At 71.1% G+C, this 56,556-nt stretch carries 54 protein-coding genes; 27 read left to right on the top strand and 27 right to left on the bottom strand.

All coding sequences use genetic code 11. The annotated features are described in order from the left end of the window. Positions 1-123: 123 nt before the first annotated feature. The 3 genes from ABGB05_RS31990 to shbA all read right to left on the bottom strand — a co-directional run bounded on the left by ABGB05_RS31990 (position 124) and on the right by shbA (position 2,303). Positions 124-480 (bottom strand): hypothetical protein, encoded by a 357-nt coding sequence (locus ABGB05_RS31990; RefSeq protein WP_347657680.1) that lies wholly within the window; start codon positions 478-480, stop codon positions 124-126. A gap of 159 nt (positions 481-639) precedes the next feature. Then, entirely contained in the window at positions 640-1,728 is a 1,089-nt protein-coding gene (locus tag ABGB05_RS31985) for a hypothetical protein (protein WP_347657679.1), read from the bottom strand. Continuing rightward, positions 1,725-2,303: an RNA polymerase sigma factor ShbA gene (shbA, locus tag ABGB05_RS31980; RefSeq protein WP_347657678.1), complete on the bottom strand. Its 579-nt coding sequence runs from the start codon at positions 2,301-2,303 to the stop codon at positions 1,725-1,727. Before shbA ends, ABGB05_RS31985 begins: the two co-directional genes overlap by 4 nt. Positions 2,304-2,700: 397 nt before the next feature. Here shbA and ABGB05_RS31975 point away from each other — a divergent pair, with 397 nt between their 5' ends. From ABGB05_RS31975 to ABGB05_RS31920, 12 genes are all read left to right on the top strand, one after another. After that, the gene (locus tag ABGB05_RS31975) at positions 2,701-3,675 is read left to right on the top strand and encodes an ABC transporter ATP-binding protein (RefSeq protein ID WP_347657677.1); all 975 of its coding nucleotides are present in this window, start codon (positions 2,701-2,703) and stop codon (positions 3,673-3,675) included. Between the two features lie 38 nt (positions 3,676-3,713). Then, positions 3,714-4,463, top strand: a complete 750-nt coding sequence (locus tag ABGB05_RS31970) for an ABC transporter permease (protein ID WP_347657682.1) — start codon at positions 3,714-3,716, stop codon at positions 4,461-4,463. Positions 4,464-4,465: 2 nt separating this feature from the next. After that, entirely contained in the window at positions 4,466-5,269 is an 804-nt protein-coding gene (locus ABGB05_RS31965; RefSeq protein ID WP_347657676.1) for an ABC transporter permease, read from the top strand. Positions 5,270-5,271: 2 nt separating this feature from the next. Further along, positions 5,272-6,609 carry an MCE family protein gene (locus ABGB05_RS31960; protein WP_347657681.1) on the top strand — a complete coding sequence of 446 codons (1,338 nt, stop codon included), beginning with the start codon at positions 5,272-5,274 and terminating at the stop codon, positions 6,607-6,609. Then, positions 6,606-7,643: an MCE family protein gene (locus ABGB05_RS31955; protein WP_347657675.1), complete on the top strand. Its 1,038-nt coding sequence runs from the start codon at positions 6,606-6,608 to the stop codon at positions 7,641-7,643. Before ABGB05_RS31960 ends, ABGB05_RS31955 begins: the two co-directional genes overlap by 4 nt. Beyond that, positions 7,640-8,626, top strand: a complete 987-nt coding sequence (locus tag ABGB05_RS31950) for an MCE family protein (protein ID WP_347657674.1) — start codon at positions 7,640-7,642, stop codon at positions 8,624-8,626. Before ABGB05_RS31955 ends, ABGB05_RS31950 begins: the two co-directional genes overlap by 4 nt. Beyond that, entirely contained in the window at positions 8,626-9,897 is a 1,272-nt protein-coding gene (locus tag ABGB05_RS31945) for an MCE family protein (RefSeq protein WP_347657673.1), read from the top strand. Before ABGB05_RS31950 ends, ABGB05_RS31945 begins: the two co-directional genes overlap by 1 nt. After that, positions 9,894-11,405 (top strand): MCE family protein, encoded by a 1,512-nt coding sequence (locus tag ABGB05_RS31940; RefSeq protein ID WP_347657672.1) that lies wholly within the window; start codon positions 9,894-9,896, stop codon positions 11,403-11,405. The genes ABGB05_RS31945 and ABGB05_RS31940 overlap by 4 nt, the downstream gene beginning before the upstream one ends. Further along, positions 11,402-12,679 (top strand): MCE family protein, encoded by a 1,278-nt coding sequence (locus tag ABGB05_RS31935; RefSeq protein WP_347657671.1) that lies wholly within the window; start codon positions 11,402-11,404, stop codon positions 12,677-12,679. The genes ABGB05_RS31940 and ABGB05_RS31935 overlap by 4 nt, the downstream gene beginning before the upstream one ends. A 23-nt stretch (positions 12,680-12,702) precedes the next feature. Next, positions 12,703-13,590 (top strand): hypothetical protein, encoded by an 888-nt coding sequence (locus ABGB05_RS31930; RefSeq protein WP_347657670.1) that lies wholly within the window; start codon positions 12,703-12,705, stop codon positions 13,588-13,590. Positions 13,591-13,601: 11 nt separating this feature from the next. Then, positions 13,602-14,210 (top strand): hypothetical protein, encoded by a 609-nt coding sequence (locus tag ABGB05_RS31925; protein WP_347657669.1) that lies wholly within the window; start codon positions 13,602-13,604, stop codon positions 14,208-14,210. A gap of 81 nt (positions 14,211-14,291) precedes the next feature. Next, positions 14,292-15,959 carry a metallophosphoesterase gene (locus ABGB05_RS31920; protein ID WP_347657668.1) on the top strand — a complete coding sequence of 556 codons (1,668 nt, stop codon included), beginning with the start codon at positions 14,292-14,294 and terminating at the stop codon, positions 15,957-15,959. Positions 15,960-15,971: 12 nt separating this feature from the next. On the opposite strand, the gene ABGB05_RS31915 is transcribed toward ABGB05_RS31920, so the two are convergent. Genes ABGB05_RS31915 through ABGB05_RS31905 form a run of 3 tightly spaced genes read right to left on the bottom strand, consistent with a single transcriptional unit; the run spans position 15,972 to position 19,084 of the window. Further along, positions 15,972-16,262: a hypothetical protein gene (locus ABGB05_RS31915; RefSeq protein WP_347657667.1), complete on the bottom strand. Its 291-nt coding sequence runs from the start codon at positions 16,260-16,262 to the stop codon at positions 15,972-15,974. A 37-nt stretch (positions 16,263-16,299) separates the two neighbouring features. Then, the gene (locus ABGB05_RS31910; protein WP_347657666.1) at positions 16,300-18,036 is read right to left on the bottom strand and encodes a GUN4 domain-containing protein; all 1,737 of its coding nucleotides are present in this window, start codon (positions 18,034-18,036) and stop codon (positions 16,300-16,302) included. Positions 18,037-18,046: 10 nt separating this feature from the next. After that, positions 18,047-19,084, bottom strand: coding sequence for an EcsC family protein (locus ABGB05_RS31905; RefSeq protein WP_347657665.1), 1,038 nt, complete (start codon positions 19,082-19,084; stop codon positions 18,047-18,049). A 91-nt stretch (positions 19,085-19,175) separates the two neighbouring features. Here ABGB05_RS31905 and ABGB05_RS31900 point away from each other — a divergent pair, with 91 nt between their 5' ends. Further along, the gene (locus ABGB05_RS31900; protein ID WP_347657664.1) at positions 19,176-20,342 is read left to right on the top strand and encodes a helix-turn-helix transcriptional regulator; all 1,167 of its coding nucleotides are present in this window, start codon (positions 19,176-19,178) and stop codon (positions 20,340-20,342) included. On the opposite strand, the gene smpB is transcribed toward ABGB05_RS31900, so the two are convergent. The 3 genes from smpB to ABGB05_RS31885 all read right to left on the bottom strand — a co-directional run bounded on the left by smpB (position 20,343) and on the right by ABGB05_RS31885 (position 23,571). Then, positions 20,343-20,831, bottom strand: coding sequence for an SsrA-binding protein SmpB (gene smpB, locus ABGB05_RS31895; protein ID WP_347657663.1), 489 nt, complete (start codon positions 20,829-20,831; stop codon positions 20,343-20,345). A 138-nt stretch (positions 20,832-20,969) separates the two neighbouring features. Beyond that, positions 20,970-21,344: a hypothetical protein gene (locus tag ABGB05_RS31890; protein WP_347657662.1), complete on the bottom strand. Its 375-nt coding sequence runs from the start codon at positions 21,342-21,344 to the stop codon at positions 20,970-20,972. Between the two features lie 121 nt (positions 21,345-21,465). Then, complete coding sequence (locus ABGB05_RS31885; protein WP_347657661.1) at positions 21,466-23,571, bottom strand: carboxypeptidase regulatory-like domain-containing protein; 2,106 nt, start codon at positions 23,569-23,571, stop codon at positions 21,466-21,468. Between the two features lie 206 nt (positions 23,572-23,777). Here ABGB05_RS31885 and ABGB05_RS31880 point away from each other — a divergent pair, with 206 nt between their 5' ends. Next, positions 23,778-24,806 (top strand): aminoglycoside phosphotransferase family protein, encoded by a 1,029-nt coding sequence (locus tag ABGB05_RS31880; RefSeq protein WP_347657660.1) that lies wholly within the window; start codon positions 23,778-23,780, stop codon positions 24,804-24,806. 154 nt (positions 24,807-24,960) lie between these two features. Here the strand turns inward: ABGB05_RS31880 and ABGB05_RS31875 are convergent, their stop codons facing one another. Further along, the gene (locus ABGB05_RS31875; RefSeq protein ID WP_347657659.1) at positions 24,961-26,667 is read right to left on the bottom strand and encodes a hypothetical protein; all 1,707 of its coding nucleotides are present in this window, start codon (positions 26,665-26,667) and stop codon (positions 24,961-24,963) included. A gap of 708 nt (positions 26,668-27,375) precedes the next feature. Here ABGB05_RS31875 and ABGB05_RS31870 point away from each other — a divergent pair. Beyond that, positions 27,376-27,975: a hypothetical protein gene (locus tag ABGB05_RS31870; protein ID WP_347657658.1), complete on the top strand. Its 600-nt coding sequence runs from the start codon at positions 27,376-27,378 to the stop codon at positions 27,973-27,975. A gap of 58 nt (positions 27,976-28,033) precedes the next feature. Here ABGB05_RS31870 and ABGB05_RS31865 read toward each other — a convergent pair whose 3' ends face one another. After that, positions 28,034-28,582: a DsbA family protein gene (locus ABGB05_RS31865; protein WP_347657657.1), complete on the bottom strand. Its 549-nt coding sequence runs from the start codon at positions 28,580-28,582 to the stop codon at positions 28,034-28,036. 331 nt (positions 28,583-28,913) lie between these two features. On the opposite strand from ABGB05_RS31865, the gene ABGB05_RS31860 reads away from it, so the two are divergent. Then, positions 28,914-29,375, top strand: a complete 462-nt coding sequence (locus ABGB05_RS31860) for a nuclear transport factor 2 family protein (RefSeq protein ID WP_347657656.1) — start codon at positions 28,914-28,916, stop codon at positions 29,373-29,375. Further along, positions 29,368-30,087 (top strand): TetR/AcrR family transcriptional regulator, encoded by a 720-nt coding sequence (locus ABGB05_RS31855; protein ID WP_347657655.1) that lies wholly within the window; start codon positions 29,368-29,370, stop codon positions 30,085-30,087. Before ABGB05_RS31860 ends, ABGB05_RS31855 begins: the two co-directional genes overlap by 8 nt. Before the next feature lie 86 nt (positions 30,088-30,173). Here ABGB05_RS31855 and ABGB05_RS31850 read toward each other — a convergent pair whose 3' ends face one another. Both ABGB05_RS31850 and ABGB05_RS31845 read right to left on the bottom strand, forming a co-directional pair. Beyond that, positions 30,174-31,733, bottom strand: a complete 1,560-nt coding sequence (locus tag ABGB05_RS31850) for an arabinofuranosidase catalytic domain-containing protein (RefSeq protein ID WP_347657654.1) — start codon at positions 31,731-31,733, stop codon at positions 30,174-30,176. 158 nt (positions 31,734-31,891) lie between these two features. Then, the gene (locus ABGB05_RS31845) at positions 31,892-33,727 is read right to left on the bottom strand and encodes an RICIN domain-containing protein (RefSeq protein WP_347657653.1); all 1,836 of its coding nucleotides are present in this window, start codon (positions 33,725-33,727) and stop codon (positions 31,892-31,894) included. Between the two features lie 298 nt (positions 33,728-34,025). Between ABGB05_RS31845 and ABGB05_RS31840 the strand changes: the two genes are divergently transcribed. The 4 genes from ABGB05_RS31840 (at position 34,026) to ABGB05_RS31825 (ending at position 38,818) form a co-directional block, all read left to right on the top strand. Next, a complete protein-coding gene (locus tag ABGB05_RS31840) occupies positions 34,026-35,264 on the top strand; it encodes an extracellular solute-binding protein (protein WP_347657652.1) in 1,239 nt (412 codons plus the stop codon). 150 nt (positions 35,265-35,414) lie between these two features. Beyond that, positions 35,415-36,254, top strand: a complete 840-nt coding sequence (locus ABGB05_RS31835) for a sugar ABC transporter permease (protein ID WP_347657651.1) — start codon at positions 35,415-35,417, stop codon at positions 36,252-36,254. Beyond that, positions 36,251-37,075: a carbohydrate ABC transporter permease gene (locus ABGB05_RS31830; RefSeq protein ID WP_347657650.1), complete on the top strand. Its 825-nt coding sequence runs from the start codon at positions 36,251-36,253 to the stop codon at positions 37,073-37,075. Before ABGB05_RS31835 ends, ABGB05_RS31830 begins: the two co-directional genes overlap by 4 nt. A gap of 30 nt (positions 37,076-37,105) precedes the next feature. Then, positions 37,106-38,818 carry a trehalase family glycosidase gene (locus ABGB05_RS31825; RefSeq protein WP_347657649.1) on the top strand — a complete coding sequence of 571 codons (1,713 nt, stop codon included), beginning with the start codon at positions 37,106-37,108 and terminating at the stop codon, positions 38,816-38,818. 109 nt (positions 38,819-38,927) lie between these two features. On the opposite strand, the gene ABGB05_RS31820 is transcribed toward ABGB05_RS31825, so the two are convergent. Further along, the gene (locus ABGB05_RS31820; RefSeq protein ID WP_347657648.1) at positions 38,928-39,941 is read right to left on the bottom strand and encodes a LacI family DNA-binding transcriptional regulator; all 1,014 of its coding nucleotides are present in this window, start codon (positions 39,939-39,941) and stop codon (positions 38,928-38,930) included. 173 nt (positions 39,942-40,114) lie between these two features. On the opposite strand from ABGB05_RS31820, the gene ABGB05_RS31815 reads away from it, so the two are divergent. Then, on the top strand, positions 40,115-41,143 hold the full coding sequence (locus ABGB05_RS31815; protein ID WP_347657647.1) for a S66 peptidase family protein: 1,029 nt from the start codon (positions 40,115-40,117) through the stop codon (positions 41,141-41,143). Between the two features lie 124 nt (positions 41,144-41,267). Here the strand turns inward: ABGB05_RS31815 and ABGB05_RS31810 are convergent, their stop codons facing one another. The 3 genes from ABGB05_RS31810 to ABGB05_RS31800 all read right to left on the bottom strand — a co-directional run bounded on the left by ABGB05_RS31810 (position 41,268) and on the right by ABGB05_RS31800 (position 43,027). Continuing rightward, complete coding sequence (locus ABGB05_RS31810) at positions 41,268-41,774, bottom strand: hypothetical protein (protein ID WP_347657646.1); 507 nt, start codon at positions 41,772-41,774, stop codon at positions 41,268-41,270. A 273-nt stretch (positions 41,775-42,047) separates the two neighbouring features. Beyond that, positions 42,048-42,236 (bottom strand): DUF397 domain-containing protein, encoded by a 189-nt coding sequence (locus ABGB05_RS31805; protein ID WP_347657645.1) that lies wholly within the window; start codon positions 42,234-42,236, stop codon positions 42,048-42,050. Continuing rightward, on the bottom strand, positions 42,227-43,027 hold the full coding sequence (locus tag ABGB05_RS31800; RefSeq protein ID WP_347657644.1) for a helix-turn-helix transcriptional regulator: 801 nt from the start codon (positions 43,025-43,027) through the stop codon (positions 42,227-42,229). Before ABGB05_RS31800 ends, ABGB05_RS31805 begins: the two co-directional genes overlap by 10 nt. A gap of 225 nt (positions 43,028-43,252) precedes the next feature. Here ABGB05_RS31800 and ABGB05_RS31795 point away from each other — a divergent pair, with 225 nt between their 5' ends. Next, complete coding sequence (locus ABGB05_RS31795; protein WP_347657643.1) at positions 43,253-44,095, top strand: hypothetical protein; 843 nt, start codon at positions 43,253-43,255, stop codon at positions 44,093-44,095. Positions 44,096-44,158: 63 nt separating this feature from the next. Here the strand turns inward: ABGB05_RS31795 and ABGB05_RS31790 are convergent, their stop codons facing one another. The 4 genes from ABGB05_RS31790 to ABGB05_RS31775 all read right to left on the bottom strand — a co-directional run bounded on the left by ABGB05_RS31790 (position 44,159) and on the right by ABGB05_RS31775 (position 49,174). Further along, positions 44,159-45,217, bottom strand: a complete 1,059-nt coding sequence (locus ABGB05_RS31790) for a sugar phosphate isomerase/epimerase (RefSeq protein ID WP_347657642.1) — start codon at positions 45,215-45,217, stop codon at positions 44,159-44,161. A gap of 161 nt (positions 45,218-45,378) precedes the next feature. Beyond that, entirely contained in the window at positions 45,379-46,410 is a 1,032-nt protein-coding gene (locus tag ABGB05_RS31785) for a diacylglycerol kinase family protein (RefSeq protein ID WP_347657641.1), read from the bottom strand. A gap of 185 nt (positions 46,411-46,595) precedes the next feature. Then, complete coding sequence (gene htpG, locus ABGB05_RS31780) at positions 46,596-48,509, bottom strand: molecular chaperone HtpG (RefSeq protein WP_347657640.1); 1,914 nt, start codon at positions 48,507-48,509, stop codon at positions 46,596-46,598. 230 nt (positions 48,510-48,739) lie between these two features. Then, entirely contained in the window at positions 48,740-49,174 is a 435-nt protein-coding gene (locus ABGB05_RS31775) for an SRPBCC family protein (RefSeq protein ID WP_347657639.1), read from the bottom strand. A 49-nt stretch (positions 49,175-49,223) separates the two neighbouring features. On the opposite strand from ABGB05_RS31775, the gene ABGB05_RS31770 reads away from it, so the two are divergent. Then, positions 49,224-49,832 carry a TetR family transcriptional regulator gene (locus tag ABGB05_RS31770; RefSeq protein WP_347657638.1) on the top strand — a complete coding sequence of 203 codons (609 nt, stop codon included), beginning with the start codon at positions 49,224-49,226 and terminating at the stop codon, positions 49,830-49,832. A 105-nt stretch (positions 49,833-49,937) separates the two neighbouring features. On the opposite strand, the gene ABGB05_RS31765 is transcribed toward ABGB05_RS31770, so the two are convergent. After that, entirely contained in the window at positions 49,938-50,663 is a 726-nt protein-coding gene (locus ABGB05_RS31765; RefSeq protein WP_347657637.1) for a D-Ala-D-Ala carboxypeptidase family metallohydrolase, read from the bottom strand. A 220-nt stretch (positions 50,664-50,883) separates the two neighbouring features. Here ABGB05_RS31765 and ABGB05_RS31760 point away from each other — a divergent pair, with 220 nt between their 5' ends. From ABGB05_RS31760 to fmdA, 3 genes are all read left to right on the top strand, one after another. After that, positions 50,884-51,168 (top strand): DUF427 domain-containing protein, encoded by a 285-nt coding sequence (locus ABGB05_RS31760; protein ID WP_347657636.1) that lies wholly within the window; start codon positions 50,884-50,886, stop codon positions 51,166-51,168. Between the two features lie 103 nt (positions 51,169-51,271). Beyond that, positions 51,272-51,583 carry a zinc ribbon domain-containing protein gene (locus ABGB05_RS31755; protein WP_347657635.1) on the top strand — a complete coding sequence of 104 codons (312 nt, stop codon included), beginning with the start codon at positions 51,272-51,274 and terminating at the stop codon, positions 51,581-51,583. A gap of 18 nt (positions 51,584-51,601) precedes the next feature. Further along, the gene (fmdA, locus tag ABGB05_RS31750) at positions 51,602-52,855 is read left to right on the top strand and encodes a formamidase (RefSeq protein WP_347657634.1); all 1,254 of its coding nucleotides are present in this window, start codon (positions 51,602-51,604) and stop codon (positions 52,853-52,855) included. A gap of 46 nt (positions 52,856-52,901) precedes the next feature. On the opposite strand, the gene ABGB05_RS31745 is transcribed toward fmdA, so the two are convergent. From ABGB05_RS31745 to ABGB05_RS31725, 5 genes are all read right to left on the bottom strand, one after another. Beyond that, on the bottom strand, positions 52,902-53,666 hold the full coding sequence (locus ABGB05_RS31745; protein WP_347657633.1) for an SDR family oxidoreductase: 765 nt from the start codon (positions 53,664-53,666) through the stop codon (positions 52,902-52,904). Between the two features lie 51 nt (positions 53,667-53,717). Continuing rightward, the gene (locus ABGB05_RS31740) at positions 53,718-54,701 is read right to left on the bottom strand and encodes an NADP-dependent oxidoreductase (RefSeq protein ID WP_347657632.1); all 984 of its coding nucleotides are present in this window, start codon (positions 54,699-54,701) and stop codon (positions 53,718-53,720) included. 135 nt (positions 54,702-54,836) lie between these two features. After that, positions 54,837-55,463, bottom strand: a complete 627-nt coding sequence (locus ABGB05_RS31735; protein WP_347657631.1) for a nuclear transport factor 2 family protein — start codon at positions 55,461-55,463, stop codon at positions 54,837-54,839. Positions 55,464-55,826: 363 nt separating this feature from the next. Beyond that, positions 55,827-56,348, bottom strand: a complete 522-nt coding sequence (locus tag ABGB05_RS31730; RefSeq protein ID WP_347657630.1) for a hypothetical protein — start codon at positions 56,346-56,348, stop codon at positions 55,827-55,829. Positions 56,349-56,355: 7 nt separating this feature from the next. Then, positions 56,356-56,556 (bottom strand): DUF899 family protein (locus tag ABGB05_RS31725; protein WP_347657629.1); only part of this gene is annotated, 201 nt, incomplete at its 5' end.

Genomic DNA, 56,556 nt, shown 5'->3' with positions numbered 1-56,556 from the left:
CCGTACGCGACTTCGCAAGAGACTCCAGCAGTTCCCGCTGGCCGGGTTCGAGCACCAGTGGTGCGGCAGCACGTGTCACGTCTCGAGTCTACTCCAATGACTAGCTATTTACGAGACAGAACACTAGCGGGCTGCCCGATCGTCGACCGGTTCCCGTCGGGAGGGTCGGAGGATGCCGATGATCAGCAGTACCAGGCTGGGCAGGTAGTAGAGCCCGATCGAGGCGACGCTCAGCACCACCCCGATCGTCAGCAGCAGTACGGCGGCAACCGCGACGACGCGTCGCGCGGGCCTCGGGGCGAGCAGCGGGGCGGCGAGGAGCAGGACCGGGACGAGCAGGACAACCACGACGCCCCGTCCTTCCCGGCCGAGGAGCGCGACCAGGAACCCGAGGCTGACCAGGGCGGCCAGCAGCGCCGCCGCCAGCAGCCACCCGCGATGCGGGCTGAGGTCGGCGGGTCCAGCAGGTGTGTCGGCCATGACCGTCCCTCACGATCTCCGACGGCGGCGTCCCGTCGGGCCGGCGGCGGCCGGACATCCGGCGCACCCACGGATGCTACCGCTGGGCCGCGACGTGCCGTGCCGGCCGGCCGACCGTGACAGCCGACAGACACGTTTGGACGGTAGCGGCGGGCAGGCTCAGCCCGGCGGACAGAGCAGTACACAACCACCGCTGGGCAACAGCGGCAACCCGGAGGGAAGCAGCGAGGGCAGGACCGGCACCGGCAGCGGCAGTACCCGGGCTGGTGTCGGCGCGGTCGGCGGCGGGGCGGACCGCGAGGGACGCGGTGCGGAGGAGCGGTCCCCAGGGTCGCCGGTCGGTGTCCCCGCCCGGCCCGTGGACCGGTCCGTCGGCACCGGGTCCGGGCTCGGCACCGCCGGGGTCACCGGATCGGCCGGACCAGGCTCGGCCTCCACCGGCAACCGGCTCCGGACCCGGTCGAGGTCCACCCGCAGCCGCCGCGCCTCGGCCGGGTCGCGGACCTCCGTCAGCTGGCCGACGGCCTGGTCCAGATGGCGGCGGGCGTCGTCGTACCGGTGGGCCGCGACCGCGTTCTCGGCCAGTCCGAGGGTGTGCTCCACGGCCCGTACCGCGGACCGGTCCGGGTAGACCACGTTGGCGATCGGCCACAGCGGACTCGTCGGCCGGGCGTGGTTGACCCCGAGCCCCAGCAGGGCCACGACAACCACGGCGGCCGCCGTGGAAAACGCCAACCGGCGGGCGAGCGGACCGCCGGGACGTACCCGGAAGGAGCGTGCCGGCGTCGGTCCGGTCCCCTCCGGTCGCCGCACACCGGGCCGGTCCACACCGGGTCCCGGCCGGCTCCGGCTGCCGGACGACGGCCGGACCCGCCCTGCTGTCGACGGCGTCCGGTCCGATGCTGACGGCACCTGGTCCGGGCCGGGCTCGATGCCGGCACGAACCAGCCCTCCGCCTCCGGACCCGACCGGGACCTGCTCGTCCAGGTCGAGCCGCCAGGCCGCGAGCAGGCTGGCGAGCGGGTCGCCGGTTGGCGCCGGCTCCCCCCGCCCCAACGCGTCGAGCAGCAGATCGTCGGTGTCCAACCGGTCCGCGTCGAGCGGGCCTGTGTCGAGTGGCCCGGTCGGCGGCGCGGGAGTTGACGACCGGTCCGCCGGCTGCGGCTGCCGACCGCTCACGTTGTCGTCCCGTCCACGTGTCCCACCATCGCCACCATCCGGTTCCGTCCCGGCTCCGACGGTACTCATGCCGCCGCCTCGTTCCACGCGGTGCCGGCGAGCGCCCGCAGTCGGGCGAGGGCCCGGGACTGGGCCACCCGGACCGCGGCGGCGGACATGCCGACGATGACCCCGACCTCGTCGGCGGTGAGGCCGACCGCCACCCGGAGCAGGACGATCTCGCGTTGCACCTCGGGCAGGTGCGCGAGCAGTGCGGAGAGCCGGCGGGCCAGGTCGGTGGCGACGGCCCGCTGCTCGGGACCGGGATCGCCGTCCGGCTCGTCGGGCAGGGCGGCCGAGGAGGTGATCGCCGAGTCCCGGACGGCGGCCCGCTGGGCGTCGGCGACCTTGTGGGCGGCGATGCCGTAGACGAAGGCGGAGAACGGTCGTCCCTGGTCCCGGTAGCGGGGCAACGCGTGCAGCACCGCGAGGCAGACCTCCTGGGCCACGTCGTCGGCGGTGGCGTACGCCCCACCGATCCGGCCGAGCCGGGCCCGGCAGTACCGGACAAGGCCGGGGCGGACCTCGGCGAGCAACGCGGCCGTCGCCTCGGGGTCACGCCGGGCGGCCCGGGCGACGAGTTCTGTCTCGGGTGCTGCGGTCATGCGGGGGCGGCACCTTCTCCGGTCAGGACGGAAGGTTGCGGTCCTTGTCGACCGCCGGGGCTGTTGCGGTCGTCGTCGACCGCCGGGGCTGTTGCGGTCGTCGTCGACCGCCGGGGCTTGTGTCGGAACGTTGGTTACCGGCAGGTTAACCGCACCGTATCGGGCGTCGGGTGAGCACACCACCGGCGGGGCGCCGATCAGGTGAGCACTGTTCGCGCGGAGACAGCTCACCGGCGGGGGCTCGGACCGACCGCGTACATCACACAAAGTCGTCGAAGAATTACCACCCAGACCTGTTGCGCCGAGCCGGGCCGGCGCGATGTCCATCACAGACGGCGACAGACGGACGGCGGGTGCGCCCGGCGGACGTCGGTCCGGCACGTGGGCGGGAGCACGGATGGGCGTCGAGGTACGCGTCGAGGAGCTGACCAAGTCCTTCGGCGGTCAACCGGTCTGGTCGGACCTGTCGCTGACCCTGCCGGCCGGCGAGATCTCGGTGCTGCTCGGCCCCTCCGGCACCGGCAAGTCCGTGTTCCTCAAAACCCTGGTCGGGCTGCTGCGGCCGGACCGCGGCGCGATCTGGATCGAGGGGCAGAACCTGCCGACGCTCTCCGAACGCCGGCTCTACGAGGTCCGCAAGCTGTTCGGGGTGCTGTTCCAGGACGGCGCGCTGTTCGGCTCGATGGACATCTACGACAACGTCGCCTTCCCGCTGCGGGAACACACCCGCAAGACCGAGTCGCAGATCCGGGCGGTGGTGCACGAGAAACTGGAGATGGTCGGGCTGCTCGGCGCGGAGAAGAAGCTGCCGGGCCAGATCTCCGGCGGGATGCGCAAGCGGGCCGGGCTGGCCCGGGCGCTGGTGCTGGACCCGCGGATCGTCCTCTTCGACGAGCCGGACTCCGGTCTCGACCCGGTCCGCACCGCGTACCTGAACCAGCTGATCGTCGACCTCAACCAGCAGACCGAGGCGACGTTCCTGATCGTCACGCACGACATCAACACCGCGCGGACGGTGCCGGACAACATCGGGCTGATCTACCACGGCCGACTGGCGATGTTCGGGCCCCGGGAGATGCTGCTCTCCAGCACCGAGCCGGTGGTCCGGCAGTTCCTGAACGCGCAGCGGGTCGGTCCGATCGGGATGGCCGAGGAGAAGGACTCGGACGAGCTCGCCGCCGAGGCGGCGTCCGGGCTGGAGCTGCCGCCGCTGCCGCCGATCCCGCTGCAGCTCGCGCCGACGAACGGCCGGCCGCGCCGGGCGGAGCATCCGCCGGGTCGGTGGTGTGCGGAGCACGGCGTGGTGCCGCCGGCGGGGTCGTTCCGGGGCGCGCACGGCAGCGTCTGGCAGCCGACGGAGGTGGTGTCGTGACCACCACGAACCCGACCGGTGGGCGGTTCGCGGCCGGGCTGCGCGGTCCCGGGCACTTCTTCGCGTTCTGCCTGGACGCGCTCCGCTGCCTGCTCCGCCGTCCGTTCCAGGTCCGGGAGTTCGTCGCGCAGGCCTGGTTCATCAGCTCGGTCTCGATCCTGCCCGCCGCCCTGGTGGCGATCCCGTTCGGCGCGGTGATCGCGCTGCAGCTCGGCTCCCTGGTGCGTCAGCTCGGCGCGCAGTCGTTCACCGGGGCCGCCTCGGTGCTGGCCGTGGTCCGCGAGGCGAGTCCGATCGTGACCGCCCTGATCATCGCCGGGGCGGGTGGTTCGGCGATCTGCGCCGACCTCGGCGCGCGGAAGATCCGCGAGGAGCTGGACGCGATGGAGGTGCTCGGCATCGACCCGCTGCACCGGCTCGTCGCGCCCCGGATCGTCGCCGCAGCCCTGGTCGCGGTCCTGCTCAACGGGCTGGTCAGCGTGGTCGGGGTGACCGGCGGCTACGTCTTCAACGTGGTCATGCAGGGTGGTACGCCCGGGGCGTACCTGGCCAGTTTCCAGGCCCTCGGCCAGTTGCCGGACCTGGTCGTCGGCGAGGTCAAGGCGCTGCTGTTCGGGGTGGTCGCGGCGCTGGTGGCGGCGTACCACGGGATGACCGCGAAGGGCGGGCCGAAGGGCGTCGGCGAAGCGGTCAACCAGAGCGTGGTGCTCACCTTCATGCTGCTCTTCGCCCTGAACTTCGTGATCACCGCGGTCTACTTCCAGCTCGTACCGCAGCGGGGGATGTGACGATGCCGGTGCTGCGTACCCTGGACGGTCTCGGCGACCAGCTCGCCTTCTATCTGCGGGCTCTCGCCTGGACTCCGCGTGCCCTCGGCCGCTACCGGCGCGAGGTGGTACGCCTGCTCGCCGAGATCAGCTTCGGCCGGGGCGCGCTGGCGGTGGCCGGCGGCACGGTCGGGGTGATCTGTTTCCTCACCTTCTTCACCGGCACCGAGGTCGGGCTCCAGGGTTACCAGGCACTCCACCAGCTCGGCAGCAGCGCCTTCACCGGTTTTGTCTCGGCGTACTTCAACACCCGGGAGATCGCGCCGCTGGTCGCCGCGCTGGCCCTGTCGGCGACCGTCGGCGCCGGTTTCACCGCCCAACTCGGCGCGATGCGGATCTCCGAGGAGGTGGATGCCCTGGAGGTGATGGGGGTCCCCTCGCTGCCGTTCCTGGTCACCACCCGGATGATCGCCGGTTTCGTCGCCGTCATCCCGTTGTACGTGGTCGGCCTGCTCTCCAGCTATCTCGCCACCCGCACCATCGCGGTCCACTACTTCGGCCAGTCGTCGGGGACCTACGACTACTACTTCCACCTCTTCCTGCCCCCGGTGGACGTGCTCTGGTCGTTCGGCAAGGTGCTGGTGTTCAGCGTGATCGTGGTGCTGGTGCACTGCTGGTACGGCTACACCGCGAGCGGCGGGCCGGCCGGGGTCGGGATCGCGGTCGGTCGGGCGGTCCGGCTGGCGATCGTCGCGGTCAACGTCGTCGACTTCTTCCTGTCGCTGGCCATCTGGGGCGCGACCACCACGGTACGGATCGCGGGGTGACCATGGACGATCGTGGTACAAGCACCGGCCGCCGGGTCCTCGGTGCAGTTTTTGTCGTGCTGCTCGGCGCGGCGTTGACCCTCGCCGTACTGCAGTACCGGAAGGCCTTCACCCCGGTCGCCCGGGTGACCCTCTACACCGGACAGACCGGGATGCAGCTCAACCCGGGCACCGAGGTGAAGCTGCGGGGCGTACCGGTCGGCGAGGTCCGCGAGATCAGCAGCGACGGTTCCCGGGCCCGGCTGCGGCTGGCGCTCGACCCGGCGCTGATCGACCGGATCCCGGCCGACGTGACCGCCCGACTGCTGCCGAAGACCCTGTTCGGCGAGCGGTACGTGGCACTGGTCCCGCCGGACGGTCCGGCGGGCCCGCCGCTGCGCGCCGGGGCGGTGATCACGCAGGACCGCAGCCGCAACGGGGTCGAGCTGGAACGGGTGCTCGACGAGGCACTGCCGCTGCTGCGGTCGATCCGCCCGGACAAGCTCGCCGCCACCCTGGCCGCGCTGGCCGCCGCACTCGACGGGCGCGGCGAGCGACTCGGCGACAACCTCACCGCGCTCGGCGACTACCTGCGGGAACTGAACCGGGAGCTGCCGACCATCACCGAGGACGTCCGGCGGCTCGGCACCGTACTGGAGAGTTACCAGGCGGCGCTGCCGGACCTGCTGGACCTGCTGCGGGACGTGACGCCCACCGCGACCACCGTCGCCGACCAACGTACGCAGCTCGCCGCCTTCCTCGCCGAGGGGACCGAGGCCGCCGACGTCACCCGGTTCTTCCTGACCCGGCACGGCGACCAGCTCGTCCAGCTCGGCCAGGTGAGCCGTCCGGTGCTGGAGCTGCTGGCCGCGTACGCGCCGGAGTATCCGTGCCTGATGCGCGGACTGGTGAACCTGCAACCCCGGGTCGAGGAGGTGTTCCGCAACGGTCGGATGCACATCACCCTCGAGGTCACCCGGGACAACGGCGCCTACCAGCCGGGCCGGGACGACCCGGCGTACGGGGCCCGGACCGGCCCACACTGCCGGGAACTGCCGGACCCGTCGCCGCCGGCCCCGGAGGTCCAGGTGGCGGACGGCTACGACCACGGAGGCTCCCGGCCGGGCCCGGTGAAGCTGCCGGTCGGAATCCCGCCGACGAGCGGCGCCGACGCACCGCCCGGCGGCGGCCCGGCGGTGGGTGGCGGCCCGGCGATGGGGTACGCCGGCACCACGGAGGAGAAGGACCTGCTGAAACCGATCATCGGAGCCGCCACCGGCAGCCTGCCGGTCGAGGTGCCGGACATCGCGGTGCTGCTCTGGGGACCGCTGCTGCGCGGAGCGGTGGTGAACGTCAGATGAGGAGAATCCCGGTCGGACCACTGGTCAAGCTGGTCGCCTTCGGCACCGTGACGGTGCTGCTGACCGCGCTGCTCGGCCAGGCGCTCGGCTCGTTCGCGGTCGGCGGCACCGGGTACCGGGCCCGGTTCACCGACGTCACCGGTCTGCTGCCCGGCGACGACATCCGGATCGCCGGGGTACGGGTCGGCAGCGTGGACTCGATCCGGGTGGTGGACGACCGGGTCGCCGAGGTGTCCTTCACCCTCACCGAGGACGTACCGCTGACTGGCACCGTCCAGGCGAAGATCCGGTACCGGAACCTGATCGGGCAGCGGTACGTGGCGCTGCACGAGGGCCCGGGGACCGGCCCGCCGCTGCCGCCGGGCGGCCTGATCCCGCTGGAGCGGACCACCCCGGCCCTGGACCTGACCACCCTCTTCAACGGGTTCCGACCGCTGTTCACGGCGCTGAACCCGGAGGACGTCAACAACCTGGCGTACGAGATCATCCAGGTGCTCCAGGGCGAGGGCGGCACGGTGTCGAGCCTGCTCACCCACACCGCGTCGCTGACCACCACCCTCGCCGACCGGGACGCGGTGATCGGCCGGGTGGTGACCAACCTGAACGCGGTGCTGGCCACCCTGGACTCCCGCGACGCCGAGCTGGACCGGACCATCGGCTCGCTGCGGCAGTTCGTCTCCGGGCTGGCCGACGACCGGGAGGCGCTCGGTGCCGCGCTGGCCCACCTCGGCAGCCTCACCGGGGCCACCGCCGCGCTGCTGGCCGACGCCCGGCCGGCGCTCGCCGCCGACATCACCCAACTCGGCGAGCTGACCGACACCCTGAACCGGAACGCGGCGGTGATCGACGGGACGCTGGGCCGGCTCCCGGGCCGGTACGAGGCGCTGACCTGGACCGCCTCGCACGGCTCCTGGCTGAACTTCTTCATGTGCGACTTCGACGGCCGGCTCGCGGTCGCCGGACACGGCGCGGTCAGTCCGGCCACCTTCAGTTCGCAGGCGGCGCGCTGCGCCGGGACGGGAGGGCACCGGTGAAGCCGTTCCGGGAACGCAACCCGACGATGGTCGGCGCGGTCGGGCTGGTCGTGCTCGTCGGGATACTGCTCGCGGCGTTCCGGCTGGACGACCTGACCGCGCTCGGCGACCGCTCCTACCGGGCGGCGTTCCGGGACGCCAGCGGACTCACCGTCGGCAACGAGGTCCGGGTCGCCGGGGTACGGGTCGGCGAGGTGACCGGGGTCGGGCTGGCCCGGGGCGCCGGCGGCCCGTACGTCCGGGTGCGGTTCCGGGTCGACGACGAGAACATCCGGCTCGGCGACCGGACCGGGGCGACGATCCGGATCAAGACGGTGCTCGGGCAGAAGTACCTCGCCCTGGCCCCGGACGGCTCGGGCCGACTACCGGAGGAGACGGAGATCCCGCTGGACCGCACCGCGTCACCGTTCGACGTGATGACGGCGGTGACCGGGCTCGCCGGCACCCTCGACGAGATCGACGACGCGCAGCTGGCGAAGGCGTTCACCGTGCTGGCGGAGACGTTCGCGCAGACCCCGGCCAGTCTCCGGTCGTCGCTGGACGGGCTGTCCCGGCTCTCCCGGACGGTCGCCGAACGGGACGCGCAGCTGCGGGAGCTGTTGACCCGGGCCCGCAGCGTCACCGGGGTGCTCGCCGCCCGGGACGAGGACTTCCGCGCGCTGGTCGCGGACGGCACCGCGCTGCTGGCCGAGGTGAGCCGACGCCGGGACGCGATCCACGACCTGCTGGTCGGCACCCGTGACCTGGCCGCCCAGCTCTCCGGGCTGGTCACCGACAACCGGGCCACCCTGGAGCCGACCCTGCGCCAGCTCCGGGACGTGGTCGCGATCCTGCAACGGAACCGAGACGAACTGGAGCGGACGCTGACGACGATGGGGCCGTTCCTGGACGCCTTCACCAACGTGCTCGGCAACGGCCGCTGGTTCGACTCCTACCTGCGCGGCCTGCTCCAGCCGTACGTGCCGACGGCGGGAGGACGTTGATGCGCCGGCCGAGGCCTGTCCCGGGTCCGGGTCGGGGGCGGCGGACGCTCGCGGCCGGGGTGGCGGTGGCGGTCGCCGCCACGGTCGCGGTGGTGGTGCTGCGCCCGGGTACGCCGCACCGCGCCCTCGTCGCCCACTTCACCCGGGCGGTCGGCATCCACCCCGGTTCCGACGTACGGGTGCTCGGGGTGCGGATCGGCGAGGTCGTCGCCATCGTGCCGGCCGGTGGCACGGTACGGCTGGAGCTGCGCTACGACGCCGGCCAGCCGGTCCCGGCCGACGTGCGGGCGGTCGTCGTCCCGCCGAGCCTGGTCAGTGACCGGTACGTCCAACTCACCCCCGCCTACGCCGGCGGTGCCACGCTGCCGGACGGGGCGGAGCTGTCGGTGGACCGGACGGTCGCGCCGATGGAGATCGACGACATCTACCGGGCACTGGACGAGTTCAACCGGGCCCTCGGCCCGGAGGGCGCGAACGCCGACGGGGCGCTGTCGGCACTGCTCGCGGCCGGCCGGGCCAACCTGGACGGCAACGGTGCGGCACTGCACGAAACGCTCGACGGGCTCGCCCAGGCGCTGGAGACCCTGGCCGACGGCCGGCAGGACCTGTTCGGCACGGTGGTCAACCTGCAGCGGTTCAGCACCGCGCTGGCCCGCAGCGACCAGCAGGTACGCGCGTTCAACCAGCAGCTCGCGGAGGTGGCCGGGCAGCTCGCCGCCGAACGGGACGACCTGGCCGCCGCGCTGCGTAACCTGGCCGCCGCGCTGGACGACGTCACCCGGTTCGTCCGGGACAACCGTGCCGCACTCCGGTCCAACATAGACGCGCTCGCCGACGTGACGAACGTGCTGGTCCGACAGCAGAAGGCGATCATCAGGATCCTGGACGTGGCACCGCTGGCGTTGTCCAACCTCAACCTCGCGTACAACGCCCGGTCCGGCACCCTCGACACCCGGGACAACGTGCTCGGCCCGTACGACCCGGCCGCGTACGTCTGCGCCGCCCTGGTGGACGTCCTGCCGGTGAAGGAGGTGCCGCGGCGCTGTTTCGAGCTGGCCCAGACCCTGCGGCTGGAAAAGTTGCCGCTGCCAGAGGAGTTGCGTGGGCTGCTCAACCTGCCGCCGAAGGGTGAACCGGGACGGCAGCCGTCCGCGCCGGACGGTCCACCGTCGGAAGAGCCCGCGGAGTCGAGGGCGCCGCTGCCGGGCCTGCTCGGGCCGGGGACGGTGCTGGACCATACCCTCGGCGGCATCCTGCGGGGCCCGCGATGAGGCGGCGTCCTGTCGGATCCCCGACGAGCCAGCGGCGGGACGGGTGCCGGCACCGGATCGGGCTGGTCCGACGGCGCCCGTCGCTGGCGCTGCTCACCGCGGCGGCGATGGTCACACTCGCCGGGTGCGAGGTTCCGGAGCTGGCCGACCTGCCACTGCCCGGCGGCGCGCCGTCCGGTCCGGCGTACCGGGTGACGGCCGAGTTCACCGACGTGCTCGACCTGGTGCCGCAGGCCGCCGTCAAGGTCAACGACGTCACGGTCGGCTCGGTGGAGAAGGTCTCGCTCGCCGGCTGGACCGCCCGGGTGCGGCTGCGGATCGACCACACCGTACGGCTGCCCGGCAACGCCACCGCCGCGGTACGCCAGACCAGCCTGCTCGGCGAGAAGTACGTGGCGCTCGCCACCCCGGTCACCGAGACGCCGTCCGGGGAGCTCGCCGACGGAGCGGTCATCCCGCTGACCCGGACGAAGCGTTCGGCCGAGGTCGAGGAGGTACTCGCCGCGCTCGGCCTGCTGCTGGGCGGCGGCGGACTGGACCAACTCAAGACGATCAACGAGGAGCTGGCGGCGGCGCTCGCCGGCCGTGAGTCGGCCGTCCGCGACACCCTGCACCAGCTCGACACCTTCGTCGGCGGGCTCGACCGGCAGAAGGCCGACCTGGTCCGGGCGGTGGAGGCGCTGGACCGGCTGACCGACCGGCTGGCCCGGCAACGGGCCGTGCTCGGTGACGCGCTGGACGCGCTGGACCCCGGCCTCGGCGTCCTCGCCGAGCAGCGGAAGCAGCTCAGCGGTGCGCTGACCGCGCTCGGCGAACTCGGCCGGGTCGGCACCAGGGTGGTCACCGAGAGCCACGATGACACGGTGGCCAGCCTGCGGGCGCTGCGGCCACTCCTCGAACAGCTGGTCGAGGCCGGTGACGCCCTGCCGAAGTCGCTGGACTTCATGCTGTCGTACCCGTTCCCGCCGAACGTCACCGGCGCGATCGTCGGCGACTTCGTCAACCTGTCGGTCACCGCCGACCTGGACGCGGCGACGATCCTCGCGAACCTCTTCTCCGCGAAGGCGCCCGAACGCGCGCCGGACCGGGCCGGTCGGCCGACCGGCGGCACGGGTGACCGGCCCGACCGGACGGGCGGCACCGGCACCAGACCCGGCGACAAGGACGACGACCGACCCGGCGGGGTCGGGCCGCTGCTGCCCGGCGTCCTGCCACCGGTCTGTCTGCCGGTCGGTGGGCTGCTCCCCCTCGACTGGCTGCCGCCGCTGCTGCCCGAGTGTGACCTGCCGCCCGACTGCGAACTGCTCCGACCGGGCTCGTCGCCGCCGAAGGGCGGACTGAAACCACCGGACGGGGTGGTGCCGCCGGGCACGATCTTCCCGCCCGGTACCCGGCTGCCACTGGGCACCATCCTCTCCCCCGGCTGCCTGCTGCCCGCCCCGACCGGGGAGACCGACGGGCGCAGCGGCGGGCTGCTCGACGTACTGGGCGGAGGGCTGCTCGGATGACCGGACGTACGGCGAGACTGCAGGTGCTGGTGTTCCTGCTGGTCGGTCTGCTCGGCCTCGGATACGTCGGGGTCCGCTACGTGGGACTGGGTGACCGGCTGGTCGGCGGCGGGTACCTGGTGCACGCCGACTTCACCGAGGCCGGGGGCATCTTCCCGAACGCCGGGGTCAGCTATCGGGGCGTACCGGTGGGTCGGGTCGAGGCGGTCGCCCTGCACGGCGACGCGGTCCGGGTCGACCTGCGGCTGGACCGGGGCGTACGGGTGCCGGCGAACCTCCGTGCCGTGGTGTCGCAGCGCTCCGCCGTCGGTGAGCAGTACGTCGACCTGCGCCCCGACAGTGACACCGGCCCGTACCTGCGCGGCGGTTCGGTGATCCCGGTCGACCGGACCGGGGTACCGCTCGCCCCGGAGACCCTGCTGGCCAACCTCGACGCCCTGGTCCGTTCCGTGGACCCGGACGACCTCGCGGTGGTCGTCGACGAACTCGGCGTCGCGTTCCAGGGCAACGAGGAGGCACTGCGCCGGATCCTCGACGCCGGTGACGCCCTGCTGGTGGAGGCGACCGCCCGGCTGCCGGAGACGGTGGCGCTGATCCGGGACGGCGCCACGGTGCTGCGTACCCAGGAGGAGTCGGCCGCCGCGCTGCGACAGTGGGCGGACGGGCTGGCCCGGCTCGCCGCGACGCTCCGGGCGGCCGACCCGGACCTGCGCCGGATCCTCGCCGACGGGCCGCCCGCCGCCACCGAGTTGGTCGGGCTGCTGCGTGACCTGGACCCGTCGATCGGCACCCTGCTCGGCAACCTGGTGTCGGTGAACGGGGTGGCCGCCCGACGGCTGGCCGGGATCGAACAGCTGCTCGTGGTCTATCCGCTGGTGGTGGACGGTGGTTTCACCGTCGCCCCCGGCGACGGTACGGCGCACTTCGGCCTGGTGGTGAACGTCGGCGACCCGCCGTCCTGCGTCTACGCCGACGACTCCACCCGCTGCACGGCCGGGGAGAGTCGCCGGGGTTCCAGCGTGCGGGGCAGCGGCAACGCACCCCGACCCGGCGGCGACCCGGCGGCGCCGGCACCGGGCCCGGTCGGCGGGTCCGAGTCACCGCCTCCGGTCGCCCCGGTCTCCGGCGCCGCCGTCGCCGGCTACGACCCGGCGACCGGACTGGCCCTCGGGCCGGGTGGCCGGCCGCTGACCTTCGGTACGACCGGCGGGCAGTACCGGCTCGCCGGTGACCAGTCCTGGAAACAACTCCTGCTCGCCGGCCTGGCGCCCTGAGCCCGATCCGAGGAGTGCGAACGATGTGGAATGGCGAGGAGCGCAGGTTGAAGCTGGTCAAGTCGTCCCCGCAAACCGAACCGGACGACGTGCCCCGGCAGTCGGTACGCCGCCGCAGGACAACCGCCCGACGTACCGTCACCCGGCGGATTCCCGGCCCGGACCCGGTGTCGGCAGTGTTGGAGCGGCTCGACGAGGAGCCGGTCGCCCTGGTCGGGGCGCCGGAGAGCGACGAGGCGCCCGACGACCACGGGCCGGGTGAGGCGCCCGACGGTCACGGGCGCGACGAGACGACCGACGACCAACGGCCGGATGCGACAGCCGATGGCGAGCGGCCGGATGCGACAGCCGATGGCCAGGGGCCGGAGCCCGCGGCTGACCGGCGGCCGGAGCCGAAGCGGCGGAAGGCGGTTCGCCCGGGTGTGCCGCGTCGGCGCGGGCTGACCGTCGGACTCGCGATCATGCTCTGCGCGGCACTCACCGTGGCCGGCTTCTTCGGCAACCGCTGGTACCAGGACCGCGCGCTGGCCGAGGCACACGGCCAGGCGGTCACCGCCGCCCGGCAGACCACGGTCAACTTCGTCTCGGTCAGCGCCTCCAGTGTGGACGGCGACCTGCAGCGGATCGTGGCCGGCGCCACCGGCGAGTTCCGGGAGGAGTTCCTCCGGGGCCAGGCCCAGGTACGCGCGGCGGTCATCGAGAACAAGGTCGAGTCGACCGGTTCCGTGCTGCGCGCCGGGCTGGTCTCCGGCGACCGGCGTACCGCGGTTGTTGTGGTCGCGGTCGACGCGACCGTGAAGAACACGCACGCACCGGACGGTCGCGTCGCGCACTACCGCATCCAGGTGGAGTTGGCCCGGGACCGGGACTCGGACACCTGGCTGGTGTCCCGGTTGCAGTTCGTCGGCTGAGAGGAGAGACCATGCGATCGTTTGTCGGCACGCTGATCCGGCGACTGCGCTCCGGACGCCGTACCGGTGTCGAGGTGGCCGGCGACGCCCAGCCCGAACCGACCGGTGACGGCGCACGACGCTCCCGCCGTCCGCGCCTGGCCGGCACCGGCGACCGGCTGCACCTGGTGCTGACGGTGGCGACGGTGCTGGCTGTCGGCGCGGCCGGCGCCGGCTGGTACGGCCAGCACCGGGCGCAGGCCCGGGACACGGCGGTACGGCGGGCGTTGGCCACCGCCACCCCGGCCGCGAAAGCCATCTTCTCCTACGACTACCGCAACTTCGACGCGAGTGTGACGAACGGACAGACCTTCGTCACCGCACCGTTCGCCGACGAGTACGCCGAGACGACCGCCGCGCTCCGGTCGACGGCCGTTTCCGAGCAGGCGGTGGTGCTGGCCGAGGTCTCCGCCAGCGGGGTGATCCAGGCCGACCCGGAGCGGGTCGAACTGCTGCTCTACCTGAACCAGTACCGGCGCAACGTCAACACCGACGGGGAGAAGGTGGACCAGAACCGGGTCGTGCTGGAACTGCGCCGGGTCGACGCGGAGTGGAAGGTCGCCCGGGCCACCGCGATCTGAGCACGGCCGACCGGGCCCCGGGAGGTCCGTCAGGGTGGGTGCGGGTGTCGGCGCCGAGGTCCGCACTGGTTGACTCAGACCATGACGGGAGATCACCAACCCGCCGCCGAGGCCGGGCCGACCGACCCCAGCCGGCTGCTCTGCGAGCCGTACCTGCTGGACCCGGGCCCCGAGAGCGGGTACGTCGTCTGGCACACCGAGGACCCGGGCAACGGGCACTTCGTGCTCGTCGGGCCCGGGGTGACCGGGATGACCGACTGGCAGGCGGTCGACGCGGCCACCGACGACGCGGCCACCGGCCCCGGTTGGCGGCGGTTCACGGCCCAGACCCGGCAACTGAGCCGCACCCGGGAGGACGCGGAGTCCCGGGTGGCCGGGCGGGCCTGGACCGGGCCGGTCGGCCGGCCGGTGTACCGGCAGTTGGCGGAGATCACCGGGCTGGCCGCCGGACGTACGCCGTACCGGGTGGTGTCGGTCGACGACCAGGGACGGCCGACGGTGACGACGGCGTACTCGATCGCTCCGGCGGTCAGCGGCGACCGGCCGGTACGACTGCTCCTGACCAGCGACCACCAGCTGAAGGCGATGACGGCGGCGAACCTGGCGAAGGTCGCCGAGACCGTCGGGGTACACCTCGACGGCGTGCTGATGGCCGGCGACATGGTCAACGTGGCGGACCGGGCCAGCGACTGGTTCGACTGCGCCGACGCGCCCGCCTTCTTCGCCGCGATGACCGGCCGGGCCGCCACGACGATCGCCGGCCGGACCTGGCGGGGCGCGGAACTGCTGCAGCACACCCCGCTGTATCCGGCGATCGGCAACCACGAGGTGATGGGCCGCTGGTCGGAGACGGCGAGCCTGGACAGCCAGTTCAACGATCCGCAGCCGGCCGACTGGGACGTCACCACGTACGAGGAGTTGTTCCCACGGCCACGCAGCGAGGCGGGCGGCCCGCGCTGGTGGTCGCGGACGATCGGCGACGTACACCTGATCACGCTCTTCGTCACCGGGATCTGGCGACCGCACGTGACGACCGGGGCCGGCACCTTCGCCGAAGGCCCGGCGGTCCTGGCCGACCCGGAACACTGGGGCCACGGACGGTTCATCTTCGAACCCGTGCACCGGGGCTCGGCCCAGTACCGCTGGCTGGAGCGGGAACTGGCGTCGGAGGCGGCCCGGTCGGCCCGGTTCCGGGTGGTGATGTTCCACCACTCCAGCCACGGACTCGGGGACAATTCGACGCCGGCCTTCACCGACCCGGTCCAGGTGGTCGAACGCGACCCGGACACGGGCACGGTCAGCTCGGTGCGGTACGCCTATCCGCTCGCCGAGGACCACGTCCTGCGCGACCTGGAGCCGCTCCTCTCCGCCAACGGCGTGCACCTGGTGCACACCGGGCACACCCACCTGTGGAACCGGTTCCGCAATCCGGCCGGGGTCAACTGGTTGGAGACCTCGAACGTTGGCAACAGCTACGGGGCGTACGACGTGACCTCCGGGTTGTCCCGGCCTTTGCCGGAGGGGCCTGATCTGGTCCGGCAGGGTGACCCGGGCGGGCTGCGGCCGGTGGTGCCGACGATCGCACCGCTGACCGACCCGACCGGCGCGCCGCTGCCGTACGTGGCCAGCAATGACGTCACGGTCTTCTCGGTGCTGGACTCGGCGGCCGGAGTCGTTCGGTCGTACCGGTTCGACACCCGGGAGCCGGACTCGTCGGTCCTGCTCTTCGACGAGTTCCCGCTGGCCTGACCGGCGATGACCTCAGTCCGGCGGCTCCGGCGGGGTCACCGTCTGCTCCGAGGTACGCCGCTCCAGGAACGAGTCCGGGGCGGCGGCAGCCTCGGCGACCTGGCGCTCGGCTCCGGTCGTCTCCGGGTCGGACTCGGCCAGCCTGACCGCTCCCGCCTCCCGCCGGTCGGACTCGGCGAGGATGGCGGCCGCCTGCTCCTCGGGGTCCGCGCTGCCGGTCGACCGCTCCTCCGGCAACAGGTGCGCCGCCCGGTTCTCGACCCGGTCGTCACTTCCGTCCGGGTTCTCGCTCGCTGCGCTCATGCTCATAGCGCTGCTGCATACCCACGTCCGGCACCCGCTACCCGTCCCCGGCCACACCGGGCCCCGAACCCGCTGTCCCGCCGGCCCGGGCGAGGTCGCGGTAGTGGTGGAGCAGCGGCACCCGGTTGACCGCCCAGACGACCGACAGCAGCTGGGTGTAGTTCGTGACCAGCTGGCGCAGCGGTGATTCCCAGACGCTGCGGTACGCGCCGAGCCGGCCCCGGCCGACGGAGGCGTAGATGTCGCCCAGGGCGATGACCGCGAGCCGGTTGTACTCCGCCCAGCCGAACCGGGCGTCGACGGTGATGTCGGCGGTTTCCCGCTCCACCAGACCGGGAGTGCGGTAGAAGCGGACGGCCTGGTACGGAACCCGCCCCAGTGAGGCGTACCCGGCACCCGCCTGTCTCAGGTGCGGGATCGGCTGGTTCGGCTTGATTCCGCCGACCGGTCCGATGATCGGCAGATGTCCCGGCGGCGCCCCGGAGTGCCACTTCGCCTCCGAATAGAAGATCCAGCGGGACCGGCGCCAGCCGACCGCGTCGGCGAACCGGGCGATGTCGCCGTCCACCCGGTGCAGCTGCTGCAGTTGGGGGGTGAGCCCGAACCGGCCGTCGCTGTGCCGCATCCAGAGGTCGTCGAGGGCGTGCAGGTCGGCCCAGCGCAGGGTGGCGACCTGGGCCAGAGTGATCATGTGGTTCCCGGTCCGGTCCGGGTCCCGGCCGGCCGCCACCATCAGGAGGCGGGCCGTCTCGCGGTCGGCGTCCCGCCAGTTCCCGGCACGCAGCAGGTCGGCGAGGCGGCCCAGTTCCAGCTCGCTTCCGGAGCGGTCGGCACCGGTCAGGGTGGTCCGGTCGACGAGTGTGGCGAACTCGGCGTCCCCGGGCTGTGCCCCGGCCGGGTCGAGCCGGCTCAACGCCTGCCACAACGCGGCGGCGGTCTGGGCCGGGACCCTCGTGGCACGGTGCCGCAACGCCCGTACGTCCTCCGGGGTGAGCAGGTGCGGGAAGAGTAGTGTCGCCGCCGCCCGCCAGTGCGGTTCGGCACGCAGACTCGGCTGCTGGTAGCAGCGGGGACCCAGCCGTCTCGCTTCCCGGGGCACCCGGTCCAGCAGCCGGGCTTCCAGGTCGGCGACGGTCACCGGCAGGTCGTCGCCGCCGAGGATGGCGACGAGCGCGGCGGTGAACAGGCCCATGCGATGGCGTGGGCTCTCGTACGAGACGCCGCCCTCGACACAGCCGGAGAAGATCGCCAGACCCGGATGACGGTGCAGCCGGAGGTGGTCCAGCCCCACCGCAGGCCCGGTCAGGCCCGACTTCAGCAGCGGCCGTAGCTCGTTGCGGCAGGCGTCGAGCAGCAGGATCCGGTCGGCGACGGTCCCGCCCCGCAGCAGGTTGGCGACCAGTTCGACGGCGACCGAACACTCCGGTACGTGCCGAGGATCACCGTGCGTGTCGTGCACCAGCAGGTGGGTGCGGCCGTCCGAACCGGTGATCCCGTGGCCACTGAACGAGAGCCAGACCCGGTCGCCGGGGCCCAGGTCCGGGAAGCGTCGGGGTAGTTCGGCGAGCCACCCCGTGATGCCGGTCGACGTGGCCCGGTCACCGGTCAGGGGCACCACGCGGTCGGCCGGGAAGCCCCGGGCCCGGAAGGCGCCGGCGAGCGCGTGCGCGTCCGCCTCGGCGTACCGCAGCACCGACACTCCCGGCATGCCGGGCACACGGTTGACGCCGATCGCGAGGAGTACGTCGCGCGGGGCGGGAACGGTCCGGTCCATGTCGACCTCGTCAGGCACTGTCGGGCCGGTCCCGCTGTCCGTCCATGATCTCGACGATGGAGACCGCCTCCCCACCCTCGACCGGGTCCGGTACGTCCACCTCGAGTCCGTAGCGTTCCCGCAGCCAGCGCTCGCGGTAGAGCCGGTCCGCGCTTTCCGCGACCCGATGGAGGATCAGCGCGTTCTGGCCGGCGCCGATGGCGACACCGACCATCGGCACCAGCTTCTGCACGTTGCGGGTGGTGACCTTGAACCCGAACTGTTTGAGCACCCGGGTCACGAGTTCGGTGACCGGACTCTTCGGCAGGATGGCCCGGCCGGTCAGCGTCTCCCACACCCGCTTCGCGCCCCGGTGCTGCAGCATCCGCTGGGTCACCAGGCTCAGCTCGCGGTACGCCGCCACCTTGTTCGCCGTCCCGACCGCGGTGCCGACACCCAGGATGCCGAGCGCCACCGCCATCTCGTCCTCAGACGACGTGTCGTAGCCGTAGTACGCGGCGGTGTGCGCCACCAGTCGGAGGCCGCCCATCAGCATCACCGCCACGTCGGCCACCACCGCGCCGATCACCAGCGCCGGGCCGGCACCGGTGACGGTGAGCAGTTCGCCGCCGGTGACCGCCAACCCGGCGCCGGCTCCCTCGACCGTGCCGGCGGTCGCGTACGCCAGGGCGAGGTTCGGCTTCACCTGGTCGATCTCGGAGAGCCGTAGCTGACGGATGTCGGCGAGCTGACGCACCTCGTGCCCGGCGGCACGGTGCGCCCGCAGGATCGCCTCGGTCCGCAGCGAGGCCACCGCCAGGTGCGAGCCGTGCTGGGAGAGCCCCTCAAGAGCCTCGGAGAAGATCACGTCGAACCGGGCGGCCCCCGGCATCGCCCGCACCCCGTCCCTGACCCTCGCGCCGACCGCTGTGACCCGCTCGCGGACCCGGTGCGGCACCCACCTCCGGGCCCGCCGTCGTAGGCGCCGTTCCTTCCACGCCTGCACCTGGTCCCACGCCCTACGGTCGTACTCGTCCATCTCGACCGGGACAACAGCGTTCTGGTCCACCGCGTCCTCCCCCCACCGCTGACCGTCACGGTAGGTAGGTCTGCGCGTACGGGTAAATCCCAGATTCCTGGGGAATCGCTAGCCTGGCGCCATGCCGCCACCCCCCGGGTCGGTCCAGGCCGCCCACGAACTGCGTCGGTCGTTGGCCGAGACGACCGACACCCTGGGCGTGCTCAACCGCACCGCCGAGACGCTGCTGGCCAGGGTACCCGCCGACGTCTGGTGTGGAGTCGTCGTCGACCCGGCGACCCTGCTCGACACCGGGGGCGAGCACCAGCACGGCTTCCCGGCCGAGGTGATGCCCCGACTGTTCGAGATCGAGCACGCCGAGCAGGACGACGTCGACAGCCTGCGCTCCCTGGTCCGCCGACCGGCGGCGACCAGTCTGCTCAGCGCCTCGACCGGCGGAAGCCCGGAGAGCAGCCGGTACTACCGGGAGATCCTGGCCCCGCTGCGACTGGCGGACGAGCTGCGCGTGCTGCTGCGCGAGGGCGGCCGTACCTGGGGGCTGCTGGTGATGTGCCGGTCCCGGCGCAGTCCCGGCTTCACCGAACAGGAGGTACGCGTCGCGGCGAGCCTGGCCGTTCCGGCGACCGCGGCGCTCCGGCGTTCGCTGCTGGTCGGGGGTATCGACAACGGACAGGTCGCCGACGCGCCAGGGGTCATCACGGTCGACGACGAGCACACCGTGGTCACCACGAGCCCGACCGCGCGGCGGTGGCTCGACGAACTCGCCGAGACGCACCCGCCGGGCCGGCTGCCGCACACCGTCTCCGCCCTGGTCACCCACGCCCGTACCCGGCCCCCGGGCACGGTCAGCACATCGCGGGGCCGTACCCGCTCCGGCGCCTGGGTCACCCTGCACGCCTGGCGCGACATCGGCACCGCCGGGAAATCCGGCGGCACCACGATCTCCATCGGCCGGTCCCAGCCCGGAGAACTCGTCGCCCTCATCCTCGACGCGTACGCGCTGACCCCACGGGAACGGGAGGTCACCCAGCAGGTCCTGTTGGGCCGGTCGACGACCGAGATCGCCACCGCGCTGCACCTGTCGACGCACACCGTGCAGGACCACCTGAAGGCGATCTTCGACAAGACCGGCGTACGGAGTCGCCGGGACCTGGTGGCGGACGTCTTCTTCCGGCACTACCTGCCCCAGTTGGCCGGTCCGTCCCTCACCACCGACGGCCGGCTCCGCCGCCGGTCGACGACACCGGGGAGCGGGGTCGGGCCGCGCACCCCGGGCGAACCGGTCTGATCAGCGGGGCATGCCCTTGAGGTGGCGACCCATCTCCCGGGCGATCTCCCGCTGCGCGTCCCGCTCGGCCAGCGCCTGCCGCTTGTCGTAGGAGCGTTTGCCCCGACCGATGCCGACCTCGACCTTCGCCCAGCCGTTCTCGAAGTAGAGCGACAGGGGCACCAGGGTCAGGCCGGGGTCCCGGATCCGGTCCAGGATCTTGTTGATCTCCACTCGCCGCAGCAGCAGCTTCCGCATCCGACGCGGCTGGTGGTTCGTCCAGGTGCCGTACGCGTACTCGGCGATGTGCAGCCCGTAGAGCCAGAGTTCGCCGTCCCGCTCCTGGGCGAAGGCGTCGACCAGGGAGGCCTGCCCGGCCCGCAGCGACTTCACCTCGGTGCCGCGCAGCACCAGCCCGGCCTCGTACGTCTTGAGGATCGTGTAGTCGTGCCGCGCCTTCTTGTTCGAGGCGACGAGGCGTCGTTCCGTCTGCCTGGACGTGGCCGCCACCACGACTCCCTCCGATCCGCCCCGCCTTTTCGGGCCCGTCGGCAGCCTAACCAGCGGGCCGGCGGCCAGGGTCGCCGACCCGCTGAGGCCCCCGGTCAGGGTCGGATGAAGGTGACGTCCGGGTGTCGGGGCGACGGGTCACGCAACAGCGGCTGCGGCCGGTCCCGAAGCTGCTGGTCGAGGAAGGCGGCCAGGTACGCCCGCACCGAGCCGACGATCCGCTCCGGGCCGCGCCGCCGGGTACCAGAGGCTGATCATCAGTTCCCTGGGCCGGTCGGCCACCCAGGGATCGGCGCGGTCGTGGTCGACCAGGTGCAGTTCCGTGGTGCCGACCGGGTACGGGCCGGTCGGCGCCGGCAACCGTGGCCGGAACGGTACGGAGGTGGCGACCGTGGTGTCGTCGGGTGCCGGCTGGGGCGTCCGGGCGGCGGCGGACGGCGCGACGACCAGCACCGGGACCGCCAGAATCGCCGCCGACACGGTCCACCACCATCGACGTGGGATCTTCTGCATACCGCCGAGTCTCGCCCGGCACCCACCGCGACCACAGCTGTCGAAGGTGGTCAACCGACCCCGAGAAGTCTCGGGGAGGGGCCGGCGGACAACATGCCGCCGGCCCCTCGTCATCCGTCGGTCAGTCGGTGCAGACGACGAGGTTGGCGGTCAGGGTGCCGGACCTCGGCACCTGGTACGCCGTCGGCCTCGACTGGTCCGTACCGGCCGGGTCGGTCGACGCACACTGGGTGTGCGGGCCGGTGTAGAACTCGCCACCCCGGTAGAGGCTGTAGCTGAAGAAGATCCGCTGCTTGCCCAGCACCGGCAGCCGGTACCGGCCGTCGATCGCCTCGGCGTACCCGAGCACGTCGCCGCTGTCGTAGTTGTGCACCAGCAGGTAGTCGAGGTAGATCGGCTGGCCGTCCTGGTCACGCAGGTCGCCACGGACCTCGACACCGGCCCGCATCGGATGGTCGTAGCTGCTGGTCCCGCCGGCGGTGACCCGGACCCGGGCGGCGTCGTGCCGGTCCGGCACCCCACCGGACCACTGTCCGGCCAGGCCCGACCGGTGGAAGAAGAGCGGCCAGGTGTACGGGCCGAGCCCGGTCACCTGGTAGCGGCCGTCGGTACCGGTCCACCCGGCCGCCTGCCCCTCCTCCGGGTGGTAGCCGAACAGGTGGATGTTGATCCCGGCGACCGGTGCCCCGGTCCCCCGGTCGGTGACCCGACCGGTGATCGTGCCGGCCGGGTCGAGCCGGACGGTGGGGCCGGTGACGGTGGCGCCGCCGTCGACCCGGACGACCGCCGCCGCCCGCTGGTCACCGGTGCCGCCGCCGGACCCGACCCACTGCCGGCCGTGACCGGCGGCGTTCACCGGGTCGGCGAACAGCGTGTACGACCCGGGCCGGAGCCAGTCGACGACCGCCCTGCCGGTGCTGTCCGAGCAGTTCCGGTAGGCGCCGGGGTCGGGCAGCCGGGGGTCCCGCAGCGGCACCGCGACCAGGCAGACCCCGGCAACCGGCTGCCCGGTCGCCCGGTCGACGACCGTGGTGGTGATCCGGGCGATCCGCTGGAGCTTGACGGTGACCTCGACCGTCTCGCCCGGCACCGGGGTGACCGGCCCGGTCGACGCGGGGAAGTAACCGCCGCCGGGGACGGTGACCTGGAACCGCTGCGGCTCCGCCGGGAGACTGCTGATGGTCAGGCTGCCGGTGCCGTCGCTGCACTGCTCCTCGACGCAGAAGTCGGCGATGGTCGTACCCGTGTCGGCGTCCACGGCGCGGACCCGGACGGCGCCGTTCGCGACCAGGCTGTCGGTGATCCTCGTTTCCTGCTCGGCCTGCACCACGACCGGGTCGGCGTCCGCCGCGTCGAGCGCGCCCCGGTAGTACTGCACGTCCTCGTCGGTGTACAGGAAGGCGACCCGGTACGTCCCGGCGAGCAGCCGGGGGATGCTGAACTCGCCCTCCTCGTCGGTGTAGGCACCGTCGCCGTTGGTACCGGCGGCGTTGCTGGCGTGGACCCAGGCGTCGACCACGGGCTCCCCGTCGCCGGTGGTCAGGCGCCCGGTGAGGGAACCGGTGCGGAGCGCGGTGTCGTCGGCGACGACCTCACCCCCGGCCGGCACCTCGAACCGCGTGGCGCCCGCCCGCTCGAGCTTGCCGGGCACGTACTGCAACTGGTCCACCTCGGCTGTCGGCTGAAAGGAGACGAAGTGCGGACCGGCCGGGACGACGATCCGGTACTGCCCGTCGGCGTCGGTCGTGTCGGTCTCGGTGGCCGGGTAGTCGGCGGAGGTGGCGATGATTCGCAGGTCGGGCACGCCGTTGCCGGCGGCGTTCCGGATCCGTCCGGTGATCACCCCGGTCGGCAGCAGCTGCTCGTCCACAGTGGTCAGCGCACCCTCGGTGACCGCGACCTTGTCCGCTTCCCAGATGTCCAACTTCTGGTGGTGGAACTGGTCGGGTCCGTCCGGCGGGTCGAAGGCGAGGACGTACGACTCCGCGGCCAGATCGTCGAACCGGTAGGCACCCGCCGCGTCGGTCTCGGTTTCGGCGAGCGGCTCCTCGTTCTCCTCCGGGTAGAGCCGGACGGTGGTGCCGGCGGAGGGCGCACCGGCGGCTGTGGTGACGTGGCCGGCGATGGTGCCGGTGGCGGCGGCCACGGCGGGTGGCGCACCGGCCAGGACGGTGGCCCCGAGCAGCACGACGGCCACGCCGGCGCGTTTCAGCAGATTGAGTGACATCAGCGTCCTCAGTGGTGGCGGGACGCCCCGTGAAGTCGTGCCACCGCCGGCCCGCGCCCCGTGAACAGACCGATGGTCCGGTCATGGTAGCGGTCGATGTCCACAGTACCGACTCGAACGATCGGCGTGGGTGGCGAGACCGTCGGCCACCCCGACGCCGGGCAAAACCGGTGGGCGAGGGCGGTGACCAGGGTTAGCGTGGCCGGGTGCTGACTGACGTACCGACCGGGGAACAACTGGATCCCGGCTGGCAGGCCGAGAGCGACGCCTGGATGCTGGACGAACTGGCCGCGCGCGGCCTCGCCGCCACCGGCCCAGTCGAGAACGTCCGGGTCCGGGCCTGGTCCATCGTGCGCCGGGTCGACACCACCGCCGGCCGGGTCTGGTTCAAGGCCAACGTACCCACCAACGGTTTCGAGGCGGCCGTGGTCGAGGCGCTCGCCGACTGGGCGCCCGACCATGTGGTGGCGCCGCTGGCGGTGGACCTGCCCCGGGGTTGGCTGCTCAGTTCGGACGGCGGGCCGACGCTGCGGGAGGTGACGGCGGATCCGCCCGACCCGGCCCGCTGGGTGGACCTGCTGCGGACGTACGCGGAACTGCAGCGGCGGACGGTGCCGTACGTGGACCGGCTGCTCGGGCTCGGTCTGCCGGATCTGCGCCCGGCGCGGATGTCGGCCGCGCTGGTGGGCCTGCTGGCCGACCCGACGGTGACGCTCGCCCCGGAGCGACGCGCCGCCCTGGCCCGGCTCTCCGAGCGGTACGACCGCTGGTGTGCCGAACTCGCCGCCGACGGACTGCCGGCGTCGTTGCAGCACGACGACCTGCACGACGGCAACGTCTTCGTGGGCGGGGGCGGGGGTGCCGACGCCCGGCTCCGGTTCTTCGACTGGGGTGACGCCTGTCTGGCGCATCCGTTCAGCAGTCTGCTTGTGACGCTGAAGGTGGCGGCGTACCGGTTCGGGTTCGCTCCGGGCGGGCCGGAACTGGCCCGGCTGCGGGACGCGTACCTGGAACCCTGGACCGACCTGCGGGACCGTGCCGGCCTGGTCCGCTCGGTCCGGCTCGCGCTGCGGGTCGGCAAGGTGGGTCGGGCGTTGACCTGGCAGCGGGCGCTGCGCGGGGCGACCTCGCCGGAGTGGGAGCGCGCGCTGGGTGGTCCGGCACCGGTGGCGCCCGAGCACGCCGACGCGGTCGGTGGCTGGCTCGGTGAGCTGACCGAGCCCGACCTGACCTGAGCCCGGCCTGACCCGGCCTCGGCCCGATCCGCCCAGGCCGGGCCGGCCGTCGGCGCGGCGGACAACCGGACGCACCCGGTCCCTCCCGCTCGGGTCGTGGTGACCCGGAGCTGGCGGGGCGGGTGCGCCCGGCAGGGTGGTCCGTCAGGGCCGACTACTGGTCCCATCCGCTCTGCTGACCGTGCTTCTGCTGCTGGCAGTTGGCGGAGAGAATCGCCCCGGACCCGGTCGGCCCGCAGTCGGTCGGCCGGTTCTTGACGATCACGGTCTCCACGTCGAGTTCGAGCCGGACGTTCTTGGCGAAGAGTCCACCCGGTTCCTTGGTGGAGCTGTTCTCGGTGATCCTGCTCTTCACCACGCTCAGCTGGCCGGCCTCGGCGTAGAGACCGCCGCCCCGGGACTCGGGTCCGACCGCCTTGTTGCGGCTGACCTCGGTCCAGCGTACGAAGACGTTCGACTTCTCGGCGAAGATCCCGCCACCGTCGCCCCGGGTGGTGTTGTTGGTGACGGTGCTGTCGTTGACCACGAGCAGCGCCTGGACACTGGAGATGCCGCCACCGTCCACCGTCGAGGTGTTGTGGGTGACGGTCAGGTTGCGCAGGTCGAGCGTGGCGTCGCGGACGGAGAGGCCGCCGCCGATCTTCGCGGTGTTGCCGATGACCTTGGTGTCCCAGACCTTTGTCCGGGCCGAGGAACTGGCGAGCCCGCCGCCCTCACCGGCATTGTTGTCGGCGAAGGTCGTCTCGGTGACGTCGGCCGCACCCCGGAAGTTGGCCAGGCCGCCACCGATCCCGCCAGCGCTGTTCTTGACGAACTCGGTCTTCCGTATGCTCAGCACGCCGCCGTTGAGCATGCCGCCACCCTGGCCCTCGGCTCCGGCGGCGCTGTTGTCCCGGAACTCGCTCTCGGTGATCGTCATGTGGCCGTCGTTGAAGACCGCGCCACCGCCGCCGTCCTTGACCGCGAGCGCGGTGTTCCGCGAGAACGTGGTACGCGTGACGACCGCGCTGCCACCGTGTTCGACCCAGAGCGCGCCGCCCAACTCGGCCCGGCCGTTGTCGAGGGTGATGTCGACCAGTTCCAGTTCCCCGCCGTTGACGACGGTGAAGAACCGGAACTCCTTGGCGTTCGGGTCACGGGTCAGGGTCGCCCCGTTCCCCTTGATGGTGATCGGGTGCTTGATAACCGGTAACAGGTTCTTGTCGTCCGGCAGGTTGACCTCCTGGCCGGGCCCCTGGCCGGTGACCTGACCGTCCGGGCCGCTGTCCGGACCACTGTTCGGGCCGGTGCTCTGCCCGGTGTTCTGGCCGCCACCCGGTGCACTGCCGGGAGCACTGCTCGGACCGCCGCCCGGCGCGGCGCTCCCGCCCGGCTGGGCGCCGGTCGGGCCCTGCTTGCCACTGCTCTGGCCCTGCTTGCCACTGGGCGCACCCTGCTTGCCTTTGCCCTGGTCGGCGGAGGGTCCCGGGACCGGCGCCGGACGTTCGCCCGGCTCGCCCTGCCGACCCTGCTGCTCGTTGTTCGGGCCGGCCTTAACGGCACCCGCAGCGGCGTCGGCGCCGTCCGGACCGCTGTTCGGGCCCTTCGGTTGGCCGCTCTCCCCGCCGTGCTGGCCGTCCTGCCCGTACCCCGCGTCGCCACCGCGGTGGTCGCCCTTCGGGGTGCTGAGCTTGTAGGTGCACTTCCGCGCGAGTTCGAGCGTGCCGCCCCCCTCGGCGTCGGCGCGGACAAGCGCGGCGATCAGTTTGGCCGAGTCACAGGGCACCGACGTCACGTCGCGGTGTGCGCCATCCGACTTCTTCTCGGCCGCGATGGAGGCGCCGGACAGCCCGGCCGCTCCCACCACCAGGGTTCCAGCCACGAGACCTCCGGTGAGGATCCACCGGGACCGTCGACGCGGTAACCGCGCCTCCTTCCGGCGCTCGGAATCTCCGTGACTGCTCCCTCGGAACTCGGACATCAAGTCTCCCTGCCTTTCGCAGAAGACACGACCGCACCAACCCGGGCGCGGAGGGCTACACGTCGTTGCAGCACTGAAAATCACGGTACGGCGCTAATCGCAGCAAGGCAGGCTTATGCGAATGAAGCACACGATTCGGTTGAAGGCCCATCGGAAAAAGGACCGGAATGGCACAGCAAATCGCAATACCGGCTGCAGGATCCAAACCAGGCGTGGCCGGCCAGACGACACAGCCGGCGCAGGCGAGCACGGCTCGGGACGGGCGACGCAGGAGCGCCCCGACCCGTACTACGGCTGTCCGGCGGGCCAGAACCGGCAGGCTGGGGACAAGCCGGCAACTGGGACTCCCCTGACGAGGTGACGCAGGCAGCCCAGAACGACCGGCTGGCGGCAGACCGTACGAAGCACAGGACTATCGGCGCATTCCACGCCGGATCACCAGTTGTTTCGGTGCTCCGGACAATCGTCGCCGGAAACGCCCGAAGAAGACAGCCAGTGGGTGCCGGAAACGAATTCGACCATCCATCCCCAATTCGCACGGCGAAGGATCCCGCGCTACCCACGCCAGACCAGTGGCTGGGCGATCAGGCCGACGATTACGGTGGGCGGATGCCACCCAACCTCGACGCCTGGGACGCGTGGCACCCCCGGCTGCTGGCCGGTCGCCTCGCCGGCCTCGAGTTTCCCTGGTACGTCGCGGCCGGCTGGGCACTCGACCTCTTTGTCGGCGCCCCGACCCGGAGACACGCCGACCTGGAGATCGCCGTACCGGCGGCCCGGTTCGGCGACCTGGCAGCACGGTTCGCCGACTGCGACTTCCACGTTCCGTACGACGGGGACATCGTCCCGGCCACCGCCGCCACGCTCGAGGCCAGTCACCAGACCTGGGCCCTGGAACGGGCAACCGGCCGGTGGCGGTGCGACGTGTTCCGCGAACCACACGACGGTGACACCTGGATCTACCGCCGTGACGAGCGGATCCGCCGGCCGTACGCCGAGATCGTCGAACACGGCGTGGACGGCGTCCCGTACCTGGCCCCGGAGATCGTGCTGCTGTTCAAGGCCAAGCAGACCCGGGACAAGGACGAGGTCGACTTCCGGATGGTGCTGCCACTGCTCGACGTCGCCCGGCGGCGGTGGCTCGAGGACGCGCTGTTGTTGGTCAACCCGGAGCATCCGTGGCGCGCCGTGCTGGCCGCCGCCCGGTAGCCGCCGAGCGGGCCCAATCTCTTCGCGACGTGCTCGACCTTCGTGGTGCGGATGCAGGTCACGCCGACGCCGGCCCGTCCCGGGACCGGTCAGTGGGTGCCAGACCGCACCGTGGTGCCGTCCGCGCGCCGGGCAGCGCACAGGCGCCGTCCGCGTCACATCCGGTCTGGTCGTCCGCGCCGAGAATGGTCAGTTCGGGTTGGCGTTCGCGCCAGGCCCGGACGGCGAGTCCGACCTGGTGCTCGGGGTCGTAGATGCTGCGCTCCGCGGCGAAGTTGCCCTCGTAGAACAGGGTCAGCAGGTTGTCCTCCACCCCCTCGGAGGCGGCCAGGTGCAGCAGCCGGTGCAGGTCGAAGGTGTTGCCGTCGTCCCGGAAGTCGACGAGGTAGCCGAGGCCCTCCTTCCTGGCGATGCCCGCGATGTTCTCCTCCGCCGCTCTGGCCTGGGCCGGGGTCATGCCGTACTTCTTGGCGTGAGCCGCACTGGTTGTCCGGTGGGTCTGGGTCAGCCGGGGGTCGAGCTCGAAGGAGCGGTGCACCACCTCGACCCGGGTCCGGTGTGGGAACGCGGCGAGCGCCTTGTGAAGCGAGCCTTGCCGACGAAGCACCACGGGCAGGAGATGTCCGACCAGATGTCGACGCGCATGGTCTTCTTCCCTCCGGGAAGGGTCTGTAGGGAGGTGGTCGCTTCCCGGAGGAGAAGGAGAGACAACCACTCGACTCCGGACAACGCCCCTCGGACGAGGGTCGTCCGCTTCTACAGCGTAGCGCAACAGGACGATAGTCGTCCGCCTACAGGCCGGCTCAGCAATCAATCGGACGCTCGCCGTCCGATTGCGTTAGACTGCAGGTGGAGACGACTACCAGGCGCCCTGCGGCCACTGGTTGAACGGCGGACCAGCCACCGGTCGACCACCGGACAGGCTAGGAGGCTCAGCCATGGGTGATCTCGACGAGATGCTCCGGCGGCTGGACGCGCTGGAAGCGATCGAGAGCATCAAGCAGTTGAAGGCCCGCTACTTCCGCCTCGTGGACGAGAAGAAGCACGACGAGCTGGCCGCACTGTTCACCCCCGAGGCCAGGCTCGTGACCGACGGCGTCAGCTGGAAGTCGCTGGAGGAGTTCGCGTACACGATCCGCGACCTGACCGGCGCCGCACCGTCGGTCCACCACGGGCACAGGCCGGAGATCGAGATCACCGGGCCGGACACCGCCTCCGGGATCTGGGCGATGGAGGATCTGCTGACCTTCCCGGTGGGAGAAAACGCCCCCCAGGGCCACAATGGCTACGGCCAGTACCGGGAGACCTATCGGAAGGTCGACGGGCGCTGGCTGATCGACACGTTGCTGCTGACCCGGCTGCGGATGGACCCGCTGGAGAACTGGACCCCCGATGCCTGACCTGGACACCGCGCCTGACCCCCGTACGGGCACGCGGCACGACGAAACCCCACCGAGCACCACGGAGACCGAACCCGGCGGCCGCGCGGACGCGCGACGCAACCGCCGCCAGCTGATCATCGCGACCCGGGAGGCGATCGCCTCCCGGGGCCTCGACGTCTCGGCGCTCGACATCGCGACGGCTGCGGGCGTCGGAGTGGGCACGCTGTACCGACGCTTCGGCACCAAGGAGGCACTCCTCAACGCCGTCGTGATCGGCCTCTACGACGAGATGTGCGATGTCGCGCGGGCGTGCATGGAGCGCCCTGATCCGTGGGACGGGTTGGCGGAGTTCGTGATGGAGCTGGCCGGGGCGCACCGGGACAGCCGGGGACTGGCCGAATACACCGCCGAGTACAAGCAGGAACCGTCACCCGAACTCGCGGAGCGGACCGCCGCTCTCCAGGACGCCGTCATGCGGTTGACCGAGCGGGCCCGCGCCGCCGGTGCGCTCCGGGACGACGTCACCTGGCAGGACATCCTGATCTGTTCACGTGCGGCGCTGGACACCGACCACTGCCTCGGCGTCGACGCCGGACCGGACGGCTGGCGTCGGATCGTCACCATTCTGCTCGACGGCATCCGGGCGCCCGGACGTACGCCGTTGGAGGGACCGGCACCGCGGGTCCACCCAGGCGCGACGCCGGACAGGACGGCCTCGGCGGACCGCTGACAGACGTCGCGCCGCTCGGGCCAGTAGCCGGGGCGCGTAACCGACTCCTCACGAGGCCACACGTCATACCCTGTCGATGGTCGGCGTCAGCGATAGCCGGCGGACACCACGTTGGCCTGCACCGCGTTCTCGGTCGCGTCGGACGGATAGCCGGTGACCATGGCCCCTTCGTAGAAGGTGCCGGCGCTCAGGTTCGCGCCGCCGTCGGGCTTGCAGCAATCCCCGCCGCTGCCCAGGACGATCGCGCCCTGTTTCTTCATCGGGCTGTATCCCGGCGGGAGTGACCCGTCCCAGAGGGTGTAGAGGCTGCCGGACTGCGCGTTGCTACCCTTGATCGCGAAGCGGGTCGTACCGTTGTTCTTCAGCGTGGCAGTCACGAACTTGCTGGTGAAGGCCCGCTGGTTCGGGTTCCAGGAACTGCTTCCGCCAGGAAACAGGCCCCACTCCAGATCCGCCTGCACCCAGGGGCCGGTGCCGGAGCAGCCGCCGAACCAGCACTGCGTGCCGAAGTTGATGGCGTCCATCGCCCCGGCGGCGTCGGCCTTCCTTGTCGTCTCGCTGTTGCCGTAGTCGAAGCAGCAGCCGCTGTTGACGTGGGTCCCGCTGGTCACCATGTACATGCCCTCGGGAGCGGCGCCGGTCGGCACTCCGGTCAGGTGTCCGTCGCGCCAGTAACTGTTGCCGGGGTTGATGTAGAGCGAGTACGCCTTCGCGCCGCCCACGGTCAGGGACTCCGACGTCGCGATCGCCGGCTTGCTCTGCGGTGAGCCCGGAACGACGCTCGAACCCTGGTACCAGAGGTCGTTCCCGCGTCCGGACTGGTCGAAGATGACGGTGATCACGCAGGTCGTGCCGGCGCAGAACGAGTCCTGCGTCGCCGCGTTGGCGGTACCTCCCGCACTCAGGAGCCCGATGTCGCGGGTCGTGTTGTCCGAGGACCGTCGGACCTGGTAGAGGTTGCCGGCGTACGCCGCGTAGAGCGCCCGTGTCGTGCTGTGCGCCGCGATGCACGGGGTGCCGCCGGAGGCGTAGATGTCGCACGGACGCGTTCCGGTCGGCGGCGGGGTGGTCGGTGAGGTCCACTGCTGGTTGGCGCCGCCGTGGCAGGCCCAGAGGTGGATTCTGGTGCCGTTGGTGGTGCCGTAGCCGCTGGCGTCGAGGCACAGCCCGGACTGCACACCGGTGATGGTGCCGTTGCTGTTGACGTTCCACTGCTGGTTGGTCTGGCCGTTGCAGTCCCAGATGATCGCCAGCGTGCCGTTTGCGGTGCCCTGACCGGACGCGTCCAGGCACTTGTTGCCGTACACCGTGAGCTGCCTGCTCGCCGTCCAGGTCCAGGTCTGGCCGGCACCGCCGTGACAGTCCCAGAGCTGGGTCTGGCTGCCGTTGGCGGTGCTGGCGTTGGGAACGTCGACGCAGCGACCGGACGGGGTACCGACGATCGTGGTGCTCTGCCCCACCACGATGGCGGCCGCCGACACGGGTGCCGCGGCCTCGGCGGTGGCAGGTGGGGTACCAGGTGTGGCGCCGACGCTGACGAGCAGGCCGACCAGCAGAACGGCCAGGCCGGTCAGACGTCGGGTGCGGTGGTGTCTCGGGGCCGGGGGGTGGGCTGTTCCTGGCCCACCGGAGGACGGGTTACGCACGGGAGGGCTCCTCGGAGTCGTGGAGGTGTGCGGGCTTTCGACGTGCTCGGCGGTGGTGGTGACGGCCGGGTCGACGCGTGGCGGTCGCCGGACTGTCGCCGCGGGGAGGCGCGCCGGCCGTCCGGTCGACGGCCAGCGCGTCCGTTCCCCGTGACGCCCTACCGCCCCAGGATTCGCCAGGTCTGGTTCAGCGGGCTGGCCTGGCCGGTCGCGTTGCAGGTCCACTGGTGGACCGGGGCCCGGGCCGCCGTGGAGACCGTGCTGACATCGACGCACTTGCCGCTGTGCCGGGCGACGAGTTGGTAGTCGTGCGAGTCGTTGCCGGGATAGGTCACCCTGCGGAGGGTGAACTGCTGGTTGAGGCCGTTGTGGCAGGTCCACTGGTGCACGACCGCGCCGTCGGCGGTGGACACGCCGCTGACGTCGAGGCACTTGCCGCTCTGCTGGTTGACCACCGTGTACGTGTTGGCCACACCGGCGACCGGGCGGAAGTTCCAGAGCTGCTGGTCGCCGCCCTCGCAGTAGTACTGCTGTTGGACGGTACCGTCGGCGGTGCTCAGGCCGGGGTTGTCCAGGCACTGCTGGGAATGCTGGGCCACCGCCACCGACTGGAAGCCGCCGTCGGAGGGGGGCAGCAGGGTGACGGTGTAGGTGTCGGTCTGGTTGGGGTACGGCAGGGTCACGGTGACGTTGTTGTTGGAGACGCCGACCACGCTGTTCGAGACGGTGATCGGCCCTTGCACAGCACCGCCGCCGTTGTAGGGGATGCGCTGGGTGAGCACCCGTACCTGGTTGTTCTGCACGATGCCGCTGGTCGTGTCCAGACGTTGCAGGTTGACGGTCAGGTTCCCGGTGGTACGCCCACCACCGACCAGGACCTTCGCCACACCGTTCGCCTTCGTGGCGAACGCGTCGTACGACGGACTGGCGGTCACGGCCGCGATCTGCCCGGTCTGGGAGGCGTAGTAACGGTAGGCCCACCACTCGCCCTTGGGCTGGTGCTGGCCGGCCGAGTTACGGACCAGCAGGTTGCCGAGGTCGTTGTGCAGGTTGCCACCGCCGGCCCAGTTGGCTCGTAGACCGTCCGCGCGGGCGCGCTCCAGCCGGGAGATGTACCAGGCGCCGTCGGCGGGGTTCTGCTCCTCGGGCGCGCCGTACTCGTTGATCTGGTACGGCCGGGGGTGGGCGATACCGCGCGGGTCGAGGGTGGCGTTGGCGGCGGCGACGTTGGCGACCGGGTCACCCGGCAACGAGTGCCAGCTGATGATGTCCGGCACCGTGTTGGTCGAGCGGACGAAGTCCAGGTACTGGTTCCAGAAGGTGTGCGTGGTCGACGGTACGCAGGCGCAGCTCGGCCCGACGATGAGCTGGTTGGGGAACTCCGCCCGGATGCGCTGGTAGGTGCGGCGCCACAGTTCGAGGTACTGGGGGATCGGGCGGTTCCAGAAGATGGTGATGTTGGGCTCGTTCCAGATGTCCCACTGCACGCTCAGCCCGGACGCCCGGACGTCGTTGATGAGCCGGGTCAGGAAGTTGTCGTAGTCGGTCCAGTTGCCGTTGTCCCCGGGGAAGCGGGAGATGCCGGCACCGTCGGCGCCCCACAGATCGTGCGGCAGCAGGATGAACTGGCCGCCGAGGGCGACGGTCCGACGCGCCTGGGCGAGGGTGGAGTTCCAGCGGCGGTCGTAGGTCCCGCCGACCCAGCCACTGCCCGCGAGTTGCGCGCCACCGGCGCGCATGTACTGGAACTTGACATCCCGGTAGAAGTGGTCGGCCGGACCGCTGGCGTTCTCGGTCATGCCGTAGATCCAGCCGGACGCGCGGTAGGTCGGCGTGCCGTTGGTCGTGGCGAAGTTGACGCTGATCGACTCGTCGGCGGCCTGGGCGGAAGGCGCGGCGACAATTGCGGCGGTGGCGGCGGCGAGCAGGCCGACCAGGGGTCGGGCGACGAGCGCACGGACTCGTCCTGGCCTGCCGCGGGACGGGGTTTTCACGGGCGGCTCCTTGGTGGGGCGCGGGGACGCTCTCCGGAGGCTGCGCTTGCGAATCGATTCGCAAGGGATCGTAGGACCGGATGCTGAAGCATGTCAATGAAGTGACAGTGGGGTGAAGGCGACGTTTCCCAGCAGCACGTGGACATAGCTGATCACCCCTTGACCGGCGAGCATGGACGGTCCTATCTTCGTGCGAACCGATTCGCCGAATCGGTTCGCCTCATGGCCGGACCACGTTCGGCCCGCGACGGTCACCACCCCACACCCCACCTGACGATCGACTTGAAGTGAGGCACCGATGACCGGACTCAGTCGTCGACGGCGTCTGGCCGTCGTCGCCGTGACAACACTCACCGCGGTGGCGGGCGCCGCCTGCTCGTCGTCCGCCGAGGGCCCCTCCGGCGGCACCGCCTACCTCGTCTGGGACCCGTACCCGCAGTTCGCCGACGACTCCGACTGGGTCGCCCTACTCACCAGATGTGGTACCTCGGCGGGAGTGACGGTCGAACGCACCGGCTACGACACCACCGACCTGACCACCAGGGCGCTGCTCGCCGCCCAACAGGGGAACTCGCCGGACGTGCTGATCGTGGACAACCCGGTGATCTCGACACTGGCCGAGGCCGGCGCGCTCACCACCACCGAGGAGAACGGGCTGGACGTCTCGGCCATGGAAACCAACCTGCTCGGCGCCGGCCAGCGCGACGGCAAGACGTACGGGGTGCCGATCGGGGCGAACACCCTCGCCCTCTACTACAACAAGGACCTGTTGACCGCCGCTGGCGTCGATCCGGCCTCGGTCACGGACTGGACGTCGCTGACCACGGCGCTGACCAAGGTCAAGACCAAGGGCAAGAAGGGCATCACCTTCTCCGCGATCGGCACCGAGGAGGGGAGTTTCCAGTTCCTGCCCTGGTTCTGGGGGGCCGGAGCGGAGCTGACCAGTCTGGACTCGCCACAGGCGGTGTCCGCCCTGACGCTCTGGACCGACTGGCTCAACCAGGGCCACGCACCGAACTCGGTCATCAACAACACCCAGACCACGAGCTGGCAGGAGTTCGCCACCGGTGACTACGCGTTCGCCGAGAACGGCACCTGGCAGTTGGCCAACGCGGAAAAGCTCGACTTCGCGTACGGCACCATCCCGATCCCGGCGCGCGCGGGCGGACCGGCGCCGGCGCCCACCGGCGGCGAGTTCGTCTCCATCCCGGTGCAGCAGAAAACCGACCGGTACGCGACATCGCAGAAACTGGTCGCCTGCCTGACCAACGCCGACAACCTCCTCACCACCGACACCACACTCTCCTACGTCGCGCCGGTGGCCGCCGTCCAGGAACGGCAGCTGGCCACGGACCCGAAACTCAAGGTCTGGGTGGAGGCGGTCCGGGCGGCCAAGGGCCGCACCGGTGACAACCTCGGCACGAGGTACCCGAAAATCTCCGAATCGCTCTGGACGGCGGTGCAGGCGGCCCTCAGCGGCGGGAAGTCACCGCAGGAGGCGCTGACCGCCGCGCAGGCCGCGGCCTCGACCAGGTAAGCGCGCCGAACCCACAGCATGCACACCACCACACCTGACTCCAGCACCGGACGGGACCGGGGTGGAGCGGCGACCGCCGCCCGACCCGGGCCTCCCCCGTCCCGCGTCCGCCGGCCCGACCGATGGCTCGCGTGGGGCTTCCTGAGCCCGGTGACCGTGTACCTACTGGCCTTCTACGCCTACCCGCTCTACCGCAACGTCGAGTTGAGCCTGCGCGAGTACACCGTTCGCTCGTTCGTGCAGGGCGGCGCACCCTTCGCCGGCCTGGACAACTACCGTACGGTCCTGGCGGATCCGGCCTTCTGGCCGACACTGACGCACACGCTGGTCTTCACCGCCGCGTCGCTCGCCTTCCAGTTCACCATCGGCATGGCACTGGCACTCTTCTTCCACCAGCACTTCCCGCTGTCACGCACACTGCGGGCGTTGATGCTCGTGCCGTGGCTGCTGCCGCTGATCGTCTCGGCGTCGACCTGGTCGTGGCTACTCAACAGCGACTCGGGGCTGGTCAACGCCGCGCTGGGCGTCGTCGGGATCGATCAGGTCAACTGGCTCACCTCGCCGGGCTGGTCGCTCACGTCGGTGATCATCGCGAACGTCTGGATCGGCGTTCCGTTCAACCTGGTCGTGCTGTACAGCGGCCTGCAGGCGATCCCGGTCGAGGTGTACGAGGCGTCCGCGCTGGACGGCGCGACGAGCCGGCAACGATTCTGGTCGATCACCCTCCCGCTGCTGCGCCCCGTCGCCGCGATCACGCTGCTGCTCGGGCTGATCTACACCCTGAAGGTCTTCGACATCATCTGGATCATGACGAGGGGAGGCCCGACCGATTCCTCCGCCACGCTCGCCACCTGGTCGTACCGACTCGGCTTCGGCAACCTGCTGCCCGAGTTCGGGCCGGGTGCGGCCGTCGGCAACCTGCTCATCGTGATGGCCCTGATCGCCGGGCTCGTCCACATCCGGATCCAGCGGAGGCAGCACCTGCCATGACCACCTCCACGCCCAGGGTCTGGTGGAAGACCGTCGTCGGCCTGCTGCTGACCGGGCTGATGCTCTTCCCCGTCTACTGGATGATCAACGTGTCCTTCACCCGGGACCGGGACATGCGGGCCGATCCCCCGCACCTGTTCCCGACCGACGGCACGTTGGACGGTTACCGGGCCGTACTCGACCAGCAGTTGCCGTACCTCGGCACCAGTTTCCTGGTCGGTCTCGGTACGGTGGTGCTGACCGTGGCGGTGGCGGCCCCCGCCGGGTACGCGTTGGCGAAGCTGCGACCCCCCGGCGGCCCGGCGCTGAGTTTCGTGTTGCTGATCGCGCAGATGATCCCGGGCATCATCATGGCGATGGGTTTCTACGCCATCTACCTCAGTCTCGGCGTCCTCAACACGCTGCCGGGCCTGATCCTGGCCGACTCGACACTCGCGGTGCCGTTCGCCGTCCTGATCTTCACGGCCTTCATGTCCGGGATCCCCGACGAGCTGATCCAGGCCGCCGTGGTCGACGGCGCCGGCCGGCTGCGCACCTTCTGGTCGGTCGTGCTGCCGGTCAGCCGCAACTCGGTCGTCACGGTGTCCCTCTTCGCCTTCCTGTGGTCCTGGTCGGACTTCATCTTCGCCTCGACCCTGGCCGGAGGCGGTGACCAGCAGCCCATCACCCTCGGTATCTACCACTACATCGGCAACAACAACCAGCAGTGGAACGCCATCATGGCGACCGCCGTCGTCGCCTCCATCCCCGCCGCCGTGCTGCTGGTCCTGGCCCAGCGATATGTCTCGGCGGGCGTCACCGCCGGCGCCGTCAAGGACTGACCATCCGCACCAGAAAGGCACCCGCCACCCATGACCGTCGCCCCGTCCGGTCCGGAGTTCTCCATCCAGGACATCCCGTTCAGCTACTACGGCTCCTGGCTCAACATCTCCCCGGTGGTAGCCGAGAAGACGTACGCCGACGACCTACACCTGGTCTCGCACCAGACCGGGCTGCACCCGGTGTTGCGCCTCGTCCCCTCGGACGCCGGCGCCACGGTCGTCGCCACGCCCACCCTGCTGACCTGGCGAACCGGCTCCGGGCGGATCGACGCCGTCTACGACGGACCGGACAGCCTGCGGATCCGGGGTCGGCGACTCGGCCTGCGGCTGGCCGCGGCCCGCCGCACCCTCACCCCGTTCAGCGGCACCTACCTCTACGTCGACCCGGTCGACCAGGCACACGTCTTCACCTCGTACGAGACCGGGCGCCGCTACCGGGTCACCGTGCTCTCCGGTGCTCCTGCCCGGACCGGGGGTGTCGAGGCGCTCGGCAGCGCGGACCGTTTCCTGGACCTACCCGGCGACCAGCCCTGGGAGATCGCGATCGAGGAGTACGCGACCGCCCGCCGGCCGTACCCCACGTCCGTCACCTTCGACCGACTGTGCCACGACCGGAGCAGGGAGTTCGGCGCGTTCGTCGACGCGGTCGCGCCGTGGCGCGGCGCCGACAGCCCGTCCGCTGCATTGGCCGCGTACGTGCTGTGGTCGGCCACCGTCGCCCCGGCGGGCTTCGTCACCCGGCCGGCGGTCCTGATGTCGAAGCACTGGATGGACAAGGTGTGGAGCTGGGACCACTGCTTCAACGCGATCGCCCTGGCGGCCGGCGATCCCGAGCTGGCCTGGCACCAGTTCCACCTGCCCTTCGATCACCAGGACGGGGCCGGCGCCCTGCCCGACTCGGTCACCCACTCGGAGGTCCTGCACAACTACGTCAAACCGCCGATCCACGGCTGGGCGCTGCGCCACCTACGCCGGCGCCTTCCCGAGCCGCCGGACCGGGCGGCGCTGGCGCAGACGTACGACCGGCTGGCCCGCTGGACCGGGTTCTGGCTCGACGCGCGCCGGGCCCCCGGGCACGACCTGCCGCACTACCAGCACGGCAACGACAGCGGCTGGGACAACGCCACCACCTTCGACGACCACCGGCTCCTCGAGACCGCCGACCTCGCCGCGTTCCTGGTCTCGCAACTGCGCTGCCTGGCTGACCTCGCCGCCGAACTGGGCGAACCCGTCGACCGGTGGACCCGGGAGGCCGACCGGATCCGCACGGCGATGCTGCGGGACCTGTGGGACGGTGAGCGCTTCACCGCCCGCAGCCCGCACACCGGCCGGCGACGGGCGAGCCGGAGCCTGCTCGACCTGATGCCCGTCACCCTCGGGGCCGACCTGCCCGGCCCGGTCGCCGCCACTCTGGCCCGGGGCATCGAAACCCACCTGACCACGCACGGGCTGGCCACCGAGCCGACCGACTCGGCCCACTACCTCGCCGACGGCTACTGGCGGGGCCCGATCTGGGCGCCCTCCACCCTGCTGGTCGAGGACGGGCTGCGGCGGGCCGGGTACACCGGGATCGCCGACGAGATCAGTCAACGCTTCCTCGCGCTGTGTGAGAAGTCCGGCTTCGCGGAGAACTTCGACGCCGAAACCGGTGCCGGGCTCCGGGACCGCGCATACACCTGGACCGCCAGCAGCTACCTCATCCTCGCCGCCGCCCAGGCGGAGCGGCGAGTCACGGGCGGGTAGCCGGACCGGCTCAGCGAGCCCGGTAGGGCCCGCTGGGGAGCGTCGAGGCACGGGGACCGGGCATGGCCCGTGTCCTCCGGGCCGGGTCAGCGGACCGGACCGCACCGGATCAGCGGGACCGGACCGGGCCGGTACTGGAGCGCAACGAGATGGGCGGGCTGTACAGACGGTGGCGTGGCACGGACCCGGGCGCGGCGACAATCTCCAGTAGCAGTGACACCGCCTCGGCGCCCATGTCACGCGTCGGCACATCCGCGGCGGTCAACGGCGGGCGGAAATCCTCCGCCCAATGCTGCGCGGCGACCCCGGTGACGGAGAAGTCAACCGGCACGGAGAGCCCGGCGCCGGTCAGCGCACGCTGCACCCCGGGCAGCGCGGCCTCGTTGATGGTAGCTATCGCCGTGACGTCCGGATGTGTCGCGAGCAGCTGCTCCACACACATCTCGCCGGAGGTCGCGTCATCGCCGCAGCAGACGTCGACGCCGGTCAGGCCGCGCTCCGCCACCGCCGTCCGAAAACCGACCAGCGCGCGATGGCTGGGGCCGTAACCCGCGGCCACCAACTCCGCGGAACGGTTCACCAGGGCCACCTGTCGATGCCCCAGATCGGCCAGGTGGTGCACGCAGCGGGCGATCAGCCCGGAGTAGTCGATGTCTATCCAACTCATGCCGTGCGGCTCGGCGGTCCGACCGATCGTGACGAACGGCAGGCCCGCCCTGGCCAGCCGGGTCACGCGGTCGTCCTCCAGTCGAATCTCCATCAGGACCACACCGTCCACCCGGCGCCCGGAGACGATCCTCTCGAACGACCGGTCGTGGTCACCACCGGACGGCGACAGCAGCACGTCCAGGTCATGGCGGGCGGCCGCCTCGACGACGCTGGCGACAAAGCCCAACTGCATGTCGGTCAACCGTTGACTCGCAGGGGGGATCACCAGCCCGAGGGTTCGGGTACGCCCTTCCTTGAGAGCACGGGCGCTGGCGTTCGGCCGATACTCCAGCTCGTCAATCACCGCCTGGATCCGCTGCCGGGTCGCCTCCGACACGGTCCGCTTGCCGCTCAGCACGTAGGACACGGTGCTGCGGGACACCCCCGCCCGGCGGGCGATCTCCCCGATGTTCATCGCACCGCCCTCGAATCGATTCGCACCCCGGCGCGGGGGCGCGCCAACCTCCCGGAGGAGCATAACCGGCCCACGCCCCAGCCTCGGCGCAGGAACGTCTCCGACAACGGTGGACGAACCCCGCCGAGGCGGGCGTCGACCGGGACCGGGGTGGCCCGTGCCAGAATTCCGGAATGTCGATCCGCTACCCGCAGCCGCTTCGTCCCGGTGACCGCGTCGGGGTCACCTCACCCTCCAGCGGCGTCGGTGAGAAGCTGCGCGAACGTCTGGCGGTGGCGGTCGGCACGGTCGAGGCACGCGGCTACCAGGTGGTCATGGGCCAGTGCATGGACGGGTCACGGCACGTCAGCGCCCCGGCCGTGGAACGGGCTGCGGAACTGACGGCGATGCTGACCGACCCTTCGGTCAAGGCGATCGTGCCGCCGTGGGGTGGGGAGACCGCCATCGACCTGCTGCCCCTGCTCGACTGGGACCTGATCCGGGAGGCCGAGCCCACCTGGCTGGTCGGGTTCTCCGACATGTCGACCATCCTGACCCCGCTGACCCTGCTGACCGGGACCGCGACCCTGCACGGCAACAACCTGATGGACACCCCGTACCGGACTCCCGAGGGACTGCTGTCCTGGTTGGACATCGTCACCATGCCGGTGGGCAGCGAATTCGTCCAGACCCCGCCCGGCCGCCACCGGGCCGGCGGCTTCGTCGACTACCAGGACTTCCCCGAGGTACGGGACTTCACGCTCGACGCGGTCGGCAGGTGGCGCCGACTGGACGCCGACGGTGACGTCGAGGTCGAGGGACGCCTGATCGGCGGCTGTATCGAGACGCTGTGCAATCTGATGGGTACGCCCTTCGGCGACGTGTCGGCCATCGCCCAGGCGTACGCCCCGGAAGGGCTGATCGTCTACGTGGAGGCGTTCGGCCACGACGCGTACACGATCTGCCGCAACCTGCACGGAATGCGGCTGGCCGGGTTCTTCGACGCCGCGAACGCCGTCCTCGTCGGCCGGACCCCGGCGCCCGACGACGCCACGCTCACCCAGCACGAGGCGGTGCTGGACGCGCTCGGACCGCTCGGGGTGCCGATCATCGCCGACGTCGAGTGTGGACACGTGCCGCCGTACCTGCCCCTGGTCAACGGAGCCCTCGCCCGAGTCGTCCGTACGTCGACCCGCCAGGAGCTGGTGCAGACGCTGGCTTGAGTTCGGGACGATCACGTCCGTCGGCCAGGATCTGGATCTTCGCGGTGAGTCCACCCCGCACGCACTAAAGGCCAATGGCCCCGCGCGTCGTTCGCCTGTTGCCGCCGGTGCATCGCCTTCTGCGTCAGCCGTCCTGCCTCATGACTGCAAGCCGGTGGCCCAGATAATCGACCACCTGGCGCGCATCCCCCTCGAACTCGAAGGCGCCATCGTCACCATAGATGACGAACCACCCGGGACGGTAAACAAATACAGCAACGAGAATACCCTGGCTGTATTCGTTCGCAGAAAGTGCAAAACGGTGGCCGAGCCGGGGAAAAAGCTGCTTCAGGAAGTCGTCACGCGAGGCCAGAATGACGAGGTCACGAAAGGCTCGCTCCTCTTCTTCTACCGCGTTGAGTAACTCAGCCCATTGAAACTCAACGGCAACTCCTCGCTCGTAGGCTAGCTGAAGCCCCGAGAATTCAATGAAAGGATGGGCAGCGGCGAGGCTCTCCAGGTCGAAGCCCTCGGCCCATCGCCGCGCGGAATCGGCCGCCGCGGAGATGTCGGGCGTCTGGCCGTGCGCCTGCTGCCGTCCATTCCAGTGGAACGACAACAGGTAGCAACCATCGTTCTCAAACACGTTCACGAACCGGTCCGCATGGGACAGGACGGCAATCGCAGTTGCGCCCGACCCCCCCCGCGACGAAGACCAGAGACGAAGAGTGGCCCAATTCGCCGTTGAGCGCACCGACAAGGTCTTGCTTCGGCATTGACACCTTCAGGCCCAGGTAGCGAATCCGACGTGGGCGGCCGTACCGAGCGGACGTAGCAAGGGACGGCCAGCCGGGAAAACGGCGACGCCCCCGTGCCGGACCGGTTGACCGGGGCGGGGGGCGTCGCGCGCGTACAGCTCGACGGGTCAGCGGGGCGCGACCTGCCGGACAAAGGAGTGCCAGGCGGTCGGGGCGAACCGCAGCACGCCGCCGTTCCGGTCCTTGGAGTCCCGGACCAGGACCCGACCGGGCAGGTTGTCGGCGACCTCGACACAGTTGCCGCCGTTGTTGCCGCTGCGGGTGCTCTTCCGCCAGTTGGCGCCGGTCAGCTCCATGATGCCGCCACCTCTTCGAGGAGTTTCTTCGACTGGTCCACCGGGAGTGCCACCGCCTTGATGCGCTCCCACCTACTGGCGAGGGTAGCAATGTCGGCCGGCTCGGCACGGATCCGCGCAGCAAGCTGACCGTCCACATGCGCGTACCGCCGGCCGTCCTCGGCGTCGGCCAGCACGAAGGGTCCGCCGTAGCCGGGATACATCCCGATCCGGGTCGGCACCACCTGGAGCCGTACGTGCGGCAGTTCGCCATAGGAGAGCAGTTGGGCCAGCTGGGCGGACATCATGTCCCGCGCCTCCGGCGCGCCGCGCCGGACCACCGCCTCGTCGATCACCACGGCGAGCAGCGGCGGGCGTTCCCGGGTCAGGATGTTCCATCGGGATAGCCGCGCCGCAATGAGCTGGTCAACCTCGTCCGGGGTGTGCGACTCGCCGGCCAGGGTGGCTCGGGCGTACGCCTCGGTCTGGAACGGGCCGGGAACGTACATCGACTCGAACCAGCGCAGGGCGGTCGCCTCCCGTTCGATCTCCAGCCAGCGCAGGAACCAGAGTGGTGGCGTCCCGTCCCGGACCAGGTCCTCCCAGAGTCGGATGAAGAGCCCACCGGTCTCCAACGCCCGGTCCAGCGCCTTGAGCATCCCCTCGTTCACCGGCTTGGTGCCGGTCTCCACCCCGCTGATCTGCGTGTCCGAGAAGTGGATCCGCTGTCCGAGCGCGGCCTGGGTCAGCCCGGCCGCGAGTCGTCGACGACGGATCTCCCGAAGCAGAAACTCCAATGGCGAGATTCCCACGGATTCCCCACCTTTCCCCGATCGCTGATTTGAATTCCCCACAGCACGTCGACAGGCGCCGATGCCTGTGAGGCGCCACCCACCCTAGAGCATTGACATCCATCATGGAGGACATCGCAACCACCCGCAGGAATGGACGACGAACCAACGGCGCGGAGACGTTTCAGAATGGAAAGAGTCGACGCACCACATCCCGATGTGGAAATTCCACGAGGAGATTCGGCGATGACGCGACGACGCCAGGTCACCGGTACGGTGTTGCCCCGGGGCGGTACGACCGGAGCGGACGACTCGCCCGACCAGGATTCGGAAGACGTACCCCGGGAGGTTGTCATGTCCGCTGCCGAGCGGGCCCGACGGTGGCGCCGGATCCTCGCCGAGTTGCGGCCCGAACTGCCCGGCGAATGGTCGATCCGCGGCACCGGGGTCGGCACGCTGCTGGTCCGGGAACCGTTCGACTGGTCGCTGGCCTGGATCGGGTACGACGGCTCGCCCAGCCGCCCGGCAGGCTGGCTGTCGGCCGGGGTGCAGCCGCTGGTGACCGCCGACGCCGGCCGGGTCATGACGTACGGCATCCGGATGGACGAGGTCCGGTCCGGGCCACGGACGGTGGATCTGCTCTCCGACGAGGCCGCCGATCACGTCCGGCGGTTCGTCCTGGACAGCGGCCTGCCGGTGCTCGATCGCTGGCCGGCCGAACGCCTCGCCGAGGTCGCCGAACGCGACTTCGCCCAGGCGCCGGACCGGCGCCGTACCCACTGGCACCAGGCACCGGGCTGGCGGGTGGTCACCGGCACGGCGTCGCCAGTCGAGCCGGCGCGGGAACTCGCCGCGCTGTGCCGCGTCGGCAGCGCCCCCCGGTCCGCCGCCGGCGCCCGACATCGGGCGGCGAGGATCGCCTTCTACGAGGGGCTCGACCAGGCCTGGCAGCAGGGCGGACGTGCCGAGGCGCTACGTTTCCTGACCGGGTGGCGGGACCGGGTGTTGACCGAGCGGAAGCTGGACAGGGTTTCCGCCGGACAGGTGGCGCCGCCGGCCGGGGCAGGTCTGTCCGATCTGGGATCGTGACGACCTGCCCCGGCCGGCGGGAGCGCGCGGCGCCGGGGAAGCCCGGGCGGGCCGCTCAGCAGCTCAGAAGCGAAGTGCCCGCATGTTGTCGTAGCTGCTCTCGGTGCCGCCCCACACGCCGCCCTCCTCGGGTGGGGTGTTGCCGGCGTTGTCGTTCTCCCAGATGTAGTGGTGCCGGTCGATCGACCGGAGGCTGCCGAAGAAGCGTTCGAACGGGATGTAGCCGTTCGGGATACCGAAGTTGGTCATCACCAGGCTGGTGCCCTCGGCGTTGAGATAGCCGTCCTTGACGTGGAAGAGCGGGAACCGCTCCTGCTGCCGGCCGATGGTCCGGATCGGGTCGAAGACGTCCCGCCGGGTCGCCCCGCCCTCGTCGACGTACGACGTGAACCGTACCTGGGCCTGGTACGCCCAGTAGATGTCCATCTCGAACCAGACCAGCTCCGGGTCGGTGAGCGTGAAGAAGTATTCCAGCCCCCGCTGCCCGCTGGACCGGGTCGGCCGGCCGTTGGCGTCAACCGGCCCGGCGTCGAGCAGGAAGTTGTACTCCCCGTCGTGGTTGTGCTGGTAGAACTTCAGACCCCGGGCCTTGGCCGCGCCACCGACCGCGTTGTAACGGTCCGCCGCGACCCGCCAGTCCGGGGCGTACCGGCTGCCGGTCGGGGCGTCGGCGGTACCGATGTACCGCATGCCGAGCATCTCGGCGATGTCGAGCTGCCGGGTCAGGTCGCCCCAGAGCGTGTTGAAGCCGACGTGCGAGCCGACCGCCGTCAGCCCGTTGTCGTCGAGGATCTTCCGGATGGCGAGGATGTCGGCGTCGCTGGTCACCGTCCCGTACCCGGCGAACTCGATCTCCTTGAAGCCGAGCTGGGCGAGCTTGGGCAGCTTCTCGGCGAACGGCGCCGGATCGGTGCGGATGGAGTAGAGCTGGATGCCGATCCAGCCGACCGGCAGTCGCCGGCCGCGCGCGTCGTGCACCGGACCGCCGTGGGCGGCCTGGGCCATGCCGGTGAACGGGCCGGCGACCGAGATCGCGGTGGCGGCGGCGCAGGCGGAGAGCCCGAGTACGCCGCGGCGGCTCAGCCCACGGGAGTGGGGGACGGAAGATGTCTCGGATGCCATGGCGGATCCTTCCGATCTGGCGGTGTGCAGGTCATGCCGGCGCGCCGATCGCCGAACGGGGTCGAACCGTCCATGGTGGTGGAATTCCCGGCCCTCCCCAGCCGGACCGTACCGAGCCGTTGATCAAAAATCTAGGTCTCGCCATCGACGGACGCCGTCTGCTAACGCCCCGATACGGTCGCCCCCGGAACCCCGGGTACGCAGACGGTCAGCCCGCCGGGCACCACCCTGACCTTGAGCCGGGTCACCCGCTTCCGGGCCCCGCCGTCCAGCTCGTACCGCGTCGGTTCGGCGACGTCGACCCGCACCTTGTGCCCCCGGGTGATCCGGACGAACGGTGACTCGTCGGAGCGGCCGACCGCCATCCGGCCCAGGGTCCGGACCCACTCCCGTACGCCGTTCGCGGTCGCCACCCCGACCTCGAGGCAGCCGTTGTCCGGCTCGGCGTCGTCGAAGGCGGGAATGCCGCCGGTGATCGTGCCGACGTTGCCGAACAGGACGCAGCTCGCCTCGCCGTCGAACCACTCGGTCCCGTCGACCCGGATCCGCATCCGGGTGGTCTCGGAGCGGACGTGCCGCAGCCCGGTCCAGACGTACGCCAACCGGCCGAGCCGGTCCTTGAGCGCCCGGTCGGCGTCCCGGATCAGCTCGCCGTCGAAGCCGGCCCCGGCCATCACCGCGAAGTGTTCCCCGTTGAGTCTGCCGAGGTCGAGCCGGCGACGCGGGCCGGTCAGCCCGATCCGGACCGCCTCGGCCAGGTCGGTCGGGATGTCGAGGTCGGCGGCGAGCAGGTTCGCGGTGCCGGCGGGCAGGATCGCCATCGCCGCGTCGGAGCCGGCGAGCGTGTCGGCGCAGCGCTGCACCATGCCGTCTCCGCCCCAGACGAAGACCAGTTCGGCGCCCTTCTTCAGCGCCTTGCGGACCTTCTTCGGTGCCTTGCGGCTCTTCGGCATCTCGTACCAGAGCAGGTTCTCGACTCCGGCGCCGCGCAGCCGGGCGCGGAGTTCGTCGAGGCCGCCGCCGAGGGTCTTCTTCCGGTGCGCGACAACGGCGACGGTGCCGACGGCGGCCGGGGTAACGGGCCCGGCCGGGCTGCCGACGGCGGCCGGGGTAACGGGCCCGGCCGGGCTGCCGACGGCGGCCGGGGTGGCGGGTACGGCGACGCCGGAACCGGCGGTGACCTGGGTGCTCATGGCGACCCGGATTACCCGGTCGACGGCCCTCCCACACTGCGCCGTGGCGGTCGGCACCGGATCACCGGTCCGCTGGTCGCTCCGGTGAGCAGTACGGTGCCGGTCATCGGCCCACCCGTCGCAGAAGGTGTCAGGAAGGGGCCCTTCCTGACCGAAAACGATGATAAGGGCCCCTTCCTGGCCGCTCAGAGGGTACGGGCCAGCCGGTCGGCGAGCAGGCGGGTGAACCGGGCCGGGTCGCCGAGTTCGCCACCCTCGGCGAGCAGCGCCATGCCGTGCAGCAGCTCGGCGGTCTCGGCGAGGCCGGTGTCGTCGGGGCGGGCGGCGTGTGTCTCGCGGAGGGCGGTCACCAGCGGGTGGCTGGGGTTGACTTCGAGGATGCGCTTGACCTGCGGCACCTCCTGGCCCATCGCCCGGTACATCTTCTCCAGGGTCGGGGTGATGTCCTCGGCGTCACCGACGATGCAGGCCGGCGAGGTGGTCAGCCGGGACGACAGACGCACCTCCTTGACCTGCTCGGAGAGGGTGCTGGTCAGCCAGCTGAGCAGGTCGGCGAAGTCCTTCTCCCGCTGCTCGCGCTCGGCGCCGGCCTGCTCCTTCTCCTCGTCGGTGTCGAGGTCGACCTGCCCCTTGGCGATCGACTGGAAGCGCTTGCCGTCGAAGTTCGGCACCGCGTCGACCCACATCTCGTCGACCGGGTCGGTGAGCAGCAGCACCTCGTAGCCCTTGGCCCGGAACGCCTCCATGTGCGGCGAGTTCTCGATCATCGACCGGGACTCGCCGGTCATGTAGTAGATCTCGGTCTGCCCCTCCTTCATCCGCTCGACGTACCCGGCGAGCGTGGTGAGCTGCTCCGGGTCGTGGGTGGAGGCGAACGAGGAGATCTCCAGGATGGTGTTCTGGTTGTCGAAGTCGCCCAGCAGACCCTCCTTGACCGCCCGGCCGAACTCCCGCCAGAACGTCTGGTACCGCTCGGCGTGGTTGGCCTGCAGGTCCTTGACCGTGGAGAGGACCTTCTTCACCAGCCGGCGGCGCATCAGCTGGATGTGCCGGTCCTGCTGGAGGATCTCCCGCGAGATGTTCAGCGACAGGTCCTGGGCGTCGACCACACCCTTGACGAACCGCAGGTACTCCGGCATGAGTTCCTGGCAGTCGTCCATGATGAAGACCCGCTTGACGTACAGCTGCACGCCACGCTTGGCGTTGCGCATGAACAGGTCGTACGGCGCCCGGGACGGGATGAACAGCAGGCTCTCGTACTCGAAGGTGCCCTCGGCCCGCATGTGGATGGTCTCCAGCGGGTCGGTCCAGTCGTGGCTGAGGTGCCGGTAGAACTCGTTGTACTCGTCCTGCTTGACCTCGTCCCGGGGCCGGGCCCAGAGCGCCTTCATCGAATTCAGCGTCTGGATCTCGGAGGTGGTCTTGCCCTCGTCGTCGGTCTTCTCGACGGTCGTCCGAATCGGCCAGGCGATGAAGTCGGAGTAGCGCTTGACGATCTCGCGGATCTTCCACTCGGCCGTGTAGTCGAAGAGCTGGTCCTCCTCGTCCTTCGGCCGCAGGTGCAGGGTGACCGAGGTGCCCTGGGGTGCGTCGTCGACCGTCTCGACGACGTACGTCGCGCCGCCGTCGGACTCCCAGCGGGTGGCCGTGCTCTCCCCCGCCCGGCGGGTCAGCAGGGTCACCCTGTCGGCGACCATGAAACTGCTGTAGAAACCGACGCCGAACTGGCCGATGAGGTCCTGGGACCCGGCCGCGTCCTTCGACTCCCGGATCTTCTGCAGGAGTTCGGCGGTTCCGGACTTCGCGATGGTGCCGATGAGGATGATCACCTCGTCGCGGGACATGCCGATGCCGTTGTCCCGGACGGTGAGGGTACGGCCCTCCTTGTCGACCTCGATCTCGATGTGCAGGTCCGAGGTGTCGACCTCGAGATCCTTGTCGGAGTACGCCTCCAGTCGCAGCTTGTCCAGCGCGTCGGAGGCGTTGGAGATGAGTTCCCGCAGGAAGATGTCCTTGTTCGAATAGATGGAGTGGACCATCAACTGCAGGAGCTGCCGCGCCTCGGCCTGGAACTCGAAGGTTTCAACCCCGGTGCTCATGTGACCTTCTCCCGAAGACATTTCTTCCCCGATTGCCGGGGAATTCCCCGATCGTCGGAGCTGTCGCCGCGGAATCGGCGGCGCAGTCCGGCGCCATGATAAATGAACCGGGCCGACGTCAGCCGCGCACCGTCCGTGGTGGTCGCCGATCCGACGCTCCGCCCGTCGGGGTACCACTCGGCGGGCGGGTCGACCGGAGCGCCGACCGGCGGATACCGCCGGGCGGCGGGTCAGGAGGAGGCGGCCCGGGTGGCCAGTCCCTCGGCGCACCGGCGGATGAAGCGGCCGAGGGCCCGCCGGTAGAGCCAACCGGTGCCGGGCACCGCGGCGGTGAACGAGGAGTGCCAGCGGATGGTCGTCCCCGCCCCGTCGGAGCTGAGGTCGACATCGGCGTGGTAGCCACGCAACGGCAGTCCGGAGAGGAGTTCGTAGCTGAACCGGCGCCCCGGCTCCCGGGCAACCACCCGCTCCCGGCTGGTCACCCGACCGGTACGGAAGACCCGGATCGCGCCAACCCCCTCGGGCTCGTCCGCGCCGGGGTGTTCCAGCTCGAAGGAGCCGAGCGGTGACCAGTCCGGCCAGGTGGACCCGTCGACGAGCAGGGCGTACACGGTCTCCGGACCGGCGGTGGTGTGGACCCGTACGTCGATGCGCTGTCGCGCCATTTCGCGCCTCCCGTCGCATGTACCACCTGGTACATGTACCGTATGGTACATGCGCTCTGAGTCACGGAACCGACTGCTCTCCCGTGCCGTCGAGCACCTCGCGGGACACGGGGTCGGCGGACTGAGCCTGCGCGGCCTGGCCGCCGACATCGGCACCAGCCACCGGATGCTGATCTACCACTTCGGCTCGATGGAGGGCCTGCTCGTCGAGGTGGTCCGACACGTCGAGGAGCGGCAGCGGGCAGTGCTGACCACACTCACCCGCGACCCGGTCGCCTCGCCGGCGGACGCCATCCGGGCCATGTGGCACCACCTCGCCGATCCGGCGCTCTGGCCCCTGGAACGTCTCTTCTTCGAGTTGTACGGCCAGGCACTGCAGGGACGGCCGGGTACGGCACCGCTGCTGGACGGGGTCGTGGAGAGCTGGCTCGACCTCAACGTCGACCTGGCCGGGCGCTGGGGCGTACCGGCGGAGGTGGCCCGGACCCACGCCCGGCTCGGTCTGGCGGTGATCCGGGGCCTACTGCTCGACCTGCTCGCCACCGGTGACCGGGCCGGCACCGACGCCGCCGTCGAGGCGTTCGCGGCGGCCTACCAGGACGGCCTGCCGGTTCCGACCCGCGCCCCGGCCGGACCCGACAGCGGGCCGGACGACTGACCGCCCGGCCCTGCGGCAGGTCCGCCGGGTCCAAGACGCGGCAGGTCCGCCGGGTCCACCGACGCGGCCGGGTCCACCGGAGCGTCGGTGGACCCGGCTCCGGCGTCAGGAGACGCCGCAGGAACTCGCCGACCAGGTACGGGACGACTTGTGCGCGACGTGCGTGTGGTCGCTGTGTCCGGGGTAGCCGGGACCGAGGATCTCCCGCCAACCGTGGTTACGGGCCTGCTGGGCGAGCCGACAGAGGGTGTGCGGGCCGGCGCCGAGGTCTACCGCGTCGCCGTACAGGTGGCGGCTGGTGGCCGAACCGCCGACCGCGTTGTTGCAGGCGTGGCTGCGGAACGCGCTGGTCACCCTGATCTGCTGGTCGCCGAGGGCGTGTCGCATCGCCTGCAGCTTCCACATGTTGACAAGCGCGTTCGCCCGGGCCTGGGCGGCCGAGACGGCACCGCCGGACCAGTCGGAGTTGCAGTCGTTCAACTCGGCGTAGCTGAAGTTGACCGGGGTGCAGTCGTCGTCCTGGAGGGCGTAGATCCGGTTGAACGTCTGCGGCCCGGCGATGCCGTCGGCGCCCAGCCCGTACGCCTGCTGGAAGCGGACCACGGCGTCGCGGGTCGCCGGTCCGTAGGCGCCGTCGATGGCGAGCACGTTGCCGTAGCCGGGGTAGCCGGAGACCCGGATCTGCAACTGGCGGACGTCCTCCCCGGACATGCCGGAGGAGAGCGTCCGGCCCCAGGTGTAGCAGCCGTCGGCGTGGGCGGGGGCGGCGGTCGTCACGGTGGCGACGAGCGTCGCCGCGGCCGCCATGGTGAGCGCCGCGACGATTCTCACGGTACGTCCGAACAAGGGGTCCTCCGAACCGGGCGGAAACGAATATCGACGAGGATGGCTGGACGACGATCGTCTGTCAATATTCGTCGATATCTTTCCCGAGGTCGGCGCTTTTCTTCACCGGAGCGTGATCCGCCGTTCATCGACCCGTCCCGTACCCGGAGGTGGCCCGACCCGCAGCGGCGGCCGACCGGCGGCGGGCCGGAATAGGCTGGTGGTCATGCCGAAAGCCGTCTGGAACGACCTGGTCGTCGCCGAGAGCCCGGACACCGTGCTGGTGGAGGGCAACCACTACTTCCCCCGCGCCGCCCTGCGCGAGGACCTGCTGCGCGACTCCGACACCCACACCGTCTGCCCCTGGAAGGGGACCGCGTCCTACTACAGTCTCGAACACGACGGCCGACGCAGCGACGATGCCGTCTGGTACTACCCGGATCCGTTGCCGGCGGCCGAGATGGTCCGCGACCGGGTCGCCTTCTGGAAGGACGTCCGGGTCGTCGACTGAACGCCGCTCCGCCGCCGTCGTCACAGTCGTCCCGTCCGCACCAGCAGCCCCGACTTGCGCGATTGGGCTGCGCGGTCGATCACCTTCGTCCGATCCTTGAGCCGTGCCGACGTACGACTACCGGTGTCCCCGGGACGGCGTCTTCCCACTGCGGTTCCCGATCGGCGAGGCGACCCCGGCCGGCCGCTGCCCCAGCTGTGGCGGCGACGCGGTCCGGGTCTTCGCCCCGCCGATGCTCGGCGCCCTGCCCCGCGCGCTGGTCGCGGCGCTCGACCGGACCGGACGCACCGCCGAGACACCCGAGGTGGTGACCCGGATTCCCGGTCGGCCGGGCGGTCCGCACCCGGCCCGCTCCCACCGGGAGGTACGCCGGCCGGCCCATCCCGGGCAGGCCCGACTGCCCCGGCCCGACTGACGGCGAAGGGAACCGGCGATGCCCGAGGTCCTGTTTCCACTGGAGTCGACGAAGAGTTTCACCGAACAGCAGATCATCGGCCACAACCGATGGCACCCCGACATCCCACCGGTGGCGGAGGTCCGCCCCGGTCAGTCGTTCCGGGTGCACTGCCGGGAGTGGTTCGACGGCCACATCCACAACGACGACTCGGCGGACGACGTACGGCACGCGCCGCTGGAGATCGTGCACGCGCTCAGCGGCCCGTTCGCCGTACGGGGCGCCGAACCCGGTGACCTGCTGGTCGTCGACATCCTCGACGTCGGCCCGGTCCCGCAGGAGGACTCCGGCCCGCTCGCCGGCCAGGGCTGGGGGTACACCGGCATCTTCGCCCGGGACAACGGCGGCGGCTTCCTCACCGACCAGTTCCCGGACGCGTACAAGGCGATCTGGGACTTCACCGGCCAGCGGGCGACGTCGCGGCACATCCCCGGGGTCAGCTTCACCGGGATGATCCACCCCGGGCTGATGGGCACCGCCCCGTCGGCGGACCTGTTGGCGAGGTGGAACGCCCGGGAGGGTGCGCTGCGGGCCACCGACCCGGACCGGGTGCCGCCACTGTCGTTGCCCCCGCTGCCGGACGGCGCGATCCTCGGCTCGCTGCGCGGCGCCGACTTCGACCGGGTCGCGGCAGAGGCCGCCCGGACCGCCCCGCCCCGGGAGAACGGCGGCAACCAGGACATCAAGAACCTGACCAAGGGGACCCGGGTCTTCTACCCGGTGTACGTCCCCGGAGCCAACCTCTCCGTCGGTGACCTGCACTTCTCCCAGGGCGACGGCGAGATCACCTTCTGCGGCGCGATCGAGATGGGTGGTTTCGTCGACCTGCGGGTCGAGGTGCTCAAGGGCGGGATGGCGACGTACGGGGTCACCGAGAACACCGTCTTTCTGCCGGGCAACGTCGCCCCGCAGTACAGCGAGTGGTTGGCGTTCTCCGGCATCTCCGTCACCACCGACGGCGAGCAGCGGTACCTCGACTCACAACTGGCCTTCCAGCGGGCCTGCCTGCACGCCATCGACTACCTGACGGCGTTCGGGTACGCCCCGGAGCAGGCGTACCTGATCCTCGGGGCGGCGCCGATCGAGGGGCGGTTCTCCGGGGTGGTGGACATCCCGAACTCCTGCGCCACCATCTACCTGCCGACCGCGATGTTCGACTTCGACGTACGCCCGTCGGCGGGTGGGCCGGCCCGGATCGACCCGGGCCGGGGCGCACCGAAGGCAGCACGGTAGCCACGTCCCAGCCCGGAGCGACGGCCGTCCGGGGCCGGTCCACGTGTCAGGCGGCGGTCAGACCGCCGTCGATAGCGAGCGCCGCGCCGGTGACGAACGGGGCTTCGTCGCTGAGCAGGAAGGCCGCCAGGGCGGCGATCTCCTCGGGCCGTCCGATCCGGCCCACCGGGTGCATGGCGCCGGCGGCACGCAACGCCTCCTCCGGGTTCGGGCCCATCGCGCCCCGCAGCAGCGGGGTGTCGACACCGCCGGTGACGAGCGCGTTGACCCGCACGCCGGTGGTCGCCACGTCGAGTGCCGCCGACCGGGTGAGCCCGACGACACCGTGCTTGGCCGCGCTGTAGGCGGCCATGCCCGCCATACCGGTGACACCGACGTTGGAGGCGTTGTTCACGATCGAACCGCCGCCGGAGGCCTGCAGCGCGGGGATCTGGTACTTCAGGCCGTAGAAGACACTGTTGAGGTTGAGGGCCAGTTCGGCACCCCAGGCCTGCTCGCTTACCTCGGTGACCGGGCCGTACGCGGTGGCCGCGCCGACGTTGTTGAAGGCACCGTCGAGCCGGCCGTAGTGGTCGACCGCCCGCCCGACCAGCCGTTCCATCTCGGCGGCGACCGTCACGTCGGTCGGCACGAAGATGGCCTCCCGCCCGGCGGACCGCAGTTCGGCGAGGAACGTCTCGCCGGCCTCCCTGCCGCGGGCCGCCAGGACGACCTTCGCGCCCTCGACGGCGACGCGCTCCGTCAGGGCCCGCCCCATGCCGGAGGTGGCACCGGTGACCAGAATGACCTTGTCTGCAAAACGGGTGGACACAGTTGATCCTTGTCTGTGTTGTTTCTGGATGAGTGGTTCGGGCTGGGTGACTCAGAAGGTGAGTACGAGCCGGCCACGGACACCGCCGGCGGCGAACCGGCGGTGCGCCTCGGGGGCCTCGGCGGCGGGCAGGGTGTCCGCCACCCGCGGGATGAGCACGCCTGCCTCGGCGAGACGACGGACCTCGTCCAACTTGTCCGGCCGGCCCGCGTAGTCGGGCACGAACGGTGACAACACCTTGATCCCCCGGGTGCTCTCGGCCTGGTAGCCGCCGGGTTCGTCGGCCTGGCGAATCCGGACCAGGCTGCCGCCGTCCCGCACGACGTCGAACATCCGGGTCCCGAGCAGCGCGATGTCCGCGACCGCGTCCACACCGTCCGGGAAGTGCGCCCGGATGTCGTCGACGACCTCGGCGCCCCTCGCCACCACGACGGCCGCACCGGATTCCCGGACCAGGGCCTCGTCGGCCGGGGCCGCGTCGGCGACCACCGTCAGCCCGGCGTTGCTGGCCAACTGGACCAGGTAGCTGCCGAGCGCCCCGGCGGCCCCGACCACGACCAGGGTCGAGCCCGGCGCAAGTGCCAGCTGGTCGAGCGTCAGCAGCGCGGTCAACGCGTTCATCGGCAGCGTGGCCGCCGCCTCGTGACTCGTGCCGGCCGGGGCGGGGACGACCCAGCCGGCCGGCCGCACCACGTACTCCTGGTAACCGCCACGGCTGTTCTCGAGGGCCCCGTCGGGGGTCGGGGTCACCGGCAGGAGCATCGCCATCACCCGGTCACCGACCGACAGGTCGGTCTCCGTCCCGGGGCCGATCTCGTCGACCACACCCGCGATGTCCATCCCGGGCACGTACGGCCCGGGCACCCCGGTCAGGGCCCGCGCGTGGACACCCGAGCGCAGCAGCGTGTCCGACGGGTTGACCGCGGCCGCGTGCACCCGGACCCGGACCTCACCGGGCCCGGCGTGCGGTTCCGGCAGTTCGATGACCCGCAGTACCTCGGGCCCGCCGAACTCGTGAAGACCAACAGCTCGCACGACAACATTCCTCTCGTGGTGCAGATCGCAGACGGGGGTGCCGAATCCGGGTGCGTTTGTCCACGGACCCGGGGGTGGTGGCGGGCCGGCCGCGGCGCGCCGACCAGGGCGCGCCGGACCGGCAGGCGCGGACGACTACTTGCCGGTCGCCGGAGGGGTCGCGGTCTGGGCCGAAGGGGTCCAGGCGGGCAGCGGGTCCATCCAGAACCGGGTCAGCAGCACCGAGTCGATCAGCCACTTCCCGTCGACCTTCTGATACGTCTCGCGGTACTGCCCGTAGCCGTTGTGCCCCTCGGGGGCGTCCGGACCGGCCGGGAAGGTCAGGATGTCCTCCATCGACCAGATCCCGGTCGCCGTGTTCGGCCCCGTGATGGTGATCTCCGGCATGGCTCCCGAGTGGGCGGAGGGTGCGGCGCCGGTGAGGTCACGGATCGTGTACGCGAACTCCTCCGGCGACTTCCACTCGATCCCGTCGGTCACGAGCTTGGCGTTCGGGGTGAACAGCTTGGCCAGTTCGTCGTGCTTCTTCTCGTCCACGAAGCGGAAGTAGCGGGCCTTGAGCTGGTGGATCTCCTCGATGTCCTCGAGCCGCTGCACCCGTTCGGCAACGCCCCTGGTGGAGCCGCTCCCCGACTGGTCGTGTGCGCTCGCGGACGCGGAGGTGAGGGCGGACGCGCCGAACCCACCACCGACGAGCAACGCGGCGGCGGCGGCCGCTCCGGCGACCCGGTAGCGCATCGCCATCCGGCTTTCCTGGTTCATGACGTGGTTCCTTCCGTCCCGCGCCGGTGCGGGGTCGGCTCCGCACCTCCTGGACAGAGGCGCAGGGCCGACCGGCACCGACAGGGGATTCCTGGGTTTGCTGCGCCCCACACGGCGAACAGCAAGCGGACGACTATCGTCCGGCCCGTGAACCGTAGCACGGGCGGACGATGGTCGTCCGCTTCTCTCCGGCACCCCTCGGCAATGACCCTCCGCACACCAGAAACGGGAACAAATCGCCTGAGTCGCAGACGGCGACAGCCGGATAGGAACCAGACGAGAGGGTGGAACGGCCCCAGACGGGATTTCAGCAGACGGCGCCAGTACTCCAACGTCATTTGATCTGCCGGCTGGCTTACTCGGTCAGCTCATGAAGAAGATCATGGCCGCGAGGCTTGCCCCCATGGCCAGGTGCTCCCAACGGAGCAGGTCCGTGATCGGCCAATGGCGCAGCCGGACGAGTGCGGTCGCCATCCAGCAGAGGTAAGCCGCCGTGGCGGCGCGTAGCAACACGAGCGCCGCGTCATGGACGGTGACGTTGCCGTGGTCCGTCCGGGGCCCGGCGGCCATGTGGTGGGTAGCCATCGACTCGCCGTGTTGATGCATCAGCACGGCGAGCGCCATGAGCACGGCCCCGGCCACACGGTGCCACTCCACCTCCGGGCCGCGCCCGGTCGGATCGCCGACGACGATTGCCACCGCCAAGGCCAGGAGCAGCAGCGTGCCCGCGTACTGCACAACCGGTGCGGCGTCGAGGGTCACCGCGACCATGACAGCCACCATCGCACCCGCAAGCATTCGGGCTCCGCGGGAAGCGCCCGCCCGCAGCACGACGCAGCAGCAGGCTGACACCGCGGCCGACCCGAGCATGATCACCTTGATCATCAGGACGTCATCGCGGTGCGACGCCGGGGCGTGACCATTGCGCGGTGGGGCGGCCGTCGAGACGCCACGGGTGCCCGGTGACCCGCGGCCAGCCTTCAGGCGAGTTTTCCCAGTTCTCTTGCCGGCCGTACACCGTGAGGTCCAGGGCGTGGTAGGTGGTCATCAACGCCTCCACGCCCCGCCCGGTGGTCCAGTAGGTTTCGTAGAC

Source organism: Plantactinospora sp. B5E13, assembly GCF_039871775.1.
Classification (GTDB): domain Bacteria; phylum Actinomycetota; class Actinomycetes; order Mycobacteriales; family Micromonosporaceae; genus Plantactinospora.
The sequence above is the reverse complement of the archived record's forward strand: the minus strand, read 5'-3'. Positions and strand labels throughout refer to the sequence as shown.

Bases quoted from the DNA above. Each gene is read 5' to 3' on its own strand.
- ABGB05_RS31930 (WP_347657670.1), top strand. From the start codon at position 12,703: ATGTGGAATGGCGAGGAGCGCAGGTTGAAGCTGGTCAAGTCGTCCCCG.
- ABGB05_RS31935 (WP_347657671.1), top strand. From the start codon at position 11,402: ATGACCGGACGTACGGCGAGACTGCAGGTGCTGGTGTTCCTGCTGGTC.
- ABGB05_RS31820 (WP_347657648.1), bottom strand. From the start codon at position 39,941: ATGAACATCGGGGAGATCGCCCGCCGGGCGGGGGTGTCCCGCAGCACC.
- shbA (WP_347657678.1), bottom strand. From the start codon at position 2,303: ATGACCGCAGCACCCGAGACAGAACTCGTCGCCCGGGCCGCCCGGCGT.
- ABGB05_RS31760 (WP_347657636.1), top strand. From the start codon at position 50,884: ATGCCGAAAGCCGTCTGGAACGACCTGGTCGTCGCCGAGAGCCCGGAC.
- ABGB05_RS31785 (WP_347657641.1), bottom strand. From the start codon at position 46,410: ATGAGCACCCAGGTCACCGCCGGTTCCGGCGTCGCCGTACCCGCCACC.
- ABGB05_RS31730 (WP_347657630.1), bottom strand. From the start codon at position 56,348: ATGATCAAGGTGATCATGCTCGGGTCGGCCGCGGTGTCAGCCTGCTGC.
- ABGB05_RS31985 (WP_347657679.1), bottom strand. From the start codon at position 1,728: ATGAGTACCGTCGGAGCCGGGACGGAACCGGATGGTGGCGATGGTGGG.
- ABGB05_RS31805 (WP_347657645.1), bottom strand. From the start codon at position 42,236: ATGGAGCTGACCGGCGCCAACTGGCGGAAGAGCACCCGCAGCGGCAAC.
- ABGB05_RS31775 (WP_347657639.1), bottom strand. From the start codon at position 49,174: ATGGCGCGACAGCGCATCGACGTACGGGTCCACACCACCGCCGGTCCG.
- ABGB05_RS31910 (WP_347657666.1), bottom strand. From the start codon at position 18,036: ATGGACCGGACCGTTCCCGCCCCGCGCGACGTACTCCTCGCGATCGGC.
- ABGB05_RS31915 (WP_347657667.1), bottom strand. From the start codon at position 16,262: ATGAGCGCAGCGAGCGAGAACCCGGACGGAAGTGACGACCGGGTCGAG.
- ABGB05_RS31770 (WP_347657638.1), top strand. From the start codon at position 49,224: ATGCGCTCTGAGTCACGGAACCGACTGCTCTCCCGTGCCGTCGAGCAC.
- ABGB05_RS31945 (WP_347657673.1), top strand. From the start codon at position 8,626: ATGCGCCGGCCGAGGCCTGTCCCGGGTCCGGGTCGGGGGCGGCGGACG.
- ABGB05_RS31840 (WP_347657652.1), top strand. From the start codon at position 34,026: ATGACCGGACTCAGTCGTCGACGGCGTCTGGCCGTCGTCGCCGTGACA.
- ABGB05_RS31790 (WP_347657642.1), bottom strand. From the start codon at position 45,217: ATGGCATCCGAGACATCTTCCGTCCCCCACTCCCGTGGGCTGAGCCGC.
- ABGB05_RS31890 (WP_347657662.1), bottom strand. From the start codon at position 21,344: ATGCAGAAGATCCCACGTCGATGGTGGTGGACCGTGTCGGCGGCGATT.
- htpG (WP_347657640.1), bottom strand. From the start codon at position 48,509: ATGAGCACCGGGGTTGAAACCTTCGAGTTCCAGGCCGAGGCGCGGCAG.
- ABGB05_RS31815 (WP_347657647.1), top strand. From the start codon at position 40,115: ATGTCGATCCGCTACCCGCAGCCGCTTCGTCCCGGTGACCGCGTCGGG.
- ABGB05_RS31965 (WP_347657676.1), top strand. From the start codon at position 4,466: ATGCCGGTGCTGCGTACCCTGGACGGTCTCGGCGACCAGCTCGCCTTC.
- ABGB05_RS31855 (WP_347657655.1), top strand. From the start codon at position 29,368: ATGCCTGACCTGGACACCGCGCCTGACCCCCGTACGGGCACGCGGCAC.
- ABGB05_RS31860 (WP_347657656.1), top strand. From the start codon at position 28,914: ATGGGTGATCTCGACGAGATGCTCCGGCGGCTGGACGCGCTGGAAGCG.
- ABGB05_RS31925 (WP_347657669.1), top strand. From the start codon at position 13,602: ATGCGATCGTTTGTCGGCACGCTGATCCGGCGACTGCGCTCCGGACGC.
- ABGB05_RS31825 (WP_347657649.1), top strand. From the start codon at position 37,106: ATGACCGTCGCCCCGTCCGGTCCGGAGTTCTCCATCCAGGACATCCCG.
- ABGB05_RS31960 (WP_347657681.1), top strand. From the start codon at position 5,272: ATGGACGATCGTGGTACAAGCACCGGCCGCCGGGTCCTCGGTGCAGTT.
- ABGB05_RS31975 (WP_347657677.1), top strand. From the start codon at position 2,701: ATGGGCGTCGAGGTACGCGTCGAGGAGCTGACCAAGTCCTTCGGCGGT.
- ABGB05_RS31900 (WP_347657664.1), top strand. From the start codon at position 19,176: ATGCCGCCACCCCCCGGGTCGGTCCAGGCCGCCCACGAACTGCGTCGG.
- fmdA (WP_347657634.1), top strand. From the start codon at position 51,602: ATGCCCGAGGTCCTGTTTCCACTGGAGTCGACGAAGAGTTTCACCGAA.
- ABGB05_RS31955 (WP_347657675.1), top strand. From the start codon at position 6,606: ATGAGGAGAATCCCGGTCGGACCACTGGTCAAGCTGGTCGCCTTCGGC.
- ABGB05_RS31735 (WP_347657631.1), bottom strand. From the start codon at position 55,463: ATGAACCAGGAAAGCCGGATGGCGATGCGCTACCGGGTCGCCGGAGCG.
- ABGB05_RS31870 (WP_347657658.1), top strand. From the start codon at position 27,376: ATGCCACCCAACCTCGACGCCTGGGACGCGTGGCACCCCCGGCTGCTG.
- ABGB05_RS31940 (WP_347657672.1), top strand. From the start codon at position 9,894: ATGAGGCGGCGTCCTGTCGGATCCCCGACGAGCCAGCGGCGGGACGGG.
- ABGB05_RS31885 (WP_347657661.1), bottom strand. From the start codon at position 23,571: ATGTCACTCAATCTGCTGAAACGCGCCGGCGTGGCCGTCGTGCTGCTC.
- ABGB05_RS31795 (WP_347657643.1), top strand. From the start codon at position 43,253: ATGACGCGACGACGCCAGGTCACCGGTACGGTGTTGCCCCGGGGCGGT.
- ABGB05_RS31920 (WP_347657668.1), top strand. From the start codon at position 14,292: ATGACGGGAGATCACCAACCCGCCGCCGAGGCCGGGCCGACCGACCCC.
- ABGB05_RS31830 (WP_347657650.1), top strand. From the start codon at position 36,251: ATGACCACCTCCACGCCCAGGGTCTGGTGGAAGACCGTCGTCGGCCTG.
- ABGB05_RS31990 (WP_347657680.1), bottom strand. From the start codon at position 480: ATGGCCGACACACCTGCTGGACCCGCCGACCTCAGCCCGCATCGCGGG.